Source organism: Roseibium sp. RKSG952 (genome assembly GCF_009711355.1).
The window spans coordinates 1-42,311 of record NZ_SMMF01000901.1 but is presented as its reverse complement, the minus strand read 5'-3'; the positions used below and the strand labels follow the sequence as shown (position 1 = coordinate 42,311).

The following is a 42,311-nucleotide window of genomic DNA, read 5'->3' as shown; positions in this document are numbered from 1 at the left end:
TGAGTCACTTCATCTGAGACTTGGTATTAAACCAGTTAAAACCGATCTAATATTACGACCGTTATCCTAAAACATTACACTTCGCAAATATCGCCACCGTTCCCTTGTAGCAAAACCCAAACTTATTACGGCAGATGAATTTGGTACTCTCCTGATTGGCACAATTCCGGCAAAAATTCCGGTTTCACCGGCGCAGCATTCGAGCGTTGAATAATTCAAAAAATCGGAAATGAGAGGTTGCTTTGGTCACAACAGAGGGCGGATTCAGCTGCGGAGTGCAATGAGGCAACGGCCAGGTTCGGTTCAGTTCGCCATAAGGGGTTGAGAGTCAAGGCTGCTCAAGCGCCGCCAAGCGGTGTTGCACTTCGCGCTCGAGATCACCGAGGCCTTAGCGGCAATGGCCTTGAGTCAGGTGACGCCTTTTGACGGTCCCGCCGTTGCAATGCTGCAACTCTGCCTGCGGTACGTTGTTTTGGTGATGTGGACACAAGCCATCCGCTTGGGATAGGAAATCGGACAGATCAGAATGCGTATTTTATTTGCCCCGCTGGCTCTCGGGCTTGCCGTTGCCGGGTGCCAATCTGGCTCAACCCAGCGCGCAGCGCTGCCCGATCAAAGTCAGCTGTCAGTCCCTGCCCGCGCCTGAGCTGAGTTTGCCGAAGTTTTCGGGCAATCGAAGAAAGCCTTCTCCTCTCATCCGCCCGGTTTGGCATCTCACCAAAACGAAAACTCGTTCAAAACAGCAATACACCACGGACCACTGTGCCCGTGGTGTTCATCAGGATTGCAGCGCTATAATCTAGAAAACTGCATCCGCCTCAAATGGCATGTTCTGTATGCCCAATAGAGCAAGTGAACTGTCGAAGCCGCCGTCAATCATGATGGCATCCGTATCCAGAAGCTCTGCGGCAGATTGATCATCATCGATCTGCGCCGTTTGTGAAGCATCCACTTCAGCGTCAGAACCAGTATCACCCTGGGTCTCGCCGGATGATGTGTCCGTTGCCAGAACGGCGTTCACAACATCGCTCGGCCGGTCCCCATTGACGGTCTCTACCTGGGTCTCTAGGTTCAGTGACCACTCCGACACGCCGTAAACCCAATCGGTTTCCATCGCAAACTCGGTAATCTGCTGCAAATCTTCCGAGGTTGTTAACGCCCCCAGATCATCGTATCCGGGCATGGTCGTGATCATGATCGATGCATCGTCATCACCCAGCGACACGAGATAGTCGTGCATGGATGTCGCCGCCGCAATCGCTGCATTCCCCATCTCCGTCGTGCCATCCCCGTAGTCGAACGTCATGAGGTTCCAATAGGCGATGTCGACACCACTATCGACAACCATTTCGACAAAATCGGTTTCATATTCCGCCAAACCATCTGACAGCGTCGGGATTGTGATGCTGATTTCCAGATCAATGTCGTTTTCCGCCCGCCACTCTTCGAAAAGTTCCAGTGCGTCGACAAACACTTGCAATTGATCCAGGTCGGTAAGCGTATCATACCCTTCGACATCAAAATCGAAACCGACCAGGTTGCCGTAATCATAGGCTTCGTAAACTGCGATCCACTGCGCAACGACTTCCTCCGGGTTGTCAGTCACTTCCCAGAGCATGGAATTCAATGCGCCGCCAAAGCTGATGGTTACATCAACACCCGCATCCTGAAGCTCCTGAATACCGGCATCAATATTGTCCTCAAGGTAACCACCATTGAGATCATAAGCTGTGTAGTTACCCCAGGACGCCGTGCCGTAATTGTCCAGATAGATGGCGTTTCCGTCTTCGTCATACACCTGCCAGCCGAATTCATCTGTTGCAGGGACAAGTTCGCTCGTTTCGGCGACAATGAACGCAAGGCTGACGGCAGACACTCCGGATTCCAGAACTGTTGTTACGTCACCACCGGTTTGCGTGATGTCAAAGTAGGGCGTGTAAACTGCGCTGCTTCCACCAGTGTTTGCATTGCCACCGTTCGTCGTATCCCCGCTATCGGTATCATCGCTGCCGGTATCGGTATCATCGCTGCCGGTATCGTTATCACTCGTGGTTTCATCAGCACTTTCAGCGCTGTCGCTTGCACTGTTGTCGTCCACGTCTGAAGAACCGTCGTCGGTCCGGGTGTCGCTGCTATTGTCATCGACAGCTCCATCACCGTCTTCGGTATCCGAGACGCCATCAGTACCGTTGTTCGAGCCTGCATCGTCATCCGTGGTGCCGGCGGTGTCGTCGAGATCAACATCTCCCTCATCAACAACCGAACTATCGTCTGCGCCGCTGGCGTCCCCGGTGCTATCCGCACTGTCAGCGCTATCGTCGGCAACAGTTCCCGTTTGCAATTGCGTCAAGACGTCGGAGGAAATACCCGAGTTTTTGAATATGAAATTGTCTGCGGAAAGATCGGAAAGGGTGATGCCGGTCAGCGTAATAGTCTGGTTGTTGTTGGGAAGTGAAATAACAACACTGCCATTGACCTCTGAAAGAACAATATCTCCGGAGTTAAACCAACCGATCGTGAGTGTGTCGGAAGCAGGATCAAAATCCAAAACCTGCTGATTGTTTCCCCAGTTGTAATCTACATCTATGTTCTGCCCCGCAACAGAAGCGTTGCTGCCAGTCGTGTCGCCGGATGTGTCTTCAGCCGCACTTCCTGTGTCAGTGCTGCTTTCATTTGCTCCATCGAGCTGAGCCAGAACTTCATCTGCAAGGCTCTCATTCTTGAAAATGAAATTGCTTGACGACAGAGACGCGAGGCTAATGCCCGTCAAGGTGATGGTCTGATTGTTGTTCGGAAGCGAGATAACGGTGCTTCCATTGACCTCTGAGAGTTCAATATCCCCTGAATTAAACCACCCAAAAGTAAGCGTGTTTGAAGCCGGGTCAAAGTCGGCAATTTCTTGATTGTTACCCCAATTATAATCAATTGAAACATTTTGAATCGAATCGACAGAATCTTTTGCAGCAAGTGCGGCAGGCATATGTGACCTCTCGTATTTCCGCGTTCACCCCTTAAGTTTCTATAAATACGCCAACAACTTACAGAATGATTTCCGAATTATTAAATCCCTTAAGCTTGCAAGTATTGTGGGGAGTTCCCGGACGTGTCTCCAACCATATTCAAAAACTGTTTGCGTTCTTAATTTCATCACACATCAAAAATACCGCCACAACTCAACTCTAGAAATATATAATTACGCAAAACAATCAAATTCAGCCGGTCCGTTGCGAAAGTCGTGAAACAAACGCGCCAGGTTGACAAAGGGCTTGGAGTGAACGCGACACTGAATTTTGATACAAAAACACCACGGACCGGCAGGCCCGTGGTGCGTAACAGTGCCGTTGTATCTGCTCTTAGAGCATTGCATCTGCTTCGAATTGGGCATTGTGCATGCCGAGCAATGCAAGCTGACCACCAAAATCGTCATCAATCATGATGATATCAGTGTCGGTGTCGGCATCAGTCGAAGTCTGATCGTCTTCGATCTGAACGGTCTGCGTATCGGTGCCGTCAGTGCTGTCATCATCGGTGGTGTAAGTGTCCATCACGGATGTCACAACGTCTGTCGGGTTATAGTCGTGTGTCGTTTCGACAGTGCTGTCGCGGCCGAGCGACCATTCGGATACACCGTAGACCCAGTCTGTTTCCATCGCAAATTCAGTAATTTGCTGAATGTCTTCGGCGGTCGTTTCCTCACCCAGATCGTCATAGCCCGGCATGGTCGTGATCATGATCGATGCATCTTCATCACCAAGCGAGACGAGGTAATCATACATGGCTGTGGCCGCTGAAATCGCAGCATCACCCATGTCGGTAGTGCCATCGCCGTAGTCGAAGACCATGAGATTCCAATAGTCGATATCAACACCGCTATCGACAACCATCTCGACGAAGTCGGTTTCATAATCCGCAATCCCGTCGGAAAGAGTCGGAATTGTAATGCTGATCGTCAGATCAACATCATTTTCTTCCATCCACTCCTCAAACAAGACCAAGGCATCCACAAAGACCTGCAACTGATCCAGGTCAGTCATGGTGTCATAGCCTTCGATGTCGAAGTCGAAACCGACCAGGCTGCCATAATCATAGGCTTCGTAGACCGCGATCCACTGCTCCACGACCTGCTCCGGATCATCCGTGACTTCCCAGAGCATGGAATTCAATGCACCACCAAAGCTGATGGTCACATCGACACCTGCCTCCTGAAGCTCCTGAATACCAGAATCAATGTAGCTTTCCATGGAGCCGCCATCGAGGTCGTAGGCGGAATAGTTACCCCATGACGCGGTGCCGTAGTTGTCACCAGAATCCGTCTCGGCAACGATAAACGCCAAGGTAACAGCACTCACGCCCGAGGAGATCACCGTCGACACGTCACCTGTCGTCTCCGTAATATCGAAGTACGGCGAGTAAACAGTGCTACCGCTTGACGACGTGCTTGTGCTGGCAGAGTCATCGCTTGAGGTGTCCTCCGAGCTGGTATCCGAGCTGCTGTCATCGGCAGTGCTGTCAGCTGTATCAGACTCCGACGTGTCATTATCATTGTCAGCAGTCGCCGAGCTGTCATCCGCAGTATCATCGGACGTATCGTTGGAAGTGTCAGTGCTGTCGTCAGCTGTCGCAGTGGAATCCACATCCAACTGAGCCAGCACCTCTGCAGAAATGCTCGAGTTCTTGAAGACGAAGTTGTCTTCGGACAGTTCGGAAAGACTGATACCTTCCAGCGTGATGGTCTGGTTGTTGTTGTCCAGGGAAATCACAACGCTGCCATTGACTTCAGAGATACTGATATCACCGGAATTGAACCAACCGAAAGTGATCGTATCGGTATCCGGATTGAAATCGCTTACCGTCTGGTTGTTTCCCCAATTGTAGTCGATATCGATATTCTGGCTCGACGACGAGGAAGCATCGCTTGTACCGCTGTCGGCAGTCTCTGCATTCGTGGTCGCGTCAGAGCTGTCTGTAGAAGTGCTGCCATCCGATTCGAGCTGACTCACAACTTCCGAAGCCATGCTCGCGTTTTTGAAAATCAGGTTGTCTTCACTCAGCTCCGACAAGCTGATCCCCAACAGGGTGATTGTCTGATTGTTGTTGGGGAGCGAGATGACAACGTTACCGCTGGACTCGGAGAGGTAAACATCTCCGGAGTTGAACCATCCGAAAGTGATTGTATCTGTTTCAGGATCGAAATCAGATATTTCTTGATTGTTTCCCCAGTTGTAATCTACAGAAATATTCTGACTGGCATTATTTGTTTCACTTACTGCAAGCGCGGCAGGCATTGTTCACCTCTCTCAGTTTCCGCTTTTGCCCCCGGCCGCCAGTTAAAGTGGATCGGATATTACCGAAAGATTGCAGACTTATTACGTTTCGAAAATTTTACCAATGCAGCCGTTATTTCTAAATAGTGAATATTAGCACTGACTTATTTAACTATCTTTCGAATGGTGCAATCCAGCCAAAGACCCTTCGTGTTTCCTGCTCGCTGTTACAGCATTACCTCTGCTCAAAAAAAATCCGTACACGGATCAGGTCGTCAGTTTTCTGCCTCCCATACGAGGGCGAATCCGGGGACGCAACATCAGATCGATAAGGCTCTGCGCTCTTTCCGAGCGGAACACGGATGGAAAAACAGCCAAGGCCGCGATTGATCCGGATGTCGGCGTCAAAATCCGGACACATATAAGTTGCCGCAAAGTTTTCTGCAGCTGCGCGTGTTGTCTCAAACTGCGGCCCTCAAACACCACTGATTCACGATCCGACGCCACGGCATAAGGCTTCCCGGTAACGGCATGTTTAGCCATCAAGTCGGAACAGCGTGTTTTGCATATTGCGCGAGGAACTCCGGGCTTGGCGGGATCGGTTTGATCACATCGATCAGAACGCCGTTGGGATCCCGGGTGATGAAGTGGCGCTGCCCGAAAGGTTCGTCCTTCAGCTCCAGCACCATGGGCAAGCCTGCCCCCTTCAGGCGCTCGTACTCGATGTCGACATCCTCCACCTCGAAATTGATCAAAAGCCCGGACACGGTTCCCCGGCCGCTTTCAGGAACGGTTGGATGATTGCCGTCAAGCACGGCGAGATTAACAGCCGGGTTTTGCGCCGACTGCAGATGGACATACCACTCGGCCTCAAATGCCGGACGAAATCCGAAATGCTCTCGATAGAAGTCCGCGGTCTTGCGGACATCCCCGGTCATGATCACGGGATAGAATTGGGTGCATTTCATCGCTGGCCTCCCACATGAAAAAGACATACAGTTTGTATGTAATATACTATTAACATACAAGCTGCACGTATGCAAATTGAAAAACAGAGACGCAGTCAGGCAGACCGCCGGGCCGAAACCCGTGCCGCACTCTTGAGCGCTGCACGAACCTTGTTCATTGACCGGGGATATGCGGAAACCGGTACGCCGGAACTGGTCAAGGCCGCCAATGTCACGCGCGGCGCGCTTTATCATCACTTCGCCGACAAGACCGATTTGTTCCGCGCGGTCGTGAAAGCCGAAGCCCGGGCCGTAGCCGCCGCCATCGGCGCGGAGGCCGATGCCACATCAACACCGCTTGACGCTTTCATGGCAGGTGCCCTCGCCTACTTCGCGGCCATGAAGGTCCCCGGCCGCGCGGCATTGCTTCTTCTTGAAGGCCCGGGCGTATTGGGGCTGAACGAGATGGCCGAGATCGACAGCGAGACAGGACGCCAGACCCTGGTGGACGGCCTGAGACACGCTGCAGAGCATGGATTGCTGGACACAAGCCTCGACCCCGATGCGCTGGCAGACCTGTTGTCCGCACTGTTCGACCGGGCAGCCCTGATGATATCGAATGGCGCGCCGGAACAGTCTTACGTCAAGGCGACGAAGGCCGTTCTACAAGGTTTGCTCAAGCCGGACTGAGGCTTTCGCAAGTTGCAGCAGATCAGCCGCGTTTCCCTCAATCAAAGTTTATAATCCGCGCGTTCAATTAATATTATAACAAGGAAGCATAATTTTAGCCCCGTCAGCGCTTACATATAGGGTATTCCTTCCGGGCTTGCCGCCTGCCGCATTGCACGGGCAGACAGACCCGCAATCCCGCGCATGACGCGCTTCAAAGTTCATTTGGGAATTCCCGACCGGTCACGTGCATGGCGTGTCGAAGAGCGCCTCTGCATGCGCGGACCGGCGCCGCACATTCTTTCAAACGTGCCGCAAAGCCTCACAAGAAGTGGAGACCAGAGATGACGACCGAGGCAACCGCACCCGTTTTCGTGAACCGCCGCCGGGCTTTCATTGCCATGCTGATCATGGTGCCTCTGGGCGGCGCCGCAACCGATATCTACATCCCGTCAATGCCCGCCATGGCGCACTTTTTCGGGTCCGGCCAGTTTTCCATTCAGGCCACACTGCTCCTGTTCATGGCCGGCTACGGCATCGGCCAGATCCTTGCGGGACCGCTCACGGATTCCCTTGGCCGCCGCCTGCCGATCCTGTTCACCACCTGCCTGTTCGTGATCGCTTCCATCGGTATTGCCCTTGCCCCGCCGCTTTGGGTGGTTCTGCTCTTGCGTGCTGCGCAGGGCATTCTTGCGGCCTGTTCCGCCGTCGGCGCCCGGGCAATTGTCGCCGATTGCTATGAAGGCGACGAACGTATCAAGGCAGCCAACTGGATGACAATTGCCTGGGCAACCGGACCGATCCTGTCTCCCGCGCTCGGCGGCTATCTTCAGGACTGGTTCGGCTGGACCGCTTCGTTCTGGTTCCTTGCCGGATGGGGAACGCTGGTGGTGCTTGTCGCTGCATTCTTGCTGCCCGAAACCCGGCGCATCTCCCTGCGCCAACCTCTGGGCGATGCCTTTGCCGTTTACCGGAACATGGTCTTCGACCGGGTCTATGTTCCGACCGCCCTTGGCATGGCCTGCCTGATTTCGGTCATGTACGGCTTCGAGGTTCTTGCCCCCTTCTACATCCAGACCAACCTGCATCACAGCCCGATCTTTTACGGACACCTGCAGCTGGTCCTGGGCGCCCTCTGGCTGGCCGGCAACTTTTTCAATCGGCTGGTGAGCACAAAAGTCCGGGTTCGCCACACCATCGCTGTTGCCGCCGGAACCTCGCTCCTGATCAGCCTCGCCATGCTGGCCCTGGACCTGTCCGGCGTCTTCAGCGTCGCGGCGCTGGTCGTGCCGTCCGGGGTCATCTACTTCCTGATGGCAACCATCTGGCCAAACGGTTACTCGAAATGCCTCGCCCGTTTCGCGCAGGCAGGAGGAAGTGCAAACGCCCTCGTCAGCGGCCTGTTCATCATCGTCAGCGCGGGCTTTACAGCAGGCGCATCCCTGCTCCAGTCCCCCTCGGCATGGCCGCTTTGGGCCCTGTATATTTTCGTAACCGCCGCCACCTTGATCTTCTTCACCGTCTTCTTGCGCAAGGAATTCGACTACACCGTAAAATGAACCCTTTCTGGACCGGCGAAACCGGGGGCTGTCACTTTCCGGTTTCCGCCTTTTTGGCCGCGTCACGACCGAAGCCAAGATCTGCAGCAAGCAGGTTGCCGATCACAAGGATGATGACGCCGATCAGGATACCCGCCAGCCGGTCAAGCACGGGCGCAATCGATGATGGCGGCCCGTTGCCGGTGATCATGGTCATCAGGAACGCGATCACGGACTGCGTGCCGACATATGCATGCCGGTCGCCGCTGAAATGGAGGCCGGAGAAAGTGAATATCCCGAACAGAAGAAACACGGACCAGACAACAAAGTTCGACGGCAGAAAATAAACCACGGCCAGACCGGACACGCCGCCCAAGAGGCATCCGAACAACCGGTGATATGCCATTTCGTGGGTGAAGCCGATCCGCAGCTGGATCATCACAAGGCTCGTGATGATGATCTGGACCGGTGAAGGCAACCCGAATAGCTTGTCGAGCAGCACGATAACCACAAGCACGAAACCGCCAAAAACACCCGCTTCCATGGCATGCCTGCGCGTATCCTCATCGACACTGCCCGGCCCGAAGCTGCTCTTCTCTTCCTTGGGATGGAGATTGAACAACAATTCGATCACCATCGTCGTGAGCACGCCAACAATGATCTCCATGCCGCGATTGATGGCAAACTCGCGGGTTTCGCCGGGCGTAGCCAGAGAGACATAAGCCACCAGAACCCCGGTGATGCTGCCCAAAACCCAAGCATAGGCATAGCGGCTCGTATAGCGCTTGTAGATACCGGCCATGACGGATATCGCCATCAACGCGACGACCAGAAAATCCTGACCGGCAAATTGCGTTGCAACATAAAACGCCAGAACGCTGCCGATAATGGTGCCGATCACCCTGAGCAGGCTCTTTGTGACAATCGTCTTGCGGTCCGAGTGAGACACGATAAAAGCCGAGATCGCCGCCCACCAGGGTTCTTGCAACTCAAGCAGCAGAGACACGAACACGGCTGCCCAACAAGCAACAGCCGTTCTCAAGCGAAGGCCGTCAACATGGGTCATCGGGCCGCCCCGGCGGATCCTGAAACGGCCGGTTCGGGTGAACGGTTCAAAATGAGGACACGTGCATCACTTCCCATGAATTTCTGGTTGTCACCCGCATCCGGTGCGAGGTCGATATCGATCGGAAAGCGTTGTGACAATCGAATCCAGCCGGTGTCCGGATCAATATAGGGAAGCGCAATCTGCTGGGTCGGCGAACGGGAAATGCCCCGCGAAACGCCACGGACCTTTCCCTTGAAGATACGCCATGGAACCGTCGACACCATGTAGTAAACCGGTTGGCCCGGGCGGATATACTGGATGTGCTGTTCGTGGACGTTCGCGACCAGGCGGTACGCATCACCGGCAACCAGCACCATCGCAATGTCACCTGCGTTCAGGTACTGGCCAGCTTTGGTGCTGAACGGCACCACCTGACCGTCGAAAGGAGCCCGGACGACCGTTTGCTCCAGATTGTACTGGGCCGTGGCAAGTGTCGCTTGCGCATCGCGCATCTGCGCAATCCGTTGTGCAAGCTGGTCTTGCGCACTGTTTTGTGCGGCAACTGCACTCTCATACTCGGCACGGGCCTCTGTCAGGTTCCGATTGGCATCGTCGAGCGCCTGTTGCGTGCTAAATCCCTTTTGCTTCAGAGCGGCAATCCGCGCCTGGGTCGCCTCGGTATCTCTCAGCACCGCTTGCGCGGACTTGATACTGGCGGCGGCTTCCGCAACCGCATCCTTTGCAACCTTCAGCGCTTGCTCGGCGACCGCCTTGTTGGCCTCGGCACTTTCGACAGCCAGTTTGTAAGGGGTCTGGTCAAGCGTGAACAGCGGCGTTCCCTTGGTGACATCCGTATCATTCACAACATGCAATTCGACCAGGAGCCCTGGAACCGTTGGCGAAATGCGCGCATGGTCAGAGACCACGAATGCATCGGACGAATACGCAAAAAACAGCCTGCTGATCTCGTTCGCGAGGAACAGCCCGAAGACCACCAAGACAAACAGGATGATCAGCTTGCGTTCGAACATTCAGACCTCGCGTGATGCACACTCCGATTGCACTATGCCCAAGGGCTTCGGCGCAGACAATGCAGACTGACACCGGGACAACCGCAAGCCTTCCTGCAAAGCGCTCAGCTGTCGAGGACCTCCTTGACCGTCGTCGCCAGCTGCTTCAGCGTGAAGGGCTTGGGCAAAAAGAAGAACTTCTCGTTTTCCGGCAGGTTTTCCTCGAACGCATCCTGCGCATAACCCGACACGAAGATGATCTTCAGGTCAGACCGGATCTTGCGCAACTCGACCAGCAGCGTCGGCCCGTCCATTTCCGGCATCACCACATCGGACACGACCAGATCGACCTTGCCGCCTGTCTCGTTCATGACTTCAAGGGCTTCCGTACCGGATGACGCTTCGTGGACCGTGTAGCCGCGCGACGCTAGGGCCCTTGCCGCAAATGCCCGCACAGCCTCCTCGTCTTCGACCAGAAGAATAGATGCCGAACCGGTCAGGTCCGCGACCTTTTCCTTTTCCGGTTCTTCTGCCTCCGGCTTCCTGGATTCTTCGACCGCCGGCACAAACCGCGGAAGGAACAGCCGGAAAGTCGTCCCCGAATCGGTTTCCGAGCTGCAGAAGACAAACCCGCCGGTCTGCTTGACGATGCCGTAGACGGTTGACAGCCCAAGTCCGGTTCCCTTGCCGACTTCCTTTGTCGAAAAGAACGGATCGAAAATCTTTTCCATGATGCCGGATGGAATCCCGTGACCGGTATCCTCCACCTCGATCAACGTATATTCGCCCGGCGGCATGCCGCGGGTGTTCTCGAACGTGGTCGATTCCGCCTCCGGGACATTCCGCGTCCGGATGGTCAGGCGCCCGCCGTCGGGCATGGCATCCCCGGCATTGACCGCCAGATTGACAATCACCTGCTCAAGCTGGTTCACATCCGCCATCACCGGCCACAAATCCCGGCCATGGATCACCTTGAGTTCGACTTTCTCGCCAAGCAGCCGGTCGAGCAGAATGGAGAGGTCCGCCAGCACGTCATTCAGGGACAGTCTCTGCGGGCGCAAGGTCTGGCGGCGCGAAAACGCCAGCAACTGGCGTACCAGACCGGCCGCCCGGTTGGCATTCTGCTTGATGTTCATGATGTCCTGAAACGACGGGTCAGTCGGGCGGTGGCTTGCCAGAAGCAGATCCGAGAACCCGATGATCGCGGTCAGGACGTTGTTGAAGTCATGCGCCACGCCGCCGGCGAGCTGACCGATCGCCTGCATCTTCTGGCTCTGGGCGAACTGCGCTTCCAATGCCCGCTGCTGCGTGGTCTCCAGCGCATAGACGATTGCCGCCTCGCCGTCGCCTTCCCCGTCCTCGACGGCGGAAATGTAGAAGGTCGCCGAGCGCACGTCATTTCCCTCGCTCAAGGGTATGTCGATCGGGGCAATCTTGCTGATGCCCCGGGCCGCCGAGGACAGCGCCTTGCCAAGATCCCCGCGCCCGCTCTCGGCAACGTAGTCGGTCAGCTTGGGTGACTCGCTCGAAAGATCGACGGTCGAGAACAGCCTGAGAAACGGCGCGTTGGTTCTGAGAACCCGGCCTTCGTGGTCCAGCGAGGCAATTGCAATCGGCGTGTTGTTGAAAAACCGCGCGAACCGGACTTCTGCGGCGCGCAGCGCCTCGGAAACCTCCTCGCCGCGCGACCGGTTCAGCACCAGCGTCCGGCTGTCACCGGGAAGTCCGTTCTCGCCAAAAGGCACCTTGTGCAGCAAACGCACGGGAAAGCTGCGTCCGCTCCGGGTCACGAAGTCCAGATCGAGTGTCTCGCTGCGAACTTCTCCCGCATGCCCCTTCAAGGACCGGATCAGCTCGGTTCCATCGCCACGGACAATGGCATTCAGGTTCAGTTCACCTGCCTGGAACTGCGCCAGATCATATCCCAGCCAGTCGGCCAGGGTCGCATTGAGATAGACAACGCGGCCCGAATTGTCGCAGGAAAAGAACCCGGCTGGAGCGTGATCGAGAAAGTTGATGACCCGCTGGAGTTCCTGAAACGAGTCCTCCTGTTCCGCCCGGTCCCGGGTGATGTCCGAGATTTGCCAGACGGCAAGAACCTGCCCCGAACCGCCCTCGCTCCGCGACGTCGCGATGGGGCGTACGGTAACCCGGTACCAGCACGCCGGACCTTCCGGCCGGCCGAGCGGGTGCCCCATGCGGATCTCTTCTTGCGCGCGCCGTCCTTCGCGCATGGCATGGGACAACCGGAAGATCGCATCGGCGGCTTCCGGGTCATGGGAAAAGACCCGTTCGACCACTCTGACGTCAGCGGATGCTTGGGCACCGGTCAGGCCGGCATAGGCCTGATTGGCGTAAATCAGCCGTCCATCGAGATCGGTGACCAGTGCCCCGTCATCGAGACTGTTCAAGAACGCGGTGGCGATCGGGTTGCGGGAGGAACGCGACGACAGGTGCAAGATACCGATTGCCCCGGCGAACAGGCAAAAGACGCCAATGACCGCCAGCACCCCGAGAAAGCCAAGCACAAACGGGCGTGCCACGGTCTCTTCGAGCGAAACAAAAGCCGCGACCGCGCCGATCAGGAGGACGGTCAGCATGATCAGCAACCAGATGCTGCCCGATCGCTCTGGCCGGTCGATCACCGGTGCCATCGGCGCACTGTTCAGATCATTCATGCTTTGCTCCCCCGGCGCGATTCATCGGCACAGACCCGCTCCAACTTTTCGATGCCCGCAAGCGAAGATCAACCGCAGACCTGTCAGTTTCCGCGCCAGCTCGTCCGCTTTCGCATCTTAAAGACGAAGCCGATCACTTCGGCCACCGCTTTGTAATGCTCTTCGGGGATTTCCTGTTCGATTTCAACATTTGCATAAAGCGCACGGGCGAGCGGAGGGTTCTCGACAACCGGTATGTCCGCCTCCTTCGCAACTTCGCGTATTTTCAAGGCAACCGCATCCACCCCCTTGGCCAGACACAGCGGCGCGCCCATGGCGTCTTCGTATTTGAGTGCAACCGCATAGTGGGTCGGGTTCGTCACGACGACGGTGGCCTCCGGCACTGCGGCCATCATGCGCTTGCGCGCCCGCTCCATGCGGAGTTGCCGGATCTTTCCCTTGATCAGAGGGTCGCCCTCGGTCTGTTTGTACTCTTCCTTGACTTCGCGCAGGGTCATTTTCTGCTTCTGGAACCACGTGTGCCGCTGATAGAGAAAATCAGCGCCCGCAATGACAGTCATGGCTGCGAGCACTGCCGCCAGAAGCTGGAGGATCAGTACACGGGCTTCTTCGAGAACGATCGTCGTGTCGGCAAAGATCATGATTTCCGCTTCGTCCCGATGCGGCCACAGCACGGCAACCATCAGGGCCCCGACAATCACGAGCTTCAGCATGCCCTTTGCGAAATTCATGAGGCTCTGGCTTGAAAACAGCCGCTTGAACCCGGAGACCGGCGATATCTTGGAAAGTTTCGGTTTGATCGTCTCGGTGGTGAACAGCATTTGATGCTGAACCAGATTGCCGGCAACCGCCATCAGGACAACGACAAGGAGCGGAACGGCAACAATCAGCGCCACCATGAAGCCCGTATTGCGCCAAAGATGGCCGAGGGCAGTGCCATCAGTCGGAATATGATGCGCGTGTTCCAGATAGCCCTTGAGTTCGCTTCCAAGCAGGCTGACCACCGTTGGCGCAAAGAACGCGATCATGATAGTCGCCCCGGCCAGCGTGAACCAGGTGCTGACTTCCTGCGACTTCGCCACATCCCCCTTTTCATGCGCTTCGCGCAAGCGTTTGTGTGTGGGGTCCTCGGTTTTTTCCGAGTCGTCGGTATCGTCGGCCATCGGAACTCCCTAACCGGCGATAAACTTGCCGAGCGATTGCTGGAAATGGTCCAGGTAGAACATCATGATGGTGGCCACAAGAACCATGAGAAGCAACAGTCCGAGCGTAATGTTTACAGGCATGGCAATGAAAAAGATCTGAAGCTGCGGCATCAGCTTGTTCAACAGCCCGAGCCCGAAATAGAAAACAATGCCCACCACCAGAAACGGCGCGCTCATGCGCATGGCGATGGAAAACATTTCGGCAACCGCCTGAACGGCATATTGGGAGAAGTCGCCGACAGGAACAGCGTTTCCGGGCGGAAAAAGCTCAAAGCTGTCATGCAGGGCGGCGATGATCAGATAGTGGGTATCGGTCACGAACACCAATGTCACCCCGAGGAGCACCAGAAAGTTGCCGAACAAGGCCCCTTGCTGGCCTTCGTTCGCAACATCCGATCCAAGCGCAAACGCCATCCCCGACTGGCTCGCCATGATCATGCCGGCGGTGCTGAGGGCCGAAGTGATCAGACGGGCACTCAGACCGATGGCAAATCCCACAGCCATTTCCCTTGCCAGAAAGCCCAGGAGGCGCGGCAGGCTGGAGACCAGGTCGGGCGGATAATCGGCCGAGGCCATCGGATAGAGCACAAAGGTGATGGCAAGGGCGACGGACAGTCTGATCCGGGTCGGGATCGTGCTTTCCCCCAGTGCGGGCAGCAGCATGATCATGGTGCCAAGGCGCGCGAATATCAAAAGGAAGGTCGCGGTCACCTCGGGCAGAAAGGACAGGTTGACCGTCATGAACCGGCCCGCCTCAGGAGGTGGTAAGGATGAGTTCGGTCAAACGCGCCATATATGCTGCCAGCGCCTGCCCCATGAAGGGCAGGCTGATCATCAGCGTCACGAAGATCGCAAGGATCTTCGGAACGAAAACGAGGGTCATTTCCTGGATTTGCGTCAAGGCCTGAAACAGGGCGATCACGACACCGACGCCGAGACCGACGAGCATGGCGGGCGCTGCGATCAAAATCATCGTCCAGACGCCTTCGCGTGCTATGTCGAGTACTTCTCCTCCAGTCATCGCCCGCCCCGGTCAGGTGGTTAAATCGGCATGCGCATGATTTCCTCATAGGCCGAAATCACGCGGTCGCGCACGGTTACCATCGTTTCCAGCGCCACTTCGGTTTCCGCAATCGCGGTCACCACGTCAACGACATCCGCCTTGCCTTCCACAAGGCCGATCGCTTTTTGGTCCGCAGCCTGCCCCTTATCCACAACGCTCTCGACAGCCTGATGAACCATCTGGCCAAAATCGGGCCGGCTGCCGGCTTCAAGGGGCGGTTCTGCGGGCATGGCCTGCCCGGCGAGTCGCTGAACCATCTGATAGGCGTTGCTGGCAATTGACGGCGTGGACATGGTCTCGGTCTCTTAGTCGTTACTCTTGAAGCAATCCCGCTTCAGGCCCGCAGGATGTCGATCGTGCGCTGAAGCATCTGGCGGGTTGCCTGAATGGCATTGAGGTTGGCCTCGTAGGAGCGCTGCGCCTGCTGCATGTCGACGGTCTCGACCAGCGTGCTGACATTCGGCTCCCGAATCATCCCGTTCGCGTCTGCGGCCGGGTGGCCGGGCTCGTGCCGGGTTTTGAACTCCGACTGATCCTCGGCAATGCGCCCAAGCTCGACCACATCAGCGCCGACTTCCTTGTCAAAGTGACTGCGAAAGGTCGGTATCTTGCGGCGGTAGGGATCTTGTTCAGGGGTTGTGGCGACCGAGTTTGCGTTCGCGATGTTTTCCGCGATCACCTTCATGCGCCCGGTCTGGGCCTTGAGGCCCGAGGCTGAAATGAAAAGGGATTTGATGAGGTCCATCGCTCAAACTCCTAGGCCGTCAGGCCGGTCAGGCATTCTTTGAAAGGGCTGTCCGCAGAAGACCCAGACCCTTGGTGTAAAGCGTGGTGGCGGCCTGATAATCCATCTGGTTCTGGGTCACCTTCATCATCTGCTCTTCAAGCACGACGCTGTTGCCGCTCGGCGTGATTTCAAAGCCCACCTCTTCGGTTCCCCGTCCAAGCGCCGAGTCTGACACTGCTCCGGTGAGGTGCCCGCTGTCGGTGCGCACGGTCTGCAGGGGCATTGTCTGGCGCTCGACATGATCCCTGAACGAATAGGCTTTCAGGTCTTTGGCGCCGTATCCGGGTGTATCCGAATGGGCGATATTTTGTGAAAGCACACCCTGGCGGACCTGATGCCATTGCATTTTCGACTTCAAGGCCTGAAACAGAGGCAGATCCGTAAGCGCCATAAGGGTCACCTTGCATTAACCAACCGTGACAAGGTTTCGCCGCAATTGGTTAACGATCCATTAATAATATGAAGTGCCAGTGCCTTAGCTGTATAAATGCCGCAGCAACTCCGGTACTTGTCTTGCAAAACGCAACAAGGCTCGTCACAGGAAGAGCAGGCTCTCCGGCTTCCTGTTAACCCTGCGCCCGGACAGCGTTTCGAAGCCTGCCCCGGTTGCGCTTCAAAACACCCGGGCGAGCGCAGCCGCAAAAATGCCGCAAGTGCTTTGCAGCCTTGCATGAAGAGGTTTGTATGTACGAATGGATTGAAAGCACATTCGGTCTCGGGGACGGACTCGCAAGGTCAATCAGCTTTGTCGTCTCTCTGGCCATGGTCCTGGGTCTGGTTGCCATCTTTTTCTTTATCCTGAAGAAGCTGGCAGGCGGGCGCATCAACCCGATCCGGGGGCGCCAACCCCGGATCGCCGTGACTGATTCTGCCACCGTGGACACACGCCGCCGCCTTGTCCTGGTCCGCCGGGACAATGTGGAACACCTGATCCTGATCGGAGGTCCGACCGACGTTGTGGTCGAACAGGGCATCACCCGCGGCAAGACAACTGGCACCCCGCCCGCACCGTCAGCGCCGGGTCCGAGACTGGACGAGGGCGACGTGCCCCCGCCGCGCCCTTCGGCAGAAAACCGGCTGGCATCCGCGCCAAAAGCCGCAGCGCCAAAGATGCAAGACCGGGTGGCCGATGTCCCGGCTGCGGCCGCCGCTCCGCGGACACCTCCCGCAAACCAGTCACAACCGGCTCCGGAGCCCAGCCCAAAAACACCCTCGGCACCAGCCGCGCCCCGTCCTCCCGTGCAAAATTCAAAACCCGCAGCGGCTTTGGGGCCGGCAATCGACACAAGCTTGCCGAAAAAAGCCACAGTGGAAACCGCCAAGGCAGAACCACGAACCTCTTCCGCAAGTGAGCCAGGCAAAAAAGACTTTGTGACCAGCTTCGCAGACAGCGTCGCGCGCCCGACAGGCAGCCGGACCAAGTCTCAAGCCGCCTCCCCCCGGCAAGTCACACCGCCAGCCTCGGGTCCCGCCTCACGCGTCAGGACCGCCCTGTTTTCCGGCAAGGGACAAGAGACGCGCAGCGAACCTTCCTTTTCTTCATCATCCGACCAGATCCCGGCAGACGTTTACGGCGATGACCAGACAATGAGCCCGGTGCTCAAGGCAGATATCGTGCCGCCGGTATCTTCAGGCTCTGCCCCTCCGATTGCAGCACCTTTCAAGCCGTCCCCTCACGCACAGACTTCGCCTAGCGTATCTCATGTCACAAATACTGAGGATAAGCCGCCCCGGCAGGCTGCAACGGCGCTCAAAGACGGTCACACTGCGCCAGAGGCGAATCTTGTGATGACGCCGAAGGTGAGCGGACCGGACCAAACTCTGCCGGTCGATGACAGAAATCCGATTGAGGATGAGATGGCGAAACTCCTAGGCGAGTTCCACGGGCCCAAAAAATGATCAAAAGACGGCTTGGCCGTCCTTTTGGATGGGTGGGACTTTTGGCCGGCCTCGCCGGCCTTTCTGTGTGTCTGGCGGCGCCTGCATTTGGTCAGGCCATCACGCTCGACTTTTCAAACGATTCCACGGTGACGGAACGCGCGGTTCAGCTGGTTGCGCTGCTCACCGTGTTGTCGCTTGCCCCATCGTTTCTGGTGATGGTGACGAGTTTCACCCGGATCGTGGTCGTACTGTCGCTCTTGCGGTCGGCAATCGGCCTGCAGACGGCCCCGCCAAACACGGTCATGATCAGTCTGGCGCTGTTTCTCACCGCGTTCATCATGGCCCCCACGATCGAGCAGGCCTATGACGAGGGCGTCAAACCCCTCGTGGAAGGCAGCATCGACATCACCCAGGCCTTCGAGCGCGCGTCCGGCCCGTTCCGCACGTTCATGTTGAAACAGGTCCGCGAATCGGACCTCGCATTGTTCCAGGAAATGTCCGGGCAAAGTGCGCCGGAAGGCCCCGAAGAGGTCTCCTTGCGTGTCCTTGTTCCGGCATTCATGATCAGTGAACTGAGACGCGCCTTCGAGATCGGGTTTCTGCTTTATCTCCCGTTTCTGATCATTGATCTGGTCATCGCATCGGTTCTGATGTCCATGGGCATGATGATGCTGCCGCCGGTCGTGATTTCATTGCCGTTCAAGCTGATCTTCTTCGTGCTGGTGGACGGCTGGAACCTGGTTGCGGGCTCACTGATCCAGAGTTTCGGGGGCGGATAGCAAACAGGTTCGAAAAGACCGCGCGTGCAATTAACCCTGCCGGCCGGCTCGCGTTTGATTGATAACACATCCCGCACACGCTATGGACGTGCCTTGGCCTGCCGTGGCAATAATAGTGGACGTCACGGCAACAATTGATTCGCCCCAAACCTGGTTGATGGCTCGTGCTGCAAGAACACCTTTTAGATCTGGCCAGACTCAAGGCACCGGAGGCAAGATCCGAACTTGTCCGGCAACTCATGGCCGAATATCACAGGTCCGGTGATCGTGTTCCAACAGAGGTCGAAAAGGACCTGTTCTGCAAGATCGTTGTCACCGTCTTCGATCAACTGTCGACGCGGGTAAGGGCAGAGCTGGCTGCCGGTCTGGCGCGCACCGAACATTTGACCCCCGAACTTGCAGACAAGCTGGCCTTCGACCAGTTCGACATCTCGCGCCCGGTGATCGAAAGCTGCAAGTCGGTCAGCCATGATACTTTGCTCCGGCTCGCGCGCGAAGGCTCGGACCTCCACAGGATGGCCTTGGCCAGCCGCCACGATCTCACGGAAGACATTTCCGACGTCTTGGTCGCACGAGGTGCGCGAACCGTCTGCCATATCTTGCTCGCCAATCTCGCCGCGCCGATTTCCCTTAGGGCCAGCGTGGCAATCCTGATTTTCGCCACCCACGAACATGACACGCTTGCCGCTCTCGCGAAGCGCGCCCTTCAGGATCAGGCGTTCCGGAAGACACAGGAACAAATCATCGAGACCCGCTTTCCAATGGTCCCCCCGGTTCTTGTCTCGGCAATTGAAACCGATGGACTGGATCGTCTGGCTGCCAGCTGCCCCAGCTTGAAAAACGATCCCGTCAGGCTCTTCGCCCGTGCAGCTCCGAATACAGGTCCTAGGCAATGGCACCTTCCCGGTGGCGACCTGTCATTCGATGCGCTGGTACAGGCTCTGTTGAACGAAGACCGTCTCGATGCCGTGATCTGGCTCATCAGCCGGGAGCTGGGACTGAGCCTCAAGGCGGTTACGGAGACCGTCCACTCTCATGCCAATATCACGATCATGATGTTGCTGTTGCAGGCCGGTATCAGCACCCGCACCTACCGCTGCTTTCTTGAGCGCCGATGCGCACTTCTCGACCGCGGCACGCGGGAGATCCCGGCCCTTGTATCGCGCTTCAAGAGCGAAAGGCAGAGGCAGGCCCGTCAAGCCGGCTGACCCGCCTAACGGGCGCGCGGTCTGCACGCCATCCCATTGCATTGGCTGTGCTCTACAGCAGGCCGCTTCAGGATTCGGCATTCCCGTTGGCTGCCGCCACCTGCCCCGTGTCCGAGGCCGGGGTCATGTATTGCCGCCGATACTCGTCCATGAAGGTTTCCAGCGTATCGGTGTTGGCGAGCGCGTTGGCAACTTCGAGAAACTCGACGCCCTGCGTCTCGATCGGTCTTGTGACAACCTCGAAGGCCAGAGCGTGTTCGCTATCGGACATCTTTTGCATGTATTTGGTCCGAAGCCGGTCCAGACTGAGTTGGTCCCCGGCAAGGGAATAGGCAATCGCGGCCCTGAGAATGTCCTCACGCTCTTGCGGGGCCAGGGCAATGTGGTCCGACCACCTTGACCCGTGCATGGCCTCAAGCTCCTCGCCTGCTTCCCGCCAGCTCTGGGCCGCCCAGAACGTGTCGGCACGCAGCCGGTCAACATCAGCGCCGCGCATGTTCCGCACCAGTTCCAGCGCCAGATCGGGACGGCCACTTGCAGTCAGCGCCCGCGCTTCGACAATGTTGCGTTGGCGCTCCAGCGTGGAGGGCAGATTGCTCTGCCGGGTGATGCTCAACACCCGCAGCGCCTCTTCCTGCTTCCGGTCCATAAGGTAGATCGCAGCCAGATCAGCGGCTATCTGGGCACGGGCAGCACCCTTGAGCCGGTTATCGACCTGATGGCGCAACAGTTCGGCCGCCTGGTCGAGCAGGTCCACTTCCACGAGACGCTTTGCCAGAACACGAACCATTTCATCACCCTGACGGCCAACCGGCGTCAATTCGCGGAAGTCGTAATAGAGGGCAAGCGCCTTGATCGGCGACAACACGTCAACCTTGCCGTCAAGATAGAGCGTGGCAAACAGCGCCTTCATCTCTTCCTGCAAAAGCCGCGTCGTATCCGCGTCCGCATCCGCCTGCAGAGCGGATTTCATGGCCTCGAAAGCCTCCCGGTAATTGCCCTTTTCCGCCTGAAGCCGCGCCAGAAACCGCAGGGTCTTGAGCTCGATCTCATCCCCCCTCCAGGACGTTGCCAGCCCCGAAAGCCGGTGGATGGCTTCATCGATCCCCAAATCCCCGTCCCGGTACCGGATCTGCAAGGCGCGGTACTCGGCTTCTGCAGCACGCGGCCGGTCATCGGACTTCATCACCATGTCAAAGACGGTCAGGGCTTCCCGGGAACGCCCGGAGGCATCGGCAACCCGGCCCCTCAGAATGTCATAGCGCGCCGCCTGCGCCGCGGACACCGAACTCGGTTCGATCTCTGCGAGGATCCCGCTGGCCACTCCGAAGTCATTGGACTCGATCATGGCCTGGGCTGCGGCAAGGTTGAACTCCGCCTGGATCGGAGCCGGATAGTTTCCGATAACGGCCCGTCCCCGTGGCATGGATATGCGGGCACTCGTCCAGTTTCCCAAGGCGGTATCAACAATGGTTTGCCAGATCGCGGCATCAGGACTGTTCTTGAGGTCGGGCCGGTTCAAATAAGGATGCGCCTCTTCCGGCCTGTTGGCCATGGCCTGAGCCGCACCCATCATCAGGTTGAACGAACTGTTCTCCGCAAGGGCCGGATCTTCCTCGACCGCAAGCTTCATCAGCCCGAGGGCTTCCGGCGCGAATTGATGGGCCAGATAGAACCGGGACATCTCCATCAGGATTTCGCGGCGATCACCTTCCGGCGCTGCGCTGAGACGGTCTTGCAAGGAATGCAACCGGTCCCGATAGGACCCGGGCCCATTGGTCGACAGGGCCACAAACTCCACATGACCGGGACCGTTCGGATCGATCACATTGTTGAACACACTTGAGCCGGTTCGAAGGTTCCTGTTGGACAGGAACAGTCCGCCATCCCGCTGGATCAGGACATCATCGCCAACAATCGCAAGACTGACACCGTCGGACCTCGGAGCGATTGCAATCCCGTGAGCCGAGCTCAGGGCATCCAGATCGACAAAACTTTGTGTCTTCAAAAGGCCGCGCGGCGGGCCGAAGCCGGTAACCAGCGTGATCGTGTCCCCCACGAACGGGTCTTCAATCTGCCGGATGGCGTGCGGCTGCTTGAACAACACGCGAAGCGCCGCTTCGCCGTCACCGAGTACATTCCGCTCAAGCTTCAGCGGGATCGAAGGCTCTATGATCAGGTCACCGATCACGAGGGACCAGGCATTCCCGTCAATCCCTGCCGTGGCCAGCACCGGGTCAACCATATCCATGCGCAGCGTCTGATAGCCGTCATACTGGCGAACGGAAACCTCCTCCGCAGTATCGGAAAGGGCTGATGCCAGAGCACGCACGTCTATCGTCGCATCGGTGTCAAACACCAGCCAGATGCTGCTGTCCCGCCGGAAGACCGCACTGGCAACGGGCTCCGAGAACGGAAACACGACGCGGACCGTGTTTCCGATCCGCCGCGCCTCGGCGGCAACAAAGGCCCGGGCTTCGTCACCGGCATTTTCAGGCGGCTGTTCGGGCGATCCTGCGTCCGCGTGATTGCGCCCGCCATTTGCGCGCCAGACATCGCTTGTTGCGCTGTCGACATTCAGGTCCATGGGCGGCGGCACGTCCCGATCCGCCCCACGTGAGTAACTTCGGGTTTGCCCCCCAATCGCGGCAGAGGCAACCTCATCAGCGGCAGCCGATGCAGGCGCCGGGACCGGGCGCGGCTGATTCTCCGCAACATCTGCAGGCGGGGATACAGGCTCGCCTCCGACAGCCTCCGGAACGGCCGGAGGGGAACCAACCTGAAGCTTCGGCTCCGGCTGCAAGGCCGCCTGAGAGGCGGCTGGCGGACGCTGTTCAGAAGTGTCGGGCGGCGGAACCGCCAGAGGCGTTCCAGATCGGGATGAACCGCCTTCGGCCTGCGACGGCAAAATCGGCTTCCGCCTTGGAATGTTCGATGCAAGTCTGCTTGTTGGCGGCACGTCTGTTGCCGCCGAGCTCACGGCACCGGGAACTGCAGCCTGGTTATCCGCAGCAGACGCAGCCGCCGTGGCAGGCGCTTCCCTTTGCGTCCGGGGCGCCGGAGGCGTGTCCTGTGCCGGAGGTACGCCGTCAAACGCGACCGCAGTATCGGCTTCCGTCCCGGATGCCGCCCCTTGACTTCCTGCCTGGTGACCGTCGACACGTCTAATTTCTGCAGGACCATCGCCGGGCCGCACCCCGGTGGCGACAACAACATCCTCCCACGAGTCATTCATTGTGCCCGACAAGCGGCTGTCGATCAGGGCATTCACCGAATCCGTGGCGTTGCCGGGCCGGTTCGGCGTTATGTCGATGACATAGGTCCGGTCTTCACGGAACGCCCGAATGTCCACCGACGGCTCGACACGCATCAAGAACTTCAGTTTTCCCTCGTCGAGAAAAGCGGTCGCATCGACGACACCGTCCGGCAACCGGGCTTTCAGTTCGGAGACGTCCAGTTGGGCCGGATGATTGAACGTGACCCGAATCAGGTCGTCTTCGCGGACAAAGGCACTGTCGAACAGGATCGACCAGTCAAACACCAGCCGGGTGAATGTGGGATGCTGTCCGACCCGCAAACTGACGGCCGGTCCCTCCTGTGCTTTCAATCGCGCCTGTTCAAGCGACCGGGCGCGCCGCAGGGCCTCTTCCGCACGTTGCGCAAGGTCCCGGACAACATCGTCAGGAAGGCCGGGTGGATGCCCTTGCCAGGTTGAAGGCAACAGGTCGACAAACAGCTTTTCTCCGGCCTCAAGCGTGTTGATGCGAAAGCGCTCCTTCAGCGCAAAACGAATCGCACTGCCATCCGGATCGCTGCGTGCAATGCTGATGTAATCGCCGAGATAGAGCGGGACATCATCCACGTTGATGTCTATCGGCTCCTCGAAGGAAATGCGCAGGACACCTCCGGTGATAACCGCATCATAGTTTGGCAGAAGTGTCCGGTCCTTGAACGTCAAGATCATCCGGCCATAGCCGGGCTGCGCAGCCGCTTCAACCGCAACCGGAACGCCGGTCTGGGCGCTTGCGGAGGATATGGTCAGGTACAGGACGGCAAGGCCAAGGATAATGCACTGAACGGCACTGTAAACGCCAGACCGGACCCTTGCCCCCCAACGCATTTCGTTGGCCGTCAAATTGATGTTGCGCTTTTTCACGCCCGTCTTCCCCGCAGCTTACCACCTCCCGTTTTACGCGAAGGGAGGTTAATGCGCCACTACATCGGTGCCTTAAAGTGCATCTTGCCCGGTCAGTTGGACGGGATTTTCGGCAAATCGGCCGGTTCGACCGGCATCCGCGCCATCGGGACCTGTTCCCGCGCAGCAACAACGTCGTTTTCGCCGGCCATGGCCATGGTCAAGCGCTCCGCTGCATCCGGGGACATCCTTCCCAGAATGTCGGCCATCTTGCGGGGGTTCATCTGGCGGACGATCTTCATCAGCACAGTGATGTTCAGCTGATCGAAAATCCGCGCTGCATCCTTGGCCTTCATGTTCTCATACATCGTCACCAGTCCGGCAATCTCGGCGTCTTCCTTTTGCTCCTGCTGCTGGACCGCCGTTTCGATCCGCGCCTCCATGAGTTTCAGTTCATCGAGCTTCTGCTGGATGCGCTGCTCTGTCGCCTGCAGGAGCTTCTCGCGCAGCTCGAGCTGCCCCTCCTGCTCCGCCAATGTCTCGCGTCGTTTCCCCAGGCTTTCAAGCACCGCGCGCTCGGCCGCAGAGCCTCCTATTTCCAGATTGTCCGGGAAGGCGGGCAACGGTCTGAACGGTCCGTCTGCGCCCTCCGGCAATGGCGGAACATCCAGGGTGTCCGGCGGCGGTGCGGGCTGTGTATTCACGTTTTGAGCGACGGCTTCGCGAACGGCCGCAACACGGGGTTCCTCGTTGAATGCAAATCCCAGCAGCTTCAGCAGGAGCAAGGCACCCGCCGAGATCGCGACCAGGGGAAGCAGTCTCACATTCATGCAGCCGCACCTTCCGCCCGGCGGCGGATCCGTTCCAGACGTGCCGCGGCTTCTGACGCAGCGCTTCGGATCTCCTGTGTCCGGCTTGGCCGGGTGCGGGGGGATTGAGCCGTGGCGGGAGCAAACTGTTGCGAAGGTGCCCCGCGGCCGGGTTCCGTGGTCCGGGCGGCTACGGCGATCTGGCTGATCCGGTCAAAGACCGCATCGCCTTCGTCCAGCTGCTCGGACAGTTGCAAGGACATCCGTTCCGCCTCCTGCAGCCGGTTGCCGAGGGTCTCGTCCGCTTCGTTGGCCGTGGCTTTCAAACCGATGATCGCCCTTTCGGCAATTTCGGTTGCCGTCATCAGCTCGGAGATGGTGGCGCGCAGGGTCTGTTCGTCAGACCGCAGACGCTGAAGCCGGTTGTTCAGCATCCAGCAATAGCCAATTGTCACCACAAGCAAGACCGCAACCAGGGCTTCGATCATCATCCCGATGGGCAAGGTGCTCATGAGGTCTCCAATTCGCTTTGCAGGGCCCGCTCGAAGGCGGCCAGTGTCATTTTCGGTTTTTTCAGGTTCTTCGAAACGCGGATGGCAATCGAATCATCCACCTTCCCGAGCGTTCCCTCGGTCAACGGAACATTCTTGCACTTGACGGTGATCGGATCACTCGGTTCGAGATCAAACACAAGGGTTTGGCCGACATCCAGGTTCAAAACGCGCCCGAGCGGCAAGTATGTCTCGTACAACACCGCAGCGACCTCGACCTCGGCAGCGTGGATTTCAGTGGCCAGATGGCCTTCCCAGATCGGGTCGCGGCCGAATTTCTCACCCATGAACATCTGAAGCAGAAGATCGCGGATCGGCTCCAGCGTGGCGTAGGGCAGCATGATTTCGACAGTGCCGCCGCGGTCTTCCATGTCGATCCGCAACTCCACGAGGATCGCGGCATTTGCAGGCCGCGAGATCGCTGCAAAACGCGGGTTCGTCTCAAGCCGTTCAAGATTGAAATGCACCGGAGACAGCGGGGCAAACGCCTGCATCGCGTCTTGCAGAATGAGTTCCACCATCTGCTGCACCAGATTGGTTTCGATGGTGGTATAGGGGCGGCCTTCGACACGCGCGGCCGTCGTGCCGCGCCCTCCGCCCAGAAGCACGTCGATAATCGAGTAGATCAGACTGGATTCGACGGTTACAAGCCCGAAACCGTCCCATTCCTCCGCCTTGAAAACCCCGAGGATCGCCGGAAGCGGGATCGAGCTCAAATAGTCTCCGAACCGGACGGAACTGATCGAATCGAGCGATACTTCCACATTGTCGGAGGTGAAATTGCGCAGGGATGTCGTGGTCAGCCGCACCAGGCGGTCGAACACGATTTCCAGCATCGGCAGGCGCTCGTAGGACACCATTGCCGAGTTGATGAGGGCCCGGATGCCGCTTTGCTCCCCGGCAATCGTGTCCTCGATGTTGAAGCCCAGAAGGTTGTCGATTTCCTCCTGATTGAGAACACGGTCGGCCCCTCTGGTGGCGTTTTCCAGGTCCGGCTCGCTGTCGTCGATCATGGCAGCCCATTGTGCTGCCATATCGTCGGAATTGCCTGCCCCCTGCTCTTCCAGAGCCGCGCCCCAGGCTGCTGCCAGATCGTCATCGTCCGGGCCGCCGGTACCCTGCTCTGCAAGCGCTACGCCCCAGGCATCCGCCATATCTTCTTCAGACAGGACATCATCATCGTCAATGTTCGCCATGATGCACCTTCATTGAACGAGGATCTCCTTGAAGAGAACGCCTTCCACGCGCGCCGGATAAACAGCCAGATTGATTCGCCGCAACAGCTCTTCCTTGAGCCTGAATAGCCCAGCGGACCCTTCAAGATCCGCCGGGCGCAGCTCGCGGAGATAAATCTGAAATGCATCCAGAATGCGCGGCATGAAGGGCTGGATTTGCTCGATCATGGCCCGGTTTTCGACCTCAAGCGCAATCCGGACCCGCAAATAGGTCGTGCGGCCCTCGGTTGCCAGATTCACGGTCATTTCCGGAAGGTCGAAAAACACCACCGGCCGCTGAAACCCGCCGCCACCGGCGACCGTGACAGACGTATCGCGCATCAGCGCAGGTCCGTCCTCGGCGTAAAGGATGTAATAGGCCGTGCCCGCAATCAGTATCAGAAACAGCGCACCAAACAGCGAGAACAGCACAAGCCGTCTGCTGCGGGATTTCGCAGTTGCCTTTGCTTCCGCACCGGCGTCAACATCGCCGTCTGCAGCCGTATCGTTAGCCATCCCCAACCCCAAATGGCGCTATTTCGCCCATAGGTTTCTAAAGCGTTAATGGTTAACGACAAGTTACCAATTTGTTAACCACGCCCAACCCGGCAAGAATTGCCATGACGACAATTTGTGCCGGAAAGTTTTGCCAAACGCATCCGCTGATTGGTGCTTTTACACTGGTTTCTCAAAAGCTTATTGGTTGGCACGATCCGTGCTTTTTTTAATCTGGAGCCAAAGATCTGGGGAGGTCTGCGGCTCATCGGGGAGCAATTGAGGAATCATTTATGATGGAGAACGCACAACTTGTCGCGCTGTCGCGGCAGACCGCGTTAAGGAATCAGCTGGACGTTGTCGCCAACAACATGGCCAACATCAACACCAGCGGCTACAAGTCCCAACGGGCCGTCTTTCAGGAGTTTCTCATGCCGGTTGCCGAGGCATCCGGATTTCCGAACGCGGACCAGACGCTCTCCTATGTCCATGATGCGGCGACTTTCACCGATTTCGAAATCGGCGCAATCAAGCAGTCCGGCAATGAGTTCGATCTTGCGATCGAAGGCGATGGCTTCTTTGTCGTCGAACGGCCCGAAGGCGAACAGGGCTACACGCGCAACGGCGCGTTTCATCTCGACAGCCAGGGCATGCTGGTGACCGCCGAAGGCCAGGCCGTCCTGACCGAAACCGGGCCGATCTTCTTCAACAATGACGATGGCAAGGTCGAAATTGCCCGGGACGGAACCATCTCGACCGCACAAGGGGTGCGCGGGCGGATCCAGATCGTCGATTTCGAGAACCCGCAGACCCTTGAGCAGGTCGGAGACGCGCTGTTTGCAGGCGCTGCACCGTTTCCGGTCGACAACATCCGCTTGCACCAGGGGGCGGTCGAGCAGTCAAACGTCGAAGGCGTCATGGAAATGACCCGTCTGATCGAGATCCAGCGGGCATATTCCAGCATTTCTCAATACGTCAAGGACAGCGACGACCTGCGCAAGCAGGCGATTTCCACACTCGGCAAACTTGAAGCCTGATCGCGCGCACAGGGATAGAAGATCATGAAAGCACTCCACACCGCCGCGACAGGCATGAAAGCGCAAGAGCGCAATGTCGAAGTCATTTCGAACAATGTCGCCAACTTGCGGACCACCGGATACAAGCGCCAGCGCGTGGATTTTCAGGACCTGCTGTATCAGAACCTGCGCCGCATGGGCACAGAGACATCGGATGCCGGCACCATTGTGCCGACCGGTGTCCAGATCGGTTCCGGCGTCAAGGTCGCCGCGACAGCCCATATCATGTCGCAGGGCTCGCTGGAGCAAACAAGCAATGAACTGGACATCGCGATCCGGGGAGAAGGGTTTTTCCAGATCGAGCTGCCCGACGGCACCACGGCCTATACCCGCGACGGTTCCTTCGAACTTGATGCCGACGGGACACTGGTGACTGTCGATGGCTATCAGGTTCTGTCGGGCATCGAGATCCCCGAAGACGGACAGGATATCACGATCTCGTCGGACGGGACGGTCCAGATCGTCGATCCGGATGGTGCGGTCGTCAATCTCGGACAGATCGAGCTTGCCCGCTTCGTCAACAAATCGGGTCTTGAAGCGGTTGGTGACAACCTGTTCCTCGAAACCGAGGCCAGCGGCGCGCCGCAAGTCGACAATCCGGGCAATGACGGCTTCGGCGATGTTCAGCAATATTTTCTCGAAATGGCCAATGTCGACGCGGTCACCGAAATCGCGGACCTGATTTCCGCCCAGCGGGCTTATGAAATGAACTCCAAGGTGATTCAGGCCGCCGACGAAATGTACTCGACCACGTCGCAACTCCGGTGAGGACAGGTGAGGTCATGAGACGTCTTCTGACACTGGCGGGCATGGTGTTTCTGGCCCTGGCGCAGCCCGCGGCTGCCACGGACACGCCGATCTTGCGTGCGGAAGTCCGTACATTCGCAGAGATTGTTACGGTTGGAGACTTTTACGCAAATGCGGGCACCTCCGCAGATGTGCCGCTTTTTCGCGCCCCGGACATGGGAACATCCGGCAAGGTCCCCGCCGACGTGGTGGCCCGCCGGGCGCTAGCCGCCGGATTGACCGGCGCGGGGACGAACGGCTTGCGCGAGGTTGAGGTTCGGCGCCTGGCGGAGACCTATGACGCCGAGCGGCTCAAGGACTTCATCCGGAAAACGCTGGCGGGACGGGATGCCTCCATTCAGCAAGACAATCTGGATGTGTCCTTCTACCGCCCGCCGTCAACCATTCACGTTGACCCGAAGGCGGATGAACCGCTCAAGGCAAGCCGCGTCCTGTGGTCTCGCAACGACGGCCGGTTCGACATTTATCTGAGTGTTCACGACCAGCACGGCGAAGACCTCGTCAACTTGCGCGGTATCGCCCGTGAAGTGGTCGAAGTCGCAGCACTGGCTCAACCCTTGCGGCGCGGCCAGATCGTCAAGGCCGAAGACCTGACAAGCGTGCGGATGGCCCGCTCCCAGGTCCCTGCCCGCGCATTGACCGATGCGACCGAACTGGTCGGACTGGCGGCGCGCAATGCCTTGCGCGCCAACGCTCCGCTCAGCCGGCAGGACTTCGAGCGTCCGGTCCTGATCGCACGCGGCGACAAACTGACCGTGACCTATTTCATGCCGGGCATGAAACTGACCACCCGCGGGCAGGCCATGGAGGATGGAGCCGAGGGCGACACGATTGATGTCATGAACCTGCAGTCACGCAGGATCGTTCCGGCAATCGTCCTTTCGCGCGGCCAGGTTCGCGTTCAACTCAACGCACCGGTGGTTGCCAGCCTGAACCAGGGGATCAACTGATGTTGGCCAGGAAGCAAAAGACTGTTCTTGCAAGTTTGGCACTGGCAACACTCGTCAGCGCCTGCGGAACCGCCGACCGGCTTTCGCAGGTCGGCAAACAGCCCGCCCTGAACGCGATCCAGGATCCAACCACAACGGCGGGTTACCGGCCGGTTCAGATGCCCATGCCCGAACCGGTCAAGGCGCATTACAATCCGAACTCGCTCTGGCGGTCCGGGAACCGGGCCTTCTTCGAAGACCAGCGCGCAAGCCAGATCGGCGACATTTTGACCGTGCTCGTGACGATCACGGATGAAGCCCAGATCGACAACAAGACGGAACGCAGCCGGAGCGACACCAGCTCGACCGGAACGGGCGGCGCGCTTGGCACCGCGATCGATACGGTTTTCCTCCCGGCAGGCATGGCGGCCAGCAACCTGGCATCGGTCGATACCAACATGGAGTTCGAGGGCGAAGGCAGCGTCGACCGTGCGGAAACCCTGAGAACCAGCGTTGCCGCCGTTGTTCTGCAAGTCCTGCCGAACGGCAACATGGTCATCGAAGGCCGGCAAGAAGTGCGCGTGAACTTCGAAGTTCGCGAACTGATTGTCGCCGGCATTGTCCGCCCGGAAGACATCACCTCCGACAACACGATTGCAAGCGAGAAGATCGCAGAAGCCCGGATCGGTTACGGCGGACGCGGTCAGATCACCGATGTGCAACAGCAACGCGTCGGCAATCAGGTTCTGGATATTCTTCTGCCCTTCTGATCCCCGATATCCGGTCTCCCCGCTGGCCAGACGTTTTCGACATTCGGCCAGCAGACACGGAACGGGCACGGTGGTCGCTCCCCGAACACCGTGCCCGTTTCCTTTTGAAACCGGCGCCATCCCTTCCAGGCCTCGCCCAATACAAAAAATGCCTCCCGGACGAGGTCGCGAGAGGCATGAAGTCAACCGTTACTTGAAAGACAAAGACGATCAGTCGTCGCGGTAAACCTTCTCCCGGCGCTCATGTGCCTCCTGAGCCTCGATCGACAGGGTCGCAATCGGACGGGCTTCCAGGCGGCGCAGGGAAATCGGTTCGCCTGTTTCCTCACAATACCCGTAGCTGCCATCCGAAATCCGCTCGAGAGCAGCGTCGATTTTGGAAATCAACTTGCGCTGGCGGTCACGAGCCCGCAGTTCGATCGACCGGTCGGTTTCCGAAGAGGCCCGATCGGCAAAATCTGGGTGGTTCTGGCTTTCCTCTTGAAGGGTTGTAAGGGTTTCCTTGCTCTCCTTCAGAATGTCATCTTTCCATTGCAGCAGTTTGTTTTTGAAATACTCCCGCTGCCTGTCATTCATGAACGGCTCGTCTTCTGTGGGTCGATAGTCAGACTCGAGTTCAACCGTCATCGATAGCTCCGGATTACCGTTATGCCGGGCGCACTATATCCTCGTCGCCCCGAACCCACAACGGTGCATTTTTCGAAATTGTAAGCACATTTTTGTTATACATTACAATTGGTTGCCAATTTTTGTGCACTTATCCAACGAAATGAAAGCAACCATGCGTCACCTTCAGCGGGAGAATCGGCCCAACTTGGCGAGTTCGACTTTGACGCGCAGCTCAATCTCTTTCAGAACAGAATCAATCCCCGGGTCGCCGCTTTGAACCCCGGCATCTACCGTCTCCGCCAGCAACTCCAGCCGATCCTCCGGAACATGTCCCGCCAGCAGGTCGGCCCGCAACCATTCGAGATTGTCCAGAAGGCCATGACCATGGCGCATGGCCGCTTCGCTGCGCCGGGCACTGGTGTCCACTTCCTGAAGCGCGAGCAATGCATCCATGCCCTGAATACCGCCTGCCGCAGACACCGACTGGGCGGTTGTCTCGTCGCCAGCCGTCTCCGGCTGGAATGTCTGGCTTGAACCGGATGTCTGTTTTTTCGCTCTCCGGGCCTGCAAACCCGAGACGGGATTATTGTTGTTTATGCGCATGTTTGTGATCCGTGCCATCTGTACGAACCGGTCCATGCCGGCCTGCCATATTGCGCCAGACTACCGGAGCCTGCGCTTCCGGGCAATTATTGCCGATTAACAGCAATCCTATATGAGCATTTTTCCGGGCCCGGCAAGCATGCCGCGTCCATCAAAACCCAAACAACCTTGTGAAACCGCAGCATCCGCACAAAACTTGAAGTGCAGTAAACTGGCACGGTATTCGCTTAGTGATACTCAAATGTCAGGGGCCGATTGCGCTGCGATCCAGTTGCGCCGGTGAAATCATTACGGGAAAAGAGATGGGCACAAAAACTGTGATATCGGATCGCACCATCAGGCGGTTGATGGCAGGCTTCCTGTTGATCACGCTTCTGCTGCTGTCCGTTCCATCTGCTCTGGCAGCCTCCCGAATCAAGGACATTGCAGACTTTGAAGGCATTCGTGAAAACCAGCTGATCGGATACGGGCTGGTTGTCGGCCTGAACGGAACGGGCGACGCCCTGCGCGATGCCCCCTTCACCCGGCAAAGCCTTCAAGCCATGCTGGAACGGCTTGGCGTCAATACACGGGATGTCGACCTCGACACCGATACGGTTGCCGCCGTGATGGTCACGGCAAACCTGCCGCCGTTTTCCACACAAGGGACGCGGATCGACGTCAATGTCAGCGCCCTTGGAAACGCTGAATCCCTGCAAGGAGGCACGCTCCTGGTCACGCCGCTTGTCGGCGCGGACGGTGAGGTTTACGCGATCGCGCAGGGGTCGGTTGCCATCGGCGGATTTTCGGCGCAGGGCGATGCCGCGACAGTCACACGCGGCGTTCCCACGTCCGGACGCATTGCCAATGGCGCCCTGGTCGAGCGTGAGGTCGAATTCAAGCTGGCCTCAATGACAAGCGTCCGCCTTGCCTTGCGCAATCCCGATCTGACCACGGCCCGGCGCGTTGCACTGTCCATCAACGAACTGATCGGGCTGCCGACCGCAGAACCCATGGACCCTGCCACTGTCCGCATAGACCTGCCACGACGCTTTGAAGGGAACATTGTCGACCTCCTCACCGATATCGAGCAACTCATTGTCGAGCCGGATCTGGCTGCCCGCGTTGTGATCGACGAGAATTCCGGGATCATCGTGATGGGCCAGGACGTCAAGGTTTCCATGGTGGCAGTGGCACAGGGCAACCTGACCGTCACGATCACGGAGACCCCGCAGGTGTCTCAACCGCTCCCGTTTTCCGATGGCCAGACTGTTGTTGTTCCGCGCACGGATATCAACGTCAATGACGATCCCGATGCCAAACTTGCAATTGTTCCGGATACCGTGACCCTGAAGCAGCTGGTCGACGGGCTCAACGCGCTTGGAATTGGCCCGCGAGACATGATTTCCATCCTGCAGGCGATCAAGGCCTCAGGGGCGCTTCAGGCCGAAATCGAGGTGCTGTGATGCTTGAAAGCCCGCAATCACTGACCCAGCAAAAGAACCCTCACGACGCCTTGTCCGGGGTCGACCGGTCCAACCGGACTGCTGTTCGCGAAGCTGCCGAGGAGTTCGAAGCCGTGTTCCTGCACAACATGCTGCAGAACATGTTTACCGGCCTGGAAGAAGGCGGCACATGGGGGAGCGGCCATGGCGCGGAAGCGTGGCAGGGGCTGCTTGTAAACGAATACGCAAAATCAATTGCGGCTTCCGGAGGCATCGGCCTTGCGGATCATGTCGAGCGGGAGTTGCTCGCGCTTCAGGAGGTCGGATGATGTCCAGCAAAGCCGCCGGTAATGATCTGCCCTTTTCGACGGATCGCCCGGGCAGCCAGCAAGAGGCCGAGCAATTCTGTCAGGCTCTCACCACAACCATGGGTGCCCTGCTGGCGATCATCAAACAGGAAACCGAACTGGTCCGGGCCGGTAATCTGATCGCGGCAGGCAGTCTGCAACCGGACAAGGCACGCCTCATTCATGAATACACACGCGGTATGCTTTGCGCGCGAAACCACGCTGTTGTTCTCGGCAACCTGGCTCCGGTCCGCGTTCAGGCCTTGCGGCGCCAGCACAACGATTTTCAACCGATCCTGCGCCTCAATCTGGCCGTTCTGTCAACTGCCAGGGAAGTCTCCAGTTCCGTGATGGAAGCCGCCTCCAGAGCATCGGAGCAGGTACGGTAGTCTGATACGACCGGCCACAACAGGAACTCCCGCACAGACCCGCTCCGCAATTGCCTCTGACACCGAAAATAGCGCAGTTCAAGGTTTCTGCTGTGTTTTCACATGCATTGATCAAGCATTGCAGACAGCATCGGCGCGCATTAGCAGTTGAGTTGGCGAACAAAAACCTGTAACTTTTCATAATAGTAGAATCGTGCGTTTGGAATACCCTTCACCAACACGGGCGATAGGACCGCCCGGGAGGATGATGCAATGGATGTGGGAATGGCCCGTCCGGCCTTGCCGTCATACACGGCGATCACGCCGGTGGCGAAAGCCTTGGACCGGATTGAACCGGCCGCTGCAACCGAATTGCCGGCCAGTCAAACCGTTTCACCAATGGAAGACCTTGAGGCAAGCAACCGGGCTGCGGATGATGCGGCCCGGCGTATTCTCCAGATTGCCCGTGATCTGTCTCTGGATCGCAACAACAAGCTCGATCCGGAAAGCCGCAGCGTCATATATGTCGCAACAGACAGTGAAACCGGCGAAATCGTTCGCCAGATTCCTACCGAAACAGTTCGTAAATTAAGAGCTTATTCGGTTCAGCAGCAGGAACTGGACAGCAGTCTGCACACCCAGCCACTGGAGCGTACCGCCTAGAAACAGGGAGCGGTGCCACCGCCAACATGCACTGTTTCCTGGTCGCTGTTTGCAAACCGGACGTCATACGTTGGTTGTCCGGGAGCGGACCGGGGCCTTATTGTGCGTTGCTGCCGTCGGGAGTGCAGTTCGGCATTCCCGTATCTTTATAGAAAATTGCCCCCACCCACCTTTAGCGTGTGCCGGATCTGGCGAGAGCCGGCCGGATCAATAACGCCTCCGTTCGTTGGAAGGGAGCGTTTCCGGCACCTTGATGTTACTTTGACGTAATGGCGTCTTGCGCAGACCCGGAACGATCCCTAGTCTCTGCGCGGTTTACACTGGAGAGAAATTGGTCCATGCGGTTTGAAGGAACTGACAGTTACATTGCAACGGAAGATCTTCGCATTGCCGTGAATGCGGCGGTCGCGCTTGAACGCCCCCTTCTCGTGAAAGGGGAACCGGGCACCGGAAAGACAGTACTTGCGCAACAGGTCGCGGCCGCTCTCGAAACACCGCTGATCGAATGGCACGTCAAGTCGACCACCAAGGCGCAACAGGGCCTTTACGAGTATGACGCCGTCTCCCGGTTGCGCGACAGCCAGCTTGGTGACGAACGGGTCAAGGACATCAACAACTACATCCGCAAGGGCAAGCTTTGGGAAGCCTTCGCCGCGCCCCACCGGCCTGTTCTCCTGATCGACGAGATCGACAAGGCCGATATCGAGTTTCCGAACGACCTGCTGCTCGAACTCGACCGGATGGAGTTCCACGTCTACGAGACCGGCGAAACGGTCAAGGCCCGGCAACGGCCCGTGGTGATCATCACATCGAACAATGAAAAGGATCTGCCCGACGCGTTCCTGCGCCGCTGCTTCTTCCATTTCATCAAGTTCCCGGATGCCGAGACCATGACTGAGATCGTGGAAGTGCACTTCCCCGGCCTCAAGCCCCGGCTGCTGAGAGAAGCCTTGTCGCTGTTCTATCAGGTCCGTGACGTCCCGGGCCTCAAGAAAAAGCCCTCCACGTCCGAACTGATCGACTGGATCAAGCTTCTGGTCAATGAGGACGTCGATGCGGAAACGCTGCGCCAGTCCGACGCCAAGAAACTGATTCCGCCACTTCACGGCGCGCTTTTGAAAAACGAGCAGGATGTGCACTTGTTCGAGCGCCTGGCGTTCATGGCCCGCCGCGAACGCGGTTGACCGGGGTTTCGAACGGATGCAGCGCCGGGGTTTTTCCGCAATCACAGTCAAGGCTGGCCGCCGGGCAGCGCTGTGCGCTGCTCTCCTTCTTGCGCCAATGCTGCCTGCCGAAGTCAACGGCCAGTCCCTTTCGCACGAGGTTGCGGTCGGCTGGGTCCCGGATCTCAGGGGCTTGAGACACTTTTCAGGGCTGCGATGCCCGGACACCATCGGCTCCGCCTCCAGAACGAAGGTTCTGGCTGCGGATATGGGCCGCATGGCGGGATGTGTCTACGCTGCGCGAGGCGATATGACCGCCGTGTTGCGCCAGCACAGGCCCGGCACCGGTCACGCCGTCGCCCGCGAGCATCTGAAGGCCTACCGGCTTGCAGGTTTTGAAAAAGTGGACAAGACCGGGATTGCTGCGGGTGGCATTTCCTTTAAGACACGGCCCTGGAACCAAGAAGAACCGCGCTGCGAAACCCTGTGGTACTTTGAAGGCGCGAATGCCGATTATTCCTTGTGGCTGTCCTACCCGGCGCCGGAACGGGAAGATGATCTTGTGTGGCTCGTCAACGGCTTTCGCCACGCCCTCGCAGCCTTGCAGTAATGACCTGCGCCAGCAGCAAGGAAACCAGAAAACACCCGGAGACCCGCCGTGTTACAGCTGATGCTTCTCAGACATGCAAAATCGGACTGGAGCGATGCGCGGCTGCACGATATCGACCGCCCTTTGAACGCGCGCGGACAAAGGGCTGCGCGCCTGATGGCAGCCTATCTCAGGGAACACCGGCTTCACCCGGATCTTATTCTGTGTTCTTCGGCACAGCGGACCCGAGAAACCCTTGCACCACTCAACCTGGCTTTCCGCCATGAACACCGCATCGACATCCGGCAGGATCTTTATGACGGCCATTTGAGCGGCAGCTATCTGCCGATCATCAGGTCATCGGGACACAGCGCCGGCAGCCTTCTGGTCATCGGCCACAATTCGGCAACCGAACAGACGGCCCTCGACTTGGCAGGTGCCGGAGACCCCGCGCTGAAACGGGACATGCAGGTCAGGTTTCCAACCGCGGCCCTGGCCGTTTTCGAGTTTGACATCAAGCGCTGGGATCAGGTCACACCCGGCAGCGGACATCTGTCCCGTTTCGTCAAGCCGCGCGACCTGCCGGACAACGGATCAGGCCCTGAGTGATTTTCAGCGTTTGCACATCCGGAGCGCGACGCCTACATGTCCGGCGGAGGCATGACATTGAATTCTTTTAATGCACTAACGGACGAGGCCCGGCTGGTCCTCGCCAACATCACGGGTGCGGCCTCGGATCTTGCGGTTCCGAGCCTCAGGTTGGGGGTCACCGGGCTGGCCCGGGCAGGAAAAACCGTATTTATCACCGCGCTGGTGCACAATCTTCTGCATGGCGGCCGGTTGCCGGTGTTTGGCGCCGCAGCGGGAGGCCGCCTGTCCGGCGCAACCCTGCAACCGCAGCCCGACGATGCGGTGCCCCGTTTCGAGTACGAAAGCCACGTGGCGGCCCTCGTCCATGAACGGGTCTGGCCGCAATCCACCCGGCAGGTGTCCGAGTTGAGGCTGACACTGGATTTTGAAAGCGCGCATTTTTTCTCCCGCAAGTTCGGGCGCGGCAAGATCCATATCGACCTGATCGACTATCCCGGCGAATGGCTGCTGGACCTGCCGCTTCTCGCCAAGGAGTTTCGCGATTTCTCGGCCGATGCCCTGCAACTCGCCCGCGCGCCGAACCGGTCCGGCCTCGCCGCCCCCTATCTCGAAGCCCTTGCCGAGATTGATCCGGAAGCCCCGGAGAACGAACAGGATGCGCAAACGCTCGCCAAGGCCTTCAAGACCTATCTGGCCGCCTGCAGATCCGATGCGCATGCCTTGTCGATGCTGCCGCCGGGGCGGTTTCTGATGCCCGGCGATCTGGACGGCTCTCCGGCGCTCACCTTCGCGCCGCTCGACATACCAGCCGGCGCGCAACCGGCCCGGACAGGCACGCTCCGCGCGATGATGGAACGGCGCTTTGAGTCCTACAAGACGCACGTGATCCGGCCGTTCTTCCGGGACCACTTTGCCCGGCTCGACCGGCAGATCGTGCTGGTCGATGTGCTTCATGCCATCAATGCGGGCCCGGACGCGCTTAAGGATCTGGAGATCGCGCTCGGCGAAGTGCTGACATCGTTCCGGCCCGGCAAACGGACGTGGCTCTCGTCGGTCCTCACAAGGCGGATCGACCGGATCCTGTTTGCCGCAACCAAGGCCGATCACCTCAATCGCGAGGACCACGACCGGCTGGAAGCCGTCCTGAAACACCTCGTTGCAGGCGGCATTGATTATGCCGAGTTCAGGGGAGCCAAGGTGGATGTGCTGGCCATGGCAGCGGTCCGGGCGACCCGGGAGGCCACGGTCAGGCATCGCGGCGAGGACCTGCCCGCAATCCTCGGCACGCCTTTGCCGGGTGAACGGGTCAATGGCGACGAATATGACGGACACACCGAAATCGCCATGTTCCCGGGGGATCTGCCCGCAGACCCGGAGAGCCTGTTTTCAAAGCGAGCGGGCGAGTACGATCCCGGTGACAAGGCTCTGCAATTCCTGCGGTTCCGCCCTCCCCGGCTGGACACGACGGCGGAAGGCCTGACCTTGTCGCTGCCCCATATCCGGCTCGACCGGGCCCTGGAATTCTTGATGGGAGACAGGCTCGCATGACCGGCCACACCCCCACGACCGGCACGCCGAAACGCAAACCTGCCGCGTTCCGGCTGGATGATGACAGCGTCCGCCTGAGCGACGGCTCTTCAGCCGAACCGCTTCACAACGAAGCTGTTGTCAGTGAAGGTCCCGATCCGTTTGCGACCGAAACAGTATCTGCTCCGGCAGCCCCCAAGAAAGCCTTCGGCTTCGGCAAATGGCTCGCGGCCGGTCTTGGAGGGCTGGTCAGTCTGGCCTTCGGCCTTGCCATTGATTCGCTGATCCGCGATCTCTTCAACCGCACCGACTGGCTGGGCTACCTCGGCCTTGCGCTGACCGCCATAGCCGTTTTCGGGCTGATCGGCCTTGTCACCCGCGAGGTTCTGGCGCTTGGCCGTCTGGCCAAGATCGACCACTTGCGCGAAGGTTTGCAGGAAGCCGCCGACACGGATGATGCCAAGGCTGCCCGCACGCATCTGAACGGGCTTGTCAGTCTCTATCAGGACCGGCCGGAAACCGCGCGCGGACGCCGGGATCTTGCCGGTCACATGCGCGAAGTGATTGATGGCCGGGATCTGGTTCTGCTTGCCGAGCGTGACCTGCTCAGCCCACTCGACCAGGAAGCCCGCCGGATTGTCATGAACAGCGCCAAGCGCGTTTCGGTGGTCACGGCGGTAAGCCCGCGCGCCCTTGTCGATCTGCTGATGGTCCTGTTTGAAAACATGCGCATCATCCGGCGCCTGTCCGCCCTTTATGGTGGACGGCCCGGCACCATCGGCTTCCTGCGGCTTGCAAAACATGTGGCCACCCATCTGGCCGTCACCGGCGGCATGGCGGCAGGCGACAGCATCGCCTCGCAGGTTCTGGGCCATGGTCTGGCCGCCCGGCTCTCGGCGCGGCTCGGAGAAGGTGTGATCAACGGGATTTTGACGGCCCGGATCGGCATTGCCGCCATCTCCGTCTGCCGCCCCGCCCCGTTCATCGGCTCCAGCGGCCCGACCGTGTCCGACTTCATGAGCGAACTGGTGAAGTCGGCGGAAAAACAGGACTGACCCCCATTTCGTCGGGTACATTCAGCCGCGACATTCTGCGCCATACATGCTTCTTAGACTGAAGCGCCAATCCATCAGGAAAGCCTTCAGGCGCTTCATGAGCCCTTGCCTTCAGTGACATCCCAGAGATTTTGAGACAAGGGCTCTGCCTGCCGAAGGGCGTTTTCAATCCCTTGTTGCTCCACCAATCATAACGTGCCCAATATTGGTGCAGCGCCGCAGTTCTTCTCGGTAGCGTTCCCCCGGTCGGCTGCGCGCACCAAATCCCCAAACCAAATCACAAGATGCGCCAAAGCCACATTCGATTCCAAAGGCAATTTAAGCGCTTACCCCCTTCAATTTGTGGTTGCTTACTGACTGGCTAATAGATAATTTTCGAAACAAATCACCTACCTATTAATGCAACTTCCAGAAAATTAACTCTGGAAGTTGATTTCACAGAGCCAAAGCCATTGTCCAAGATTGCCTTTTCCAAAACTGCCAAGCCACATTTTCTGATGAAAGGCTTGGCCCTTTCACTGCTGAGCACAGTCAGCGCCCTGGCCGTTTCACAACCCGTTTTTTCTGCCGGTTTCACCGTCGAAACCGGTTCCTTTGTAACATCTAGGAAAGTTCTTACCGAACCCGGTGATGAAGGAAGAGTCGACCAAGGAGGGGAGATTTTTACATCTTGGTGGTATTATAATGGCTCATCGCAAGCGGTAACGCTTCTAGCGGAAGAGCAAAGTTTGCTCAATGATGGAAGCATCGGAAATTTTAGCTATTACTCTACTACAATCGCCAATTACGGCGATAACTCGTTCATTCAGAACAAGGGATCAGTGTCTGCAACGGGTATCTACGCCGCCAGTGCCATCGTCAATCATGGCAATGATGTAACACTCAGCAACACATCATCAATCTCCTCAACCACAAATTCAAATTCATATTTTTATTATGATAGTAACTCTATTGCAAACTATGGAGATGATTTCACCTTTAAAAACTCAGGAGCCATCACCCTGGATACAAATAATGGTGTAGCTCTATACAATAACGCTAATAACTTTCACTTTACAAACTCCGGAACCTTGTCGAATTCGGAAGATCAAAACATTGCAGCGTACCTCCTCGGCGAAAATACTGATTTTATAAACAGCGGCAGCGTAAACGGTAATGTGATTATTTATGGTAACAACGCTTCATTTCAGAACGCTGGTACGCTTTTCGGCAACGAGACCCGCCTGCCATCCGCATCCGAAGTCGCTTCGCTCAGGGTAGCAGGAAATGGTGCCCAGATTTCCAACTCCGGCGAACTAGGCCAGACTAGCGATTTAGGCTATGGGATCTTTATTTCCGGAGATGCCGCATATCTTGAAAACGATGGCAGCATTCATTCGGCGGGAATTGGATCTGACGCAATCCGAATTAACGGAACAAACGGACACATTTCCAACTCCGGCGAAATCCTGACATATGGATTGGAGGGCATTGGCGTCCACTATAGTGACTATTCATCAGGCTTGTTTTCGTTACACAACTCCGGAATGATCTCGACTTCCGCCTATGGAGCTTATGGGGTTCTTGCCCGCAGCCCCACAAGCGAAATTTACAATAGCGGGGAATTATCCACCAGCGGGGAGGCCGCATTTGCGATTGCCCTCAGCGGTGAAACGGCAAATCTTACCAACACCGGAACAATTTCCACATCCGGGAACGAAGCTAACGCCACTGACTATTCCTCCAGTTCCAATGGCGAGTTTGATTTATCCAACAGCGGAACAATTTTCACCGCTGGTAAGGGTGCGCGAGCCATCACAACAAACGTGTTTTCCGGACCGGTCCGAGTTACGAATTCCGGAACGATTTCAACAGCTGGCGACGGCTCAACCGCAATCTACAATGAAAGCGAAACATTCGCTTTCGAGAATTCCGGCGTCGTCTCCACTGGCGGCAACCATGCCCATGGGCTACAGATCGACTACACGCAAGCCGAGATCGACAACAGCGGAACGATTGCGACCGCAGGTGAACTGTCAGCTGCGATTTTGGTGGACGCGTACTCCGATGCAATGATCACCAATTCCGGCTCGCTGGTTGCCGACGGCGATGAAAGTGGTGTCATAATCTCGAATTTCGGCACCACCATCGAACTGGAAAACACCGGCAACATTGTCGCTGGCGGCGCGGATTCGCAGGCGATCCTGAGCGGGTCTGACATGACGTCCATCGTCAATAACGGGACGATCACGGCAAACGGACGCGGCTCCTACGGCATTGGCATTGACGGCGAGATCGCAAGGGTTACGAATTCCGGGACGATTGTCGCACTCGGGGAAGACGGCACAGCAATCGTTATTGAGAGCACCGGCGCCTCGCTTGTGAATTCCGGCACGATCAACGGGACCGACGGTGTCGAGATCATTGGAAATGACGCAGAGGTCGCAAACTCCGGGCTGTTGCAGGCAACCGGGGCCGAAGGCAGCGCGCTTCGCATCTCCGGCGACAATGCCAGCCTGACCAACACCGG

At 58.0% G+C, this 42,311-nt stretch carries 38 protein-coding genes; 19 read left to right on the top strand and 19 right to left on the bottom strand.

All coding sequences use genetic code 11. The features are described 5' to 3' along the window. Positions 1–799: 799 nt before the first annotated feature. The 3 genes from E1297_RS16735 to E1297_RS16725 form a co-directional block, all read right to left on the bottom strand. Entirely contained in the window at positions 800–2,770 is a 1,971-nt protein-coding gene (locus E1297_RS16735) for a hypothetical protein (RefSeq protein WP_155140224.1), read from the bottom strand. A 583-nt stretch (positions 2,771–3,353) separates the two neighbouring features. Then, a complete protein-coding gene (locus E1297_RS16730) occupies positions 3,354–5,285 on the bottom strand; it encodes a hypothetical protein (RefSeq protein WP_155140222.1) in 1,932 nt (643 codons plus the stop codon). 521 nt (positions 5,286–5,806) lie between these two features. Next, positions 5,807–6,232, bottom strand: coding sequence for a VOC family protein (locus tag E1297_RS16725; RefSeq protein ID WP_155140220.1), 426 nt, complete (start codon positions 6,230–6,232; stop codon positions 5,807–5,809). A gap of 69 nt (positions 6,233–6,301) precedes the next feature. Here E1297_RS16725 and E1297_RS16720 point away from each other — a divergent pair, with 69 nt between their 5' ends. Then, the gene (locus E1297_RS16720; protein ID WP_155140218.1) at positions 6,302–6,901 is read left to right on the top strand and encodes a TetR/AcrR family transcriptional regulator; all 600 of its coding nucleotides are present in this window, start codon (positions 6,302–6,304) and stop codon (positions 6,899–6,901) included. A gap of 323 nt (positions 6,902–7,224) precedes the next feature. Further along, positions 7,225–8,439, top strand: coding sequence for a multidrug effflux MFS transporter (locus E1297_RS16715; protein ID WP_196223337.1), 1,215 nt, complete (start codon positions 7,225–7,227; stop codon positions 8,437–8,439). Between the two features lie 31 nt (positions 8,440–8,470). Here E1297_RS16715 and E1297_RS16710 read toward each other — a convergent pair whose 3' ends face one another. From E1297_RS16710 to flgB, 9 genes are all read right to left on the bottom strand, one after another. Further along, positions 8,471–9,484 (bottom strand): FUSC family protein, encoded by a 1,014-nt coding sequence (locus E1297_RS16710; RefSeq protein ID WP_155140215.1) that lies wholly within the window; start codon positions 9,482–9,484, stop codon positions 8,471–8,473. Beyond that, positions 9,481–10,497: an HlyD family secretion protein gene (locus E1297_RS16705; RefSeq protein WP_155140213.1), complete on the bottom strand. Its 1,017-nt coding sequence runs from the start codon at positions 10,495–10,497 to the stop codon at positions 9,481–9,483. Before E1297_RS16705 ends, E1297_RS16710 begins: the two co-directional genes overlap by 4 nt. A gap of 104 nt (positions 10,498–10,601) precedes the next feature. Beyond that, complete coding sequence (gene cckA / locus E1297_RS16700; protein ID WP_155140211.1) at positions 10,602–13,154, bottom strand: cell cycle histidine kinase CckA; 2,553 nt, start codon at positions 13,152–13,154, stop codon at positions 10,602–10,604. 83 nt (positions 13,155–13,237) lie between these two features. Beyond that, positions 13,238–14,317, bottom strand: coding sequence for a flagellar biosynthesis protein FlhB (gene flhB / locus E1297_RS16695; protein WP_155140209.1), 1,080 nt, complete (start codon positions 14,315–14,317; stop codon positions 13,238–13,240). A gap of 9 nt (positions 14,318–14,326) precedes the next feature. Continuing rightward, positions 14,327–15,100 (bottom strand): flagellar biosynthetic protein FliR, encoded by a 774-nt coding sequence (gene fliR, locus E1297_RS16690; RefSeq protein ID WP_155140207.1) that lies wholly within the window; start codon positions 15,098–15,100, stop codon positions 14,327–14,329. A 13-nt stretch (positions 15,101–15,113) separates the two neighbouring features. Next, complete coding sequence (gene fliQ / locus E1297_RS16685; RefSeq protein WP_155140205.1) at positions 15,114–15,380, bottom strand: flagellar biosynthesis protein FliQ; 267 nt, start codon at positions 15,378–15,380, stop codon at positions 15,114–15,116. A gap of 20 nt (positions 15,381–15,400) precedes the next feature. Beyond that, positions 15,401–15,715, bottom strand: coding sequence for a flagellar hook-basal body complex protein FliE (locus tag E1297_RS16680; RefSeq protein WP_155140203.1), 315 nt, complete (start codon positions 15,713–15,715; stop codon positions 15,401–15,403). Between the two features lie 41 nt (positions 15,716–15,756). Then, positions 15,757–16,167, bottom strand: coding sequence for a flagellar basal body rod protein FlgC (flgC, locus tag E1297_RS16675; protein WP_155140201.1), 411 nt, complete (start codon positions 16,165–16,167; stop codon positions 15,757–15,759). 28 nt (positions 16,168–16,195) lie between these two features. After that, positions 16,196–16,600 (bottom strand): flagellar basal body rod protein FlgB, encoded by a 405-nt coding sequence (gene flgB, locus E1297_RS16670; RefSeq protein WP_155140199.1) that lies wholly within the window; start codon positions 16,598–16,600, stop codon positions 16,196–16,198. Between the two features lie 293 nt (positions 16,601–16,893). On the opposite strand from flgB, the gene E1297_RS16665 reads away from it, so the two are divergent. From E1297_RS16665 to E1297_RS16655, 3 genes are all read left to right on the top strand, one after another. Further along, positions 16,894–18,108 (top strand): flagellar biosynthetic protein FliO, encoded by a 1,215-nt coding sequence (locus tag E1297_RS16665; RefSeq protein ID WP_155140197.1) that lies wholly within the window; start codon positions 16,894–16,896, stop codon positions 18,106–18,108. After that, positions 18,105–18,869: a flagellar type III secretion system pore protein FliP gene (gene fliP / locus E1297_RS16660; RefSeq protein WP_155140195.1), complete on the top strand. Its 765-nt coding sequence runs from the start codon at positions 18,105–18,107 to the stop codon at positions 18,867–18,869. Before E1297_RS16665 ends, fliP begins: the two co-directional genes overlap by 4 nt. A 164-nt stretch (positions 18,870–19,033) precedes the next feature. Then, positions 19,034–20,077 (top strand): DUF2336 domain-containing protein, encoded by a 1,044-nt coding sequence (locus E1297_RS16655; RefSeq protein ID WP_155140193.1) that lies wholly within the window; start codon positions 19,034–19,036, stop codon positions 20,075–20,077. A gap of 67 nt (positions 20,078–20,144) precedes the next feature. Here the strand turns inward: E1297_RS16655 and E1297_RS16650 are convergent, their stop codons facing one another. From E1297_RS16650 to E1297_RS16630, 5 genes are all read right to left on the bottom strand, one after another. Then, complete coding sequence (locus E1297_RS16650; RefSeq protein ID WP_209015823.1) at positions 20,145–24,233, bottom strand: tetratricopeptide repeat protein; 4,089 nt, start codon at positions 24,231–24,233, stop codon at positions 20,145–20,147. 92 nt (positions 24,234–24,325) lie between these two features. Next, a complete protein-coding gene (locus E1297_RS16645; RefSeq protein ID WP_155140191.1) occupies positions 24,326–25,042 on the bottom strand; it encodes a MotE family protein in 717 nt (238 codons plus the stop codon). Continuing rightward, entirely contained in the window at positions 25,039–25,533 is a 495-nt protein-coding gene (locus tag E1297_RS16640; RefSeq protein ID WP_155140190.1) for a DUF6468 domain-containing protein, read from the bottom strand. Before E1297_RS16640 ends, E1297_RS16645 begins: the two co-directional genes overlap by 4 nt. Then, a complete protein-coding gene (gene fliM, locus E1297_RS16635) occupies positions 25,530–26,726 on the bottom strand; it encodes a flagellar motor switch protein FliM (protein WP_155140234.1) in 1,197 nt (398 codons plus the stop codon). Before fliM ends, E1297_RS16640 begins: the two co-directional genes overlap by 4 nt. Positions 26,727–26,777: 51 nt before the next feature. After that, positions 26,778–27,302: a flagellar basal body-associated FliL family protein gene (locus tag E1297_RS16630; RefSeq protein WP_155140188.1), complete on the bottom strand. Its 525-nt coding sequence runs from the start codon at positions 27,300–27,302 to the stop codon at positions 26,778–26,780. 272 nt (positions 27,303–27,574) lie between these two features. Between E1297_RS16630 and flgF the strand changes: the two genes are divergently transcribed. Genes flgF through flgH form a run of 4 tightly spaced genes read left to right on the top strand, consistent with a single transcriptional unit; the run spans position 27,575 to position 30,863 of the window. After that, positions 27,575–28,318, top strand: coding sequence for a flagellar basal-body rod protein FlgF (flgF, locus tag E1297_RS16625; RefSeq protein WP_209015821.1), 744 nt, complete (start codon positions 27,575–27,577; stop codon positions 28,316–28,318). A 24-nt stretch (positions 28,319–28,342) separates the two neighbouring features. Beyond that, a complete protein-coding gene (gene flgG, locus E1297_RS16620) occupies positions 28,343–29,125 on the top strand; it encodes a flagellar basal-body rod protein FlgG (RefSeq protein WP_155140186.1) in 783 nt (260 codons plus the stop codon). A 14-nt stretch (positions 29,126–29,139) separates the two neighbouring features. Then, positions 29,140–30,114, top strand: a complete 975-nt coding sequence (gene flgA / locus E1297_RS16615) for a flagellar basal body P-ring formation chaperone FlgA (protein WP_155140184.1) — start codon at positions 29,140–29,142, stop codon at positions 30,112–30,114. Then, a complete protein-coding gene (gene flgH, locus E1297_RS16610) occupies positions 30,114–30,863 on the top strand; it encodes a flagellar basal body L-ring protein FlgH (protein ID WP_155140182.1) in 750 nt (249 codons plus the stop codon). Before flgA ends, flgH begins: the two co-directional genes overlap by 1 nt. Before the next feature lie 210 nt (positions 30,864–31,073). On the opposite strand, the gene dksA is transcribed toward flgH, so the two are convergent. Together dksA and E1297_RS16600 are read right to left on the bottom strand one after the other, a co-directional pair. Further along, positions 31,074–31,490 (bottom strand): RNA polymerase-binding protein DksA, encoded by a 417-nt coding sequence (dksA, locus tag E1297_RS16605; RefSeq protein WP_155140180.1) that lies wholly within the window; start codon positions 31,488–31,490, stop codon positions 31,074–31,076. Between the two features lie 165 nt (positions 31,491–31,655). Beyond that, positions 31,656–32,111, bottom strand: coding sequence for a flagellar assembly protein FliX (locus E1297_RS16600; protein WP_209015820.1), 456 nt, complete (start codon positions 32,109–32,111; stop codon positions 31,656–31,658). 311 nt (positions 32,112–32,422) lie between these two features. Here E1297_RS16600 and E1297_RS16595 point away from each other — a divergent pair, with 311 nt between their 5' ends. From E1297_RS16595 to E1297_RS16550, 10 genes are all read left to right on the top strand, one after another. After that, positions 32,423–33,520: a flagellar basal body P-ring protein FlgI gene (locus E1297_RS16595; protein WP_155140228.1), complete on the top strand. Its 1,098-nt coding sequence runs from the start codon at positions 32,423–32,425 to the stop codon at positions 33,518–33,520. After that, positions 33,520–33,828, top strand: coding sequence for a rod-binding protein (locus tag E1297_RS16590; protein ID WP_155140178.1), 309 nt, complete (start codon positions 33,520–33,522; stop codon positions 33,826–33,828). Before E1297_RS16595 ends, E1297_RS16590 begins: the two co-directional genes overlap by 1 nt. Then, the gene (locus E1297_RS16585) at positions 33,828–34,235 is read left to right on the top strand and encodes a hypothetical protein (RefSeq protein WP_209015819.1); all 408 of its coding nucleotides are present in this window, start codon (positions 33,828–33,830) and stop codon (positions 34,233–34,235) included. The genes E1297_RS16590 and E1297_RS16585 overlap by 1 nt, the downstream gene beginning before the upstream one ends. Positions 34,236–34,487: 252 nt before the next feature. Beyond that, entirely contained in the window at positions 34,488–34,877 is a 390-nt protein-coding gene (locus E1297_RS16580) for a hypothetical protein (protein ID WP_155140174.1), read from the top strand. 338 nt (positions 34,878–35,215) lie between these two features. After that, a complete protein-coding gene (locus E1297_RS16575; RefSeq protein ID WP_155140172.1) occupies positions 35,216–36,061 on the top strand; it encodes a MoxR family ATPase in 846 nt (281 codons plus the stop codon). Between the two features lie 16 nt (positions 36,062–36,077). Next, positions 36,078–36,650 (top strand): hypothetical protein, encoded by a 573-nt coding sequence (locus E1297_RS16570; RefSeq protein ID WP_155140170.1) that lies wholly within the window; start codon positions 36,078–36,080, stop codon positions 36,648–36,650. A 48-nt stretch (positions 36,651–36,698) separates the two neighbouring features. Beyond that, entirely contained in the window at positions 36,699–37,238 is a 540-nt protein-coding gene (locus E1297_RS16565; protein WP_209015818.1) for a histidine phosphatase family protein, read from the top strand. A gap of 51 nt (positions 37,239–37,289) precedes the next feature. Beyond that, on the top strand, positions 37,290–38,768 hold the full coding sequence (locus tag E1297_RS16560; RefSeq protein WP_155140168.1) for a YcjX family protein: 1,479 nt from the start codon (positions 37,290–37,292) through the stop codon (positions 38,766–38,768). After that, the gene (locus tag E1297_RS16555) at positions 38,765–39,802 is read left to right on the top strand and encodes a YcjF family protein (protein WP_155140166.1); all 1,038 of its coding nucleotides are present in this window, start codon (positions 38,765–38,767) and stop codon (positions 39,800–39,802) included. Before E1297_RS16560 ends, E1297_RS16555 begins: the two co-directional genes overlap by 4 nt. A 452-nt stretch (positions 39,803–40,254) precedes the next feature. Continuing rightward, positions 40,255–42,311 (top strand): hypothetical protein (locus E1297_RS16550; protein WP_155140164.1); only part of this gene is annotated, 2,057 nt, incomplete at its 3' end.

What these genes read in the sequence shown, in the direction of transcription:
- fliR (WP_155140207.1), bottom strand. Translation starts at nt 15,100, where the DNA reads ATGACGGTCAACCTGTCCTTTCTGCCCGAGGTGACCGCGACCTTCCTT.
- flgH (WP_155140182.1), top strand. Translation starts at nt 30,114, where the DNA reads ATGTTGGCCAGGAAGCAAAAGACTGTTCTTGCAAGTTTGGCACTGGCA.
- flhB (WP_155140209.1), bottom strand. Translation starts at nt 14,317, where the DNA reads ATGGCCGACGATACCGACGACTCGGAAAAAACCGAGGACCCCACACAC.
- E1297_RS16585 (WP_209015819.1), top strand. Translation starts at nt 33,828, where the DNA reads ATGTCCAGCAAAGCCGCCGGTAATGATCTGCCCTTTTCGACGGATCGC.
- E1297_RS16595 (WP_155140228.1), top strand. Translation starts at nt 32,423, where the DNA reads ATGGCAGGCTTCCTGTTGATCACGCTTCTGCTGCTGTCCGTTCCATCT.
- E1297_RS16725 (WP_155140220.1), bottom strand. Translation starts at nt 6,232, where the DNA reads ATGAAATGCACCCAATTCTATCCCGTGATCATGACCGGGGATGTCCGC.
- flgB (WP_155140199.1), bottom strand. Translation starts at nt 16,600, where the DNA reads ATGGCGCTTACGGATCTGCCTCTGTTTCAGGCCTTGAAGTCGAAAATG.
- E1297_RS16715 (WP_196223337.1), top strand. Translation starts at nt 7,225, where the DNA reads ATGACGACCGAGGCAACCGCACCCGTTTTCGTGAACCGCCGCCGGGCT.
- E1297_RS16730 (WP_155140222.1), bottom strand. Translation starts at nt 5,285, where the DNA reads ATGCCTGCCGCGCTTGCAGTAAGTGAAACAAATAATGCCAGTCAGAAT.
- E1297_RS16665 (WP_155140197.1), top strand. Translation starts at nt 16,894, where the DNA reads ATGTACGAATGGATTGAAAGCACATTCGGTCTCGGGGACGGACTCGCA.
- E1297_RS16640 (WP_155140190.1), bottom strand. Translation starts at nt 25,533, where the DNA reads ATGAGCACCTTGCCCATCGGGATGATGATCGAAGCCCTGGTTGCGGTC.
- E1297_RS16560 (WP_155140168.1), top strand. Translation starts at nt 37,290, where the DNA reads ATGACATTGAATTCTTTTAATGCACTAACGGACGAGGCCCGGCTGGTC.
- fliQ (WP_155140205.1), bottom strand. Translation starts at nt 15,380, where the DNA reads ATGACTGGAGGAGAAGTACTCGACATAGCACGCGAAGGCGTCTGGACG.
- flgC (WP_155140201.1), bottom strand. Translation starts at nt 16,167, where the DNA reads ATGGACCTCATCAAATCCCTTTTCATTTCAGCCTCGGGCCTCAAGGCC.
- E1297_RS16590 (WP_155140178.1), top strand. Translation starts at nt 33,520, where the DNA reads ATGCTTGAAAGCCCGCAATCACTGACCCAGCAAAAGAACCCTCACGAC.
- flgF (WP_209015821.1), top strand. Translation starts at nt 27,575, where the DNA reads ATGATGGAGAACGCACAACTTGTCGCGCTGTCGCGGCAGACCGCGTTA.
- E1297_RS16630 (WP_155140188.1), bottom strand. Translation starts at nt 27,302, where the DNA reads ATGGCTAACGATACGGCTGCAGACGGCGATGTTGACGCCGGTGCGGAA.
- E1297_RS16645 (WP_155140191.1), bottom strand. Translation starts at nt 25,042, where the DNA reads ATGAATGTGAGACTGCTTCCCCTGGTCGCGATCTCGGCGGGTGCCTTG.
- E1297_RS16680 (WP_155140203.1), bottom strand. Translation starts at nt 15,715, where the DNA reads ATGTCCACGCCGTCAATTGCCAGCAACGCCTATCAGATGGTTCAGCGA.
- E1297_RS16570 (WP_155140170.1), top strand. Translation starts at nt 36,078, where the DNA reads ATGCAGCGCCGGGGTTTTTCCGCAATCACAGTCAAGGCTGGCCGCCGG.
- dksA (WP_155140180.1), bottom strand. Translation starts at nt 31,490, where the DNA reads ATGACGGTTGAACTCGAGTCTGACTATCGACCCACAGAAGACGAGCCG.
- E1297_RS16705 (WP_155140213.1), bottom strand. Translation starts at nt 10,497, where the DNA reads ATGTTCGAACGCAAGCTGATCATCCTGTTTGTCTTGGTGGTCTTCGGG.
- E1297_RS16710 (WP_155140215.1), bottom strand. Translation starts at nt 9,484, where the DNA reads ATGACCCATGTTGACGGCCTTCGCTTGAGAACGGCTGTTGCTTGTTGG.
- E1297_RS16720 (WP_155140218.1), top strand. Translation starts at nt 6,302, where the DNA reads ATGCAAATTGAAAAACAGAGACGCAGTCAGGCAGACCGCCGGGCCGAA.
- flgG (WP_155140186.1), top strand. Translation starts at nt 28,343, where the DNA reads ATGAAAGCACTCCACACCGCCGCGACAGGCATGAAAGCGCAAGAGCGC.
- fliP (WP_155140195.1), top strand. Translation starts at nt 18,105, where the DNA reads ATGATCAAAAGACGGCTTGGCCGTCCTTTTGGATGGGTGGGACTTTTG.
- E1297_RS16575 (WP_155140172.1), top strand. Translation starts at nt 35,216, where the DNA reads ATGCGGTTTGAAGGAACTGACAGTTACATTGCAACGGAAGATCTTCGC.
- flgA (WP_155140184.1), top strand. Translation starts at nt 29,140, where the DNA reads ATGAGACGTCTTCTGACACTGGCGGGCATGGTGTTTCTGGCCCTGGCG.
- E1297_RS16600 (WP_209015820.1), bottom strand. Translation starts at nt 32,111, where the DNA reads ATGGACCGGTTCGTACAGATGGCACGGATCACAAACATGCGCATAAAC.
- fliM (WP_155140234.1), bottom strand. Translation starts at nt 26,726, where the DNA reads ATGGCGGATGCCTGGGGCGTAGCGCTTGCAGAGCAGGGTACCGGCGGC.
- E1297_RS16555 (WP_155140166.1), top strand. Translation starts at nt 38,765, where the DNA reads ATGACCGGCCACACCCCCACGACCGGCACGCCGAAACGCAAACCTGCC.
- cckA (WP_155140211.1), bottom strand. Translation starts at nt 13,154, where the DNA reads ATGAATGATCTGAACAGTGCGCCGATGGCACCGGTGATCGACCGGCCA.
- E1297_RS16580 (WP_155140174.1), top strand. Translation starts at nt 34,488, where the DNA reads ATGGATGTGGGAATGGCCCGTCCGGCCTTGCCGTCATACACGGCGATC.